51 protein-coding genes (1 of these 51 cut by a window edge) are annotated in these 57,550 nt (G+C 73.7%); 29 read left to right on the top strand and 22 right to left on the bottom strand.

Annotated features, from left to right (window positions below):
- From ACTVAJ_RS21815 to ACTVAJ_RS21795, 5 genes are all read right to left on the bottom strand, one after another.
- Positions 1–179, bottom strand: partial view of an HAD family hydrolase gene (locus ACTVAJ_RS21815; protein WP_470390081.1) — the 5' portion only. The gene continues 595 nt to the left of window position 1, outside the view; only the first 179 of its 774 coding nucleotides appear in the window; its start codon is at positions 177–179; the stop codon falls past the left edge of the window.
- A gap of 150 nt (positions 180–329) precedes the next feature.
- Complete coding sequence (locus ACTVAJ_RS21810) at positions 330–2,051, bottom strand: sensor histidine kinase (RefSeq protein WP_470390080.1); 1,722 nt, start codon at positions 2,049–2,051, stop codon at positions 330–332.
- Positions 2,052–2,183: 132 nt separating this feature from the next.
- Positions 2,184–4,574, bottom strand: a complete 2,391-nt coding sequence (locus ACTVAJ_RS21805; RefSeq protein ID WP_470390079.1) for a glycoside hydrolase family 65 protein — start codon at positions 4,572–4,574, stop codon at positions 2,184–2,186.
- Positions 4,571–6,961: a phosphoenolpyruvate synthase gene (gene ppsA / locus ACTVAJ_RS21800; protein WP_470390078.1), complete on the bottom strand. Its 2,391-nt coding sequence runs from the start codon at positions 6,959–6,961 to the stop codon at positions 4,571–4,573. Before ppsA ends, ACTVAJ_RS21805 begins: the two co-directional genes overlap by 4 nt.
- Positions 6,962–7,030: 69 nt before the next feature.
- A complete protein-coding gene (locus ACTVAJ_RS21795) occupies positions 7,031–7,780 on the bottom strand; it encodes an HAD family hydrolase (RefSeq protein WP_470390077.1) in 750 nt (249 codons plus the stop codon).
- 129 nt (positions 7,781–7,909) lie between these two features.
- Between ACTVAJ_RS21795 and ACTVAJ_RS21790 the strand changes: the two genes are divergently transcribed.
- The 11 genes from ACTVAJ_RS21790 (at position 7,910) to ACTVAJ_RS21740 (ending at position 16,802) form a co-directional block, all read left to right on the top strand.
- Positions 7,910–8,611 carry a CBS domain-containing protein gene (locus tag ACTVAJ_RS21790; protein WP_470390076.1) on the top strand — a complete coding sequence of 234 codons (702 nt, stop codon included), beginning with the start codon at positions 7,910–7,912 and terminating at the stop codon, positions 8,609–8,611.
- 69 nt (positions 8,612–8,680) lie between these two features.
- Entirely contained in the window at positions 8,681–9,160 is a 480-nt protein-coding gene (locus tag ACTVAJ_RS21785; RefSeq protein WP_470390075.1) for a hypothetical protein, read from the top strand.
- Positions 9,157–10,080 carry a serine/threonine-protein kinase gene (locus tag ACTVAJ_RS21780; RefSeq protein ID WP_470390074.1) on the top strand — a complete coding sequence of 308 codons (924 nt, stop codon included), beginning with the start codon at positions 9,157–9,159 and terminating at the stop codon, positions 10,078–10,080. The genes ACTVAJ_RS21785 and ACTVAJ_RS21780 overlap by 4 nt, the downstream gene beginning before the upstream one ends.
- Positions 10,067–11,467: a V-type ATPase 116kDa subunit family protein gene (locus ACTVAJ_RS21775; protein ID WP_470390073.1), complete on the top strand. Its 1,401-nt coding sequence runs from the start codon at positions 10,067–10,069 to the stop codon at positions 11,465–11,467. Before ACTVAJ_RS21780 ends, ACTVAJ_RS21775 begins: the two co-directional genes overlap by 14 nt.
- Entirely contained in the window at positions 11,464–11,877 is a 414-nt protein-coding gene (locus tag ACTVAJ_RS21770) for an ATP synthase subunit C (protein WP_470390072.1), read from the top strand. Before ACTVAJ_RS21775 ends, ACTVAJ_RS21770 begins: the two co-directional genes overlap by 4 nt.
- Positions 11,874–12,098, top strand: coding sequence for a V-type ATP synthase subunit F (locus tag ACTVAJ_RS21765; RefSeq protein ID WP_470390071.1), 225 nt, complete (start codon positions 11,874–11,876; stop codon positions 12,096–12,098). Before ACTVAJ_RS21770 ends, ACTVAJ_RS21765 begins: the two co-directional genes overlap by 4 nt.
- An 11-nt stretch (positions 12,099–12,109) precedes the next feature.
- On the top strand, positions 12,110–12,622 hold the full coding sequence (locus ACTVAJ_RS21760) for a V-type ATP synthase subunit E family protein (protein ID WP_470390070.1): 513 nt from the start codon (positions 12,110–12,112) through the stop codon (positions 12,620–12,622).
- The gene (locus ACTVAJ_RS21755; protein WP_470390069.1) at positions 12,619–14,337 is read left to right on the top strand and encodes a V-type ATP synthase subunit A; all 1,719 of its coding nucleotides are present in this window, start codon (positions 12,619–12,621) and stop codon (positions 14,335–14,337) included. The genes ACTVAJ_RS21760 and ACTVAJ_RS21755 overlap by 4 nt, the downstream gene beginning before the upstream one ends.
- The gene (locus tag ACTVAJ_RS21750) at positions 14,334–15,728 is read left to right on the top strand and encodes a V-type ATP synthase subunit B (RefSeq protein WP_470390068.1); all 1,395 of its coding nucleotides are present in this window, start codon (positions 14,334–14,336) and stop codon (positions 15,726–15,728) included. Before ACTVAJ_RS21755 ends, ACTVAJ_RS21750 begins: the two co-directional genes overlap by 4 nt.
- Before the next feature lie 4 nt (positions 15,729–15,732).
- On the top strand, positions 15,733–16,356 hold the full coding sequence (locus tag ACTVAJ_RS21745) for a V-type ATP synthase subunit D (protein WP_470390067.1): 624 nt from the start codon (positions 15,733–15,735) through the stop codon (positions 16,354–16,356).
- Positions 16,353–16,802, top strand: a complete 450-nt coding sequence (locus ACTVAJ_RS21740; RefSeq protein WP_470390066.1) for a universal stress protein — start codon at positions 16,353–16,355, stop codon at positions 16,800–16,802. Before ACTVAJ_RS21745 ends, ACTVAJ_RS21740 begins: the two co-directional genes overlap by 4 nt.
- Before the next feature lie 39 nt (positions 16,803–16,841).
- On the opposite strand, the gene ACTVAJ_RS21735 is transcribed toward ACTVAJ_RS21740, so the two are convergent.
- Complete coding sequence (locus tag ACTVAJ_RS21735; protein WP_470390065.1) at positions 16,842–17,489, bottom strand: TetR/AcrR family transcriptional regulator; 648 nt, start codon at positions 17,487–17,489, stop codon at positions 16,842–16,844.
- Between the two features lie 107 nt (positions 17,490–17,596).
- Here ACTVAJ_RS21735 and ACTVAJ_RS21730 point away from each other — a divergent pair, with 107 nt between their 5' ends.
- Positions 17,597–18,583, top strand: a complete 987-nt coding sequence (locus ACTVAJ_RS21730) for a DMT family transporter (protein ID WP_470390064.1) — start codon at positions 17,597–17,599, stop codon at positions 18,581–18,583.
- A gap of 228 nt (positions 18,584–18,811) precedes the next feature.
- On the opposite strand, the gene ACTVAJ_RS21725 is transcribed toward ACTVAJ_RS21730, so the two are convergent.
- A complete protein-coding gene (locus tag ACTVAJ_RS21725; protein WP_470390063.1) occupies positions 18,812–20,515 on the bottom strand; it encodes a glycoside hydrolase family 10-like protein in 1,704 nt (567 codons plus the stop codon).
- 230 nt (positions 20,516–20,745) lie between these two features.
- Here ACTVAJ_RS21725 and ACTVAJ_RS21720 point away from each other — a divergent pair, with 230 nt between their 5' ends.
- Together ACTVAJ_RS21720 and ACTVAJ_RS21715 are read left to right on the top strand one after the other, a co-directional pair.
- Entirely contained in the window at positions 20,746–22,032 is a 1,287-nt protein-coding gene (locus ACTVAJ_RS21720) for an isochorismate synthase (protein WP_470390062.1), read from the top strand.
- Between the two features lie 59 nt (positions 22,033–22,091).
- A complete protein-coding gene (locus ACTVAJ_RS21715; RefSeq protein WP_470390061.1) occupies positions 22,092–22,541 on the top strand; it encodes a GNAT family N-acetyltransferase in 450 nt (149 codons plus the stop codon).
- A gap of 4 nt (positions 22,542–22,545) precedes the next feature.
- Here ACTVAJ_RS21715 and ACTVAJ_RS21710 read toward each other — a convergent pair whose 3' ends face one another.
- Positions 22,546–22,836, bottom strand: a complete 291-nt coding sequence (locus ACTVAJ_RS21710; protein WP_470390060.1) for a DUF4259 domain-containing protein — start codon at positions 22,834–22,836, stop codon at positions 22,546–22,548.
- 212 nt (positions 22,837–23,048) lie between these two features.
- On the opposite strand from ACTVAJ_RS21710, the gene ACTVAJ_RS21705 reads away from it, so the two are divergent.
- Positions 23,049–26,681, top strand: a complete 3,633-nt coding sequence (locus tag ACTVAJ_RS21705) for a hydantoinase B/oxoprolinase family protein (RefSeq protein WP_470390059.1) — start codon at positions 23,049–23,051, stop codon at positions 26,679–26,681.
- 62 nt (positions 26,682–26,743) lie between these two features.
- On the opposite strand, the gene ACTVAJ_RS21700 is transcribed toward ACTVAJ_RS21705, so the two are convergent.
- Complete coding sequence (locus ACTVAJ_RS21700; RefSeq protein WP_470390058.1) at positions 26,744–28,249, bottom strand: endonuclease/exonuclease/phosphatase family protein; 1,506 nt, start codon at positions 28,247–28,249, stop codon at positions 26,744–26,746.
- Between the two features lie 271 nt (positions 28,250–28,520).
- Between ACTVAJ_RS21700 and ACTVAJ_RS21695 the strand changes: the two genes are divergently transcribed.
- A complete protein-coding gene (locus ACTVAJ_RS21695) occupies positions 28,521–29,666 on the top strand; it encodes a chitinase (protein WP_470390057.1) in 1,146 nt (381 codons plus the stop codon).
- A gap of 79 nt (positions 29,667–29,745) precedes the next feature.
- Here ACTVAJ_RS21695 and ACTVAJ_RS21690 read toward each other — a convergent pair whose 3' ends face one another.
- Both ACTVAJ_RS21690 and ACTVAJ_RS21685 read right to left on the bottom strand, forming a co-directional pair.
- Positions 29,746–30,426 (bottom strand): hypothetical protein, encoded by a 681-nt coding sequence (locus ACTVAJ_RS21690; protein ID WP_470390056.1) that lies wholly within the window; start codon positions 30,424–30,426, stop codon positions 29,746–29,748.
- A gap of 95 nt (positions 30,427–30,521) precedes the next feature.
- Entirely contained in the window at positions 30,522–30,962 is a 441-nt protein-coding gene (locus ACTVAJ_RS21685) for a hypothetical protein (protein ID WP_470390055.1), read from the bottom strand.
- Positions 30,963–31,186: 224 nt separating this feature from the next.
- On the opposite strand from ACTVAJ_RS21685, the gene ACTVAJ_RS21680 reads away from it, so the two are divergent.
- Entirely contained in the window at positions 31,187–32,062 is an 876-nt protein-coding gene (locus ACTVAJ_RS21680; RefSeq protein ID WP_470390054.1) for a sigma-70 family RNA polymerase sigma factor, read from the top strand.
- A 32-nt stretch (positions 32,063–32,094) separates the two neighbouring features.
- On the opposite strand, the gene ACTVAJ_RS21675 is transcribed toward ACTVAJ_RS21680, so the two are convergent.
- Entirely contained in the window at positions 32,095–32,715 is a 621-nt protein-coding gene (locus tag ACTVAJ_RS21675) for a LysE family translocator (protein ID WP_470390053.1), read from the bottom strand.
- A gap of 111 nt (positions 32,716–32,826) precedes the next feature.
- On the opposite strand from ACTVAJ_RS21675, the gene ACTVAJ_RS21670 reads away from it, so the two are divergent.
- From ACTVAJ_RS21670 to ACTVAJ_RS21620, 11 genes are all read left to right on the top strand, one after another.
- A complete protein-coding gene (locus ACTVAJ_RS21670; RefSeq protein WP_470390052.1) occupies positions 32,827–33,279 on the top strand; it encodes an Lrp/AsnC family transcriptional regulator in 453 nt (150 codons plus the stop codon).
- Positions 33,280–33,482: 203 nt separating this feature from the next.
- A complete protein-coding gene (locus tag ACTVAJ_RS21665; RefSeq protein WP_470390051.1) occupies positions 33,483–35,072 on the top strand; it encodes an FAD-binding oxidoreductase in 1,590 nt (529 codons plus the stop codon).
- Between the two features lie 71 nt (positions 35,073–35,143).
- Positions 35,144–35,317 carry a hypothetical protein gene (locus ACTVAJ_RS21660; protein ID WP_470390050.1) on the top strand — a complete coding sequence of 58 codons (174 nt, stop codon included), beginning with the start codon at positions 35,144–35,146 and terminating at the stop codon, positions 35,315–35,317.
- Between the two features lie 11 nt (positions 35,318–35,328).
- Positions 35,329–35,538: a hypothetical protein gene (locus tag ACTVAJ_RS21655; RefSeq protein ID WP_470390049.1), complete on the top strand. Its 210-nt coding sequence runs from the start codon at positions 35,329–35,331 to the stop codon at positions 35,536–35,538.
- A gap of 232 nt (positions 35,539–35,770) precedes the next feature.
- Entirely contained in the window at positions 35,771–36,622 is an 852-nt protein-coding gene (locus ACTVAJ_RS21650) for an SDR family NAD(P)-dependent oxidoreductase (protein WP_470390048.1), read from the top strand.
- A gap of 129 nt (positions 36,623–36,751) precedes the next feature.
- Positions 36,752–37,618: an LLM class F420-dependent oxidoreductase gene (locus ACTVAJ_RS21645; RefSeq protein ID WP_470390047.1), complete on the top strand. Its 867-nt coding sequence runs from the start codon at positions 36,752–36,754 to the stop codon at positions 37,616–37,618.
- Positions 37,619–37,814: 196 nt separating this feature from the next.
- The gene (locus ACTVAJ_RS21640) at positions 37,815–38,840 is read left to right on the top strand and encodes a F510_1955 family glycosylhydrolase (protein ID WP_470390046.1); all 1,026 of its coding nucleotides are present in this window, start codon (positions 37,815–37,817) and stop codon (positions 38,838–38,840) included.
- Positions 38,841–38,926: 86 nt separating this feature from the next.
- Positions 38,927–39,328: a BlaI/MecI/CopY family transcriptional regulator gene (locus ACTVAJ_RS21635; RefSeq protein ID WP_470390045.1), complete on the top strand. Its 402-nt coding sequence runs from the start codon at positions 38,927–38,929 to the stop codon at positions 39,326–39,328.
- Positions 39,325–40,308, top strand: a complete 984-nt coding sequence (locus ACTVAJ_RS21630) for a M56 family metallopeptidase (protein WP_470390044.1) — start codon at positions 39,325–39,327, stop codon at positions 40,306–40,308. The genes ACTVAJ_RS21635 and ACTVAJ_RS21630 overlap by 4 nt, the downstream gene beginning before the upstream one ends.
- Positions 40,309–40,373: 65 nt before the next feature.
- Entirely contained in the window at positions 40,374–40,931 is a 558-nt protein-coding gene (locus tag ACTVAJ_RS21625) for a DUF2752 domain-containing protein (protein WP_470390043.1), read from the top strand.
- Between the two features lie 38 nt (positions 40,932–40,969).
- Entirely contained in the window at positions 40,970–41,362 is a 393-nt protein-coding gene (locus ACTVAJ_RS21620; protein WP_470390042.1) for a VOC family protein, read from the top strand.
- Between the two features lie 105 nt (positions 41,363–41,467).
- On the opposite strand, the gene purU is transcribed toward ACTVAJ_RS21620, so the two are convergent.
- The 6 genes from purU to ACTVAJ_RS21590 form a co-directional block, all read right to left on the bottom strand.
- Positions 41,468–42,319, bottom strand: coding sequence for a formyltetrahydrofolate deformylase (gene purU / locus ACTVAJ_RS21615; RefSeq protein ID WP_470390041.1), 852 nt, complete (start codon positions 42,317–42,319; stop codon positions 41,468–41,470).
- A gap of 61 nt (positions 42,320–42,380) precedes the next feature.
- The gene (locus ACTVAJ_RS21610) at positions 42,381–43,754 is read right to left on the bottom strand and encodes an L-serine ammonia-lyase (RefSeq protein ID WP_470390040.1); all 1,374 of its coding nucleotides are present in this window, start codon (positions 43,752–43,754) and stop codon (positions 42,381–42,383) included.
- A complete protein-coding gene (locus ACTVAJ_RS21605) occupies positions 43,751–44,356 on the bottom strand; it encodes a sarcosine oxidase subunit gamma (protein ID WP_470390039.1) in 606 nt (201 codons plus the stop codon). The genes ACTVAJ_RS21610 and ACTVAJ_RS21605 overlap by 4 nt, the downstream gene beginning before the upstream one ends.
- Complete coding sequence (locus tag ACTVAJ_RS21600; protein WP_470390038.1) at positions 44,346–47,216, bottom strand: 2Fe-2S iron-sulfur cluster-binding protein; 2,871 nt, start codon at positions 47,214–47,216, stop codon at positions 44,346–44,348. Before ACTVAJ_RS21600 ends, ACTVAJ_RS21605 begins: the two co-directional genes overlap by 11 nt.
- Complete coding sequence (locus tag ACTVAJ_RS21595; RefSeq protein ID WP_470390037.1) at positions 47,213–47,512, bottom strand: sarcosine oxidase subunit delta; 300 nt, start codon at positions 47,510–47,512, stop codon at positions 47,213–47,215. The genes ACTVAJ_RS21600 and ACTVAJ_RS21595 overlap by 4 nt, the downstream gene beginning before the upstream one ends.
- Positions 47,513–47,529: 17 nt before the next feature.
- Positions 47,530–48,777: a sarcosine oxidase subunit beta family protein gene (locus ACTVAJ_RS21590; protein WP_470390036.1), complete on the bottom strand. Its 1,248-nt coding sequence runs from the start codon at positions 48,775–48,777 to the stop codon at positions 47,530–47,532.
- Between the two features lie 77 nt (positions 48,778–48,854).
- Here ACTVAJ_RS21590 and ACTVAJ_RS21585 point away from each other — a divergent pair, with 77 nt between their 5' ends.
- Positions 48,855–49,511 carry a GntR family transcriptional regulator gene (locus tag ACTVAJ_RS21585; RefSeq protein ID WP_470390035.1) on the top strand — a complete coding sequence of 219 codons (657 nt, stop codon included), beginning with the start codon at positions 48,855–48,857 and terminating at the stop codon, positions 49,509–49,511.
- Here the strand turns inward: ACTVAJ_RS21585 and ACTVAJ_RS21580 are convergent.
- From ACTVAJ_RS21580 to ACTVAJ_RS21565, 4 genes are all read right to left on the bottom strand, one after another.
- Complete coding sequence (locus tag ACTVAJ_RS21580; protein ID WP_470390034.1) at positions 49,474–51,885, bottom strand: FdhF/YdeP family oxidoreductase; 2,412 nt, start codon at positions 51,883–51,885, stop codon at positions 49,474–49,476. The two genes, ACTVAJ_RS21585 and ACTVAJ_RS21580, sit on opposite strands and share 38 nt — an antisense overlap.
- 3 nt (positions 51,886–51,888) lie before the next feature.
- On the bottom strand, positions 51,889–53,634 hold the full coding sequence (locus tag ACTVAJ_RS21575) for a BCCT family transporter (protein ID WP_470390033.1): 1,746 nt from the start codon (positions 53,632–53,634) through the stop codon (positions 51,889–51,891).
- A complete protein-coding gene (locus ACTVAJ_RS21570) occupies positions 53,631–54,806 on the bottom strand; it encodes an aromatic ring-hydroxylating oxygenase subunit alpha (RefSeq protein WP_470390032.1) in 1,176 nt (391 codons plus the stop codon). Before ACTVAJ_RS21570 ends, ACTVAJ_RS21575 begins: the two co-directional genes overlap by 4 nt.
- A gap of 108 nt (positions 54,807–54,914) precedes the next feature.
- Positions 54,915–57,365, bottom strand: a complete 2,451-nt coding sequence (locus ACTVAJ_RS21565; RefSeq protein WP_470390031.1) for a GcvT family protein — start codon at positions 57,363–57,365, stop codon at positions 54,915–54,917.
- Positions 57,366–57,550: the final 185 nt, after the last annotated feature.

The following is a 57,550-nucleotide window of genomic DNA, read 5'->3' as shown; positions in this document are numbered from 1 at the left end:
ATGTCGAACGGACGGAAGCCACCGCCCCGGGCACGGGCCCGATCGCGCAGGAAGGCGTCGAAGACCCGCTTCCACGCCGCGGCGTGCACGAACGCGGTGTCGGCGACGACACCGTCGGTGTCCAGGACCGCCCCACGCACGCGGTCGAGCGGCACACCCGCGCTCCCCCCGGTCTCCATGGGCTCCGGCTCCCCACCGCGGCGGCCGCCGCAGGGTCGGACCAGTGTGTGCACCTCATTGCACCCGCGGCGCGCAGCCCTGGCCAGTGCCGTTGGTCCGCGCCGTCCGAACGAAGGTCCGCTGCGCGGCGGACCCACGTCCGGACCCCCTCACCCGGCCTCGTCGGGGAGGGGCACCGTCCACCGCAGGACCGTCCCGCCGCCGGGGGCGGGACCGGCCTCGAAGGTGCCGTGGAGGCGCGCCGCACGCCGGGCCAGGTTGCGCAGACCGCTGCGGCGGCCGCCCGCGGGAAGGCCGACGCCGTCGTCGGCGACCTCGACCGTCAGAGCACCGTCCACGGCCACCCGGACGTCCACCCGCCCGGCCCGGGCGTGCCGGGCGGCGTTGGCCAGGGCCTCCTGGAGCACGGCGACCGCCTCGTCGGCGATCGGCTCGGGTACCCGGCTGTCGAGGGGCCCGTCCATCCTCAGCCCGGCCGCGAACCCCAGCGGGGCGGTGGCGGCGTTCACCACGCCCACGATCCGGTCACGCGGCCAGGGGTGTTCCTGTTCCTCGTCCGCCGTCGTCAGCGCGAAGATCACCGACCTGATCCTGCGGATGGTGTCGTCGAGATCGTCCACGGCCCCGCGGAGGCGCCGGGCGGTCTCGGGGTCGTCGACGCGCCTGACCTCCCCGGTCAGGGACAGCGCGACGGCGAACAACCGCTGGATGACGGTGTCGTGCAGGTCGCGGGCGATACGGTCCCGGTCCTCCAGCACGCTGAGGCGCTCGGCGTCGGCGCGTGTCTCGGCGAGCTCCAGGGCGAGGGCGGCGTGTCCCGCGAACGCGCGCAGCGTCTCGACCGTCGAGGGGTGGAACTGCTCGGCGCCCACCCCCCTGGCCAGGCACAGGACGCCCCGCACCCGGCCGCCGTGGCCGAGCGGCACCAGGAGGACCGGGCCGGCGCCCAAGTCGCGCAGCAGCACCGCGGCGCGCGCACCCGGACGGGAGATGTCGGTGATCACCGGCTCGCCGGAGACATGGACGCGCCCGGTCAGCGCCCCCTCCACCGCCGTGCTGCGGCCCCGGATCCGTTCGGCGCCCTCCCCGCTCGCGATCCGCACCGTGAGCCGCCGCCCGGAGGTGTCGGGCCCCGCGATGGCGGCCAGGTCGGCGTCGGCCATGCGGCAGGCCCGCCGGGTGATCATCTGGAGCACGTCGTCGACGTCCACGCCGCTGAGCAGTCGCGTGGTGACCTCGTCGGAGGCGTCCAGCCACATCTCGCGCCGACGTGTGTGCTCGTAGCGGCGGGCGTTCTCGATCGCCACGCCCGCGGCCGCGGCCAGCGCCACCACGATGGACTCGTCGTCCTCGTCGAAGCGGCCGCCGTCCCGTTTCTCCGCGAGGTACAGGTGACCGAACACCTCGCCGCGCACCTGGACGGGTACGCCGAGGAAACCCCGCGCGGGCGGATGCCCCCCGGAACACCCGGGCGCCCCCGGACGGGGGGCGGCGTCTCCTGGCCGCACGGGTCCCGGCTCCCCGGTCAGCGGCCGGAGAACGCCGTGCACCCTCGGCCAGTGCTCGATCCGGGCGGCGTCGGGGCCGACCGGGATGAACTGCTCCAGACGGCCGTCGCGGCCGACCACGCCCATGGCGCCGCAGCCGGCTCCGACCAGTGCCATGGCGGCTTCGACGATCCGCCGCAGGGTGCCCTGGAGATCCAGTCCCGCCCCGATCATGACGACGGCGTCCAGGAGGGCGCGCAGGCGTTCGCGGCTGACCACGGCCTCGTCGACCCGCGACCGCAGTTCCACGAGCAGTTGGTCGATCCCCGCCTCCTGGTACGGTGCGCGGGGCCGCCCGCTCCGCGACCGGGCCGTCTCACCCATGACCACCCCCGCGGTCGACGCAGTGCCCCACTGCCGTTGCCCCTCCCCCGATCCTAGGCTGGCGGCCCCCGGAGGACGAGGATTGGCGGCGGGGCGGGTCCGGCGCCCCGCGGCGGGGGCCACCCGGAGTGCTCAGAGCGGGAAGCACACGGTGGCCCCCGGTCTCAGTTCGGCGGTCTGGTCACGGCAGGTGACGTCGATCGGCTGGTGCATCCCCGCCCCGGCCACCACCTCCACGCAGTGTCCGCAGATGTGCAGCCTCAGCGGGTGCTCGCGGTAGGTGATCGACAGGGTGAGGGTGCCCAGTTCCTCGGGCCAGTACGGGTTGAGCACCAACCGGTCCTCCCTCGTCTCCAGTCCGGAGAAGCACCGCTGGAGCAGGTCCACACTTCCGGCCATCGCCGCCAGGTGGATGCCCTCCGGGGTGGTCCCGCCCTGGATGTCGGTGACGTCGGACCGGAGCGCCCGGCAGAAGAACTCCATGGCCCGCTCCCGGTGCGCCCGTGCCAGGACCCAGGCGTGCACGACCGCGCTCAGCGTGGAACCGTGGGACGTCCTGGCCAGGTAGTAGCCGATGTTCCTGGGGATGGCGTCCCCGTCGAGTCCGTACCCCAGGCGGTCCAGGAGCGGGCCGAGTTCGTCGGCGGACAGCAGGTAGAACAGCATCAGCACGTCGGCCTGCTTGGAGGCCTTGTACCGGTTGACGCTGTCGCCCTCGGCCTCGAGGATCCGGTCGAGGCGCTGGATGTCGCCGTACCTGCGCCGGTAGCCCTCCCAGTCCAGCTCCGCCAGGTCCTCGTAGCCCTCGAACTGGCTGATCACGCCGTGGTGGAAGGGGACGAACATGCCCCGGGCGATCTCCCTCCACCGGATCGGCTCCCCGGGGTCGAGGCCGAGGTCCGCGGTGAGCTCGCGGCGCAGCCGCTCCGGGATCAGGGAGAGGGCGTCGACGGCCCGGAGGAGCACCCACACCGCCATGACGTTCGTGTAGGCGTTGTTGTCGATCCCGTCCTCCTCGGCGCCCGGATACCCGGTGTGGAACTCGTCCGGGCCCACCACCCCGCGGATGACGTACCGGCCGCGACGCGGGTCGTAGGAGGTGAGGGAGGCCCAGAACCGGGCGATCTCGACCAGCATCCGCGCCCCGTGGTGGGCGAGGAACTCCCGGTCCCCGGTCACCTGGTAGTACTGCCACACGTTGTAGGCCACGGCGATCCCCACGTGGCGCTGCCGCCAGGTGGGGTCGGGCCGCCAGTGGCCGGAGAGCGGGTTGAGGTGCAGCCACTGGGTCTCCTCGCGGCCGTCGCTGCCCGACTGCCACGGGTACATGGCGCCCGCCAGGCCCGCCTCCCGCGCCGCCTGGCGCGCCTCGGGCAGCCGGCGGTGGCGGTAGCGCAGCAGGGCCCGGGTCAGGGAGGGAAGGCGCAGGTTCAGCACCGGGAAGACGATCAGCTCGTCCCACAGGACGTGGCCCCGGTAGGCCTCGCCGTGCAGTCCCCGGGCCGGAACCCCGGCGTCCAGGTCGACGGTGTTCGGTGACAGCGTCTGCAACAGGTGCAGGACGTGGAGGCGGATCATGCGCAGCTCGTCCGGCGCCCCCTCGATCTCGACGCCGAACCTCTCCCACAACTGGTCCCAGGCCAGGACGTGGTCCGCGAACAGCTCCCCGAACCGCCCCATACGCGGCAGCCACCGGGCGGCCTCGTCCGCGGGCTCGCTGACGGCGCGGTCGCGGCCGGTGAAGACGGTCACGACCTTCTCCAGGGTGGTCGTCTCCCCCGCCGTCACGTCGACCGCGGCGTCGTGGCCGATCCATGAGCCGTCCCCGACGGGGCGGCGCTCGGCGCCGCATGCGCGGTCCCCCCGCCACAGGGTGGCGCGGGCCGCCATCGCCACCCGGATCCCGGACTGGTTCGTCCGGGTCGCCAGAAGGCAGGAGTCCGCACCCAGTTCCCGTGCCTCCAGCGTCTCCAGGTGGTCGCCCGGCAGGTCCCGGTAGCGCTCGACCAGGGTGTTGGCCACCCGGCCGTCGAGCGTGGAACGCACCTCCAGCCGGCCGGACCAGTCCTCGGGGGTGATCGCCACCTCGAGCGCGCACGCGTGCGCGAACCGCATGTCGACGAAGCGCCGCTGGGTGACGGCCGTGGTGCGCCCCGCCTCGTCGCGGTACCGGAACCGCCGGGTGAGGACCGCCCGCCGCATGTCGAGCCACTGGCGGTACTCCAGGAGCTGGACGGCGTCGACGTCGAACCACGGGCCGCCGTCGACACGGAACGCCACCGGCAGCCAGTTGGGCAGGTTCACCAGGCTCTCGTTCTCGACGGCGGTCCCGCCGACCCGCGACCGGAGGCGGTTGTAGACACCGGCCGCGTAGGTACCGGGGTAGTGGACGCCGTCGGCGGCCGACTCCGGCGCGGCGCCCCGTGTGGCGAGGTAGCCGTTCCCGACCGTGCACAACGCCTCCCTGCGGCCCTCCTCCTCCGGTTCGTAGCCTTCGTAGCACCAGGTCCACGCGCTGTTCACCGGTTCTCCCTCCCCCGCTCGGCGGCGGCGACGTTGTCCTTCACCGTCAGGAAGCTGTCCGGAGCCACGGAGACGGAGTCGATCCCCGCGCGCACCAGCAGCCGGGCGAAGTCCGGATCGTCGCTGGGCCGCTGCCCGCACAGGCCCACCTTCCTTCCCCTGGCGTGCGCGGCCTCGATCACGGCCCCGATACTGCGGACGACGGCCGGATCGCGCTCGTCGAACAGGGCGGCGAGCCGTTCGGAGTCCCGGTCCACGCCCAGCGTGAGCTGGGTGAGGTCGTTGCTGCCGATGGAGAACCCGTCGAAGCGCTCGGCGAACTCCCCGGCGCGCCACACGTTGGAGGGCAGCTCCGCCATCACGTACACCCGGAGTCCGTCGCTCCCCCGGCGCAGACCGTGGTCGGCGAGGGTGCCCAGGACGAGGTCGGCCTCGGCGGGTGTCCGGCAGAAGGGGATCATCACGACCGTGTTGGTCAGCCCCATCCGCTCGCGGACCCGACGGATCGCGCGGCACTCCAGGGCGAAACCGTCCCGGTAGCCGTCGCTGTGGTAGCGGCTGGCCCCGCGCCAGCCCAGCATCGGGTTCTCCTCGGCCGGTTCGAACCCGGCGCCGCCGATGAGGCGGGCGTACTCGTTGGTCTTGAAGTCGCTCATCCGCACGATGACCGGTCTGGGCCACCACACGGCGGCGATGCGGGCGATGCCCTGGGCCAGCCGCTCGACGAAGAACTCGGTCCTGTCGTCGTGGCCGCGGGTCAGTTCGGCGACGCGCCGCCGGGCGTCCTGGTCGGTGAGCTCGTCGAAGTGGGCCAGTGCCATCGGATGGACCCTGATGTGGTTGGCGATGACGAACTCCATCCGGACCAGGCCGACCCCGTCGGCGGGCAGCCGCCACCAGCGCAGGGCCGCGGCGGGGTCGGCCAGGTTCAGCATCACCTCGGTCTCGGTGTCGGGTACCTCGGCGAGGTCGAGCTCGCGCTCGTCGTAGTCGAGGATCCCCCGGTAGACACGGCCCTCCTCGCCCTCGGCGCACGAGACCGTGACCTCCTGTCCGTCGGTCAGGGTGCGCGTGGCCCGACCTGTTCCCACGACCGCGGTCACGCCCAGTTCACGGCTCACGATGGCCGCGTGCGAGGTGCGGCCGCCGTGGTCGGTGACGATGGCCGCCGCGCGCTTCATGACCGGCTCCCAGTCCGGGTCGGTGGTACCGGTGACGAGCACGGCGCCGTCGGTGAACCGGTCGATCTCCTCCGCGCCGCGCAGCCTGCACACCCTCCCCGCGGCGACGGCCTCGCCCACGGCCAGGCCGGTGACCAGGCGTTCGCCGGTCTCGCGCAGCCGGTACGCGTGCAGCGCGGACGCCTCCCTGCGTGTCTGGACCGTCTCGGGACGGGCCTGCACGACGTGGAGCTCGCCGCTGCGGCCGTCCTTGGCCCACTCCACGTCCACCGCCCGGCCGTAGTGGTCCTCGATCGCCTTCGCCCACCGGGCGAGCAGGAGGATCTCCCGGCTGTCGAGGACGGCGCGGGCCCGTTCGTCCTCACCGGTCGGCACGGTGCGGGTCGGTTCGTCGCGGGAGGCGCCGTAGACGACCTTGGTCTCCTTGCCGCCGATCGTTCTGGAGATGACCGGTTCCAGCGCGGTGTCCTCCAGAAGGGGTGTGAAGACGAGGTACTCGTCGGGGTCCACCGTGCCCGCCACGACGGACTCGCCCAGACCCCACGCGGCGTTGACGAGGACGACCCGGGGGAAGCCGCTGTCGGTGTCGACGGAGAACATCACCCCGGCCCCGGCCAGGTCCGAGCGGACCATCTCCTGCACACCGACCGAGAGCGCGACGGTGAGGTGGTCGAAGCCGTGGTGTTCCCGGTAGCTGATCGCCCGGTCGGTGAACAGCGACGCGTAGCAGCGCCCGCAGGCCTCCAGCAGCGCCTGTTCCCCGGTGACGTTGAGGAAGGTCTCCTGCTGGCCGGCGAAGCTGGCCTCGGGAAGGTCCTCCGCGGTGGCGCTGCTGCGCACCGCCACGTCCGGTTCCCGCCGGCCCAGGCGCGCGGCGAGTTCACGGTAGGCGTCCGCGATCGCGCGCGCGGTGTGCGGGGGGAACTCGGCCTCGGCGAACATCCGGCGGACGTCCGCTCCCACCTCGGACAGGGCCGCTCCCCCGTGCAGTGCGCCGATCCGTTCGCGCACGCGGGTGCGCAGGTCGTTGGCGTCCAGGAACTCCCAGTACGCGCGGGCGGTCGTGGCGAACCCTCCCGGCACCCGGATCCCCCGCTGCGTCAGGTGGGCGATCATCTCCCCCAGGGAGGCGTTCTTACCGCCGACCAGGCCCACGTCCCGCGACGACAGGTCCTCCAACCACCTCACGGTGTCCCGCGGCACCATCCCGCACGCTCCCTCGCTCCGAGCGCGCCCCGCCCCGCCTGCGTCCGGCGGTCCGGGCGGCTCCGGTTCTCACCGGCCGGCATCGCCGACCCCCACCTCGGCCAGGTCCCCGACGACGGTGTCGGCACCGTGGGCGCGGAGCCGGTCGGGGCTTCCGGTGCGGTCGACACCCACGACGAGGGCGAAGCCCCCGCGCCGCCCGGCCTCCACTCCGGCCTCGGCGTCCTCGACCACGACGCAGCGGTCCGGTTCGGCCCCGAGGCGACGGGCCGCCTCGAGGAGCATCGCCGGATCGGGTTTGCCCGGCAGGCCGAGCTCGTGGGCCACCACCCCGTCGACGCGCACCGGGAAGAGGTCGCCCAGACCGGCCGCTTGGAGCACCTGGGCGCAGTTCCGGCTGGCGGAGAAGACCGCGACGGCCGCACCGGCGCGCCGCAACCGCCGCACGAGTTCGACCGTCGACCCGAACACCGTGACCCCGTCCTCGGCGAGACGGGAACGGAAGTAGCGGTTCTTCCGCGCGGCGAGGCCCCGGACCGTCCCGGCGTCGTCGTCGGACCGCCCGCGCGGCAGGCGGATACCCCTGGACTCCAGGAAGGCGGCCACCCCGTCGTCACGCGGTCGGCCGTCCACGTAACGGAGGTAGTCGTCGCCGGAGAACGGCGAGTGGTCCTCACCCTCGCGCGGCGGGCGGGCGGCGAGGTAGCCGTCGAACAGGCGCTTCCAGGCCGCCGCGTGGACCGACGCGGTGTCGGTGACCACCCCGTCGAGGTCGAAGAGCACCGCGTCGTAGCGCCGTGGATCGATCGTGACCGTCATCCGCGCTCCCGGGATCGCGTCCCTGAGAGAACCGTCCATACCCTTCCTGAACTGCGCAAAACTCGCACCGACGGCCGCCGGGGGGAGATAGGGAACCGCGGTGGAGGGGTATGCGACCAGTGTGCGCTGATGACGGTTCCCAGAGTGGAGGACGCCATGACCACCGCCACGACCGTCGGCGATCTGATGACGACGCACGTGCTGCGCACGAAGGGGGGCACCGGGTACAAGGAACTCGCCGCCTTCATGCGCTCCCACCACGTGAGCGCGCTGCCCGTCGTGGACGACCGGAACCGGGTACGCGGTGTCGTCTCGACCGCCGACCTGCTGCTCAAACTCGCCGACCCGGACCCGGACGAGGGCTACACGGCCGAGCCCTGGCGGGAGCGGCTCGAACGGCTCAAGAGCGGCGGCTCGACCGCACGCGACTTCATGACCGCCCCGGCGCGGACCACCACGGCCGACGCCTCGCCGCACGAGGCGGCCGAGCTGATGCGCCGGCACGGCGTCAAACGGCTGCCCGTCGTCGACGACGACGGGTGCCTGGTGGGTCTGGTCAGCCGCGCCGACCTGCTGGGCGTGTACGGAACACCCGACGACGACCTGCGACGGCGGGTGGACCGCGACGTCGTCCGCGAACGGCTCGGCCTGACCGAGGTCGACACCTCGGTGCGCGAGGGGGTGGTGACCCTCTCCGGGACGGTCCCGCGCCGTACCGACATCCCCCGGCTTGCGCACGCGGTGCGCACCGTCGAGGGCGTGGTGCGCGTCGACTGCCGGCTGGCCTACGACGTCGACGACCTCACGCCCCTGGGGACGACGGTCGTGTGACCGGTCGCCCTCCCGTCCGGCGTGTGACGCCGGACGGGAGGGCGACCCCGATCTATCCTGCCTGCGGCGATGAGTGCACGGGGGGTGCGCATGCCCGGTCTACGGGACTTCCTCGAACGCTTCCGTCCGGCGGGCGCACCGGGTGCAGCGGCGCGCCGCGGTGTCCCCTCGGACCGGAGGGCTGAGGCGAACGCCGAACTCGCCCCCCTGCTCGCGCTGCTCGACGACGTGGAGGAGCGGTCGGCCCGGATCCGTCGGGAGGCCGTGACGGCGTCCGAACACCGCCGTGCGGACGCCGCCCGGCGGGCCGAGGCGATCGTCGCCGACGCCCGGTCGCGCGCGGAGGCGGTCAGGGCCGAGGCGGCGGCGCGGGTCCGGCGCACGGCGGAGGCCGAGGTCCGCGCGGTCACCGAGGAGTCGGCACAGGAGGCCGGGCGCCTCCGGGAGCGGGCCGGGCAACTCATGCCCGAGCACGTGGACCGGGCGGTGGCCGCGGCACGCGCCCTGCTCGCCGAGGTGGCCTCCCCGGACGGAGGGGGCGCCCGGTGAGCGCGGGATGGGTCGGCGGCGGCGTGCGCGCGAGGGCGCTGGCCGCCCGCCGACTGGGCGCCGGGCACGCCCGGGACCTCGCCTCGTCGCCCTCGCTCGCCGACGGCCTGCGCCTCCTCGCGGACGGACCCTACGGTCACGACGTGCGGAGCGGCCAGACGATCGGTCAGGCGCAGCGCGGCCTCTCGTGCACGCTGCTGTGGCACCTGCGCGTCCTCGCCGGGTGGCTTCCGGGCGGCGGGGTGGACACGGTCCGGCGGCTGGCGGGCTGGTTCGAGGCGACCAATGTCTGCTGGCACGCCCGCGCCCTGGCCGGGCACGCCGCGGAGCGCCCCTACGACCTGGGTGCGCTCTCCATGGCGTGGCCGCGTGTGGCCGCCGCGACGTCGCCTCCCGGGTTGCGTGACGCTCTGGCCCGCTCCGTCTGGGGGGACCCCGGAGCCGACGCGCCCTCCGCGGTCGCGGTCGGTGTCCGGCTCTCGTGGGCCCTGCGCGTCTCGCGGCGGGTGCGGGCGGCCGCGCCCTGGGCCTCGGGCGGGGCCGCCCTGCTGGTGGCGCGGGAACGGTTCCTGCTGGACCGCCCGCTGACCGCCCCGGCCGACGACCGGGCTGCGGCGGTCCTGGGGAGGGCCGCGGCGGAGGCAGGTGACCTGGGCGGGTTCGCGCAGGCGCTGTCCTCCTCCGCCCGCTGGGCACTGGACGGCGTGGCGGAGCCGGGCGACCTGTGGAGGGCGGAGGCGCGGTGGTGGGACCGGGTCGAGCGTGACGGGTTCGAACTCCTGGGACGGGCCGGGTTCGGTCCGGACCCCGTGGTCGGTGCGGTCGCCGTGCTGGCGGCCGACGCCCGTCGGTGCCAGGCCGCACTGGAGTGCGCCGCACGGGGCGGGCGCCCCCTGGAGGTGTTCGATGCCCTGGCCTGAGGCTCCGGCACCGGTGCGGATGGAACGCGTCGCGCTCGTCGCTCCGCAGGACGCCCTGCGCGGGATGCTCGTGCGCGTGGCCGACGCCGGCGTGGTGGAACTGGACCGCGATGACCGCCCGTCCCCGCCCGGGCGGCAGGAGGCCGAGCACCGCCTCCGGAACGTCGGGGCCACCGCGGAGGCGCTCCTGTCTCCCGACGAGCCGGACCTGGAGGAGCTCGAACGACGGCGCCGGGCCGACCTGCTGGCCGGGGAGGCCCAGCTCCGCGAACACGCCTCCCGGGCGGTCCGCCGCCACCGTGTGGCGGCGCTCACGGGATGGTGCCCCTCGAAGGAGGTCCCCGGGCTGGCCCGCCGCCTGGCCCCGCTCGGCTGCTCGGTGGTCCCGCTGCCGCCTCCGCACGGTGTCGACCCGCCCACGCTGCTGCGCGGCGGAAAGACGGTGCGGCGTTCGTTCACCCCGCTGGTGAACACCTTCGGCACGGTCGCCTACGCCGACGTCGACCCGACCGTCCTGGCCGGGATCGCCTACGTGGCGATGTTCGGGATGATGTTCGGCGACGCGGGCCACGGAGCGCTCCTGATCGCCTTCGCGGCGTTCCTGCGGACGGGCAGACCCGTCAGTCTGCCCCGGCTGCACCCGCTCTGGCCGTTCGTCGGGGGTGCCGGACTCACGGCCACCCTCTTCGGGTTCCTCTACGGGGAGTTCTTCGGCCCCACGGGCGTACTGCCGGTCCTCTGGCTGGCTCCGCTGGAGTCGCCGGTGACGCTGCTGGCCGCGGCCATGGCGGTGGGCGCGGTGCTCCTCGCCCTGGCCTACGCGGTCGGGACCGTCAACCGCTGGCGTGAGGGCGGGGTGCGTCTCGCCCTGTACTCGCCCTCGGGGGTCGCCGGGACCGCGCTGTTCCTGGGCCTGGCGGGTGTCGCGTCCGGCGCCCTGCTGTTCGGTGGACCGCTGCTCGCGGCGGGCCTGGCGGTGATGGCCGCCGGGCTGGCTCTGGCCGCGGTCGGCCTGTTCGCCGACTCCGGCGGCGGAGCGGCGGGCGTCGCGCAGACGGTGGTCCGACTCTCCGACCTGCTCCTGCGGCTGGGGGCGAACCTGGTCTCCTTCGCCCGTCTGGCGGCCTTCGGGATGATGCACGCGGCACTGGGCTGGGTGGTCTGGCAGGGAACCGTCGCACTCGCCGGGCGCGGCTGGGCGGGCGTGATCGCCGCCGCCGCCGTGTTCACCGTCGGCAACGCGGTCGCGTTCGCGCTGGAGGCCCTGGTCGCCGGGGTGCAGGCCCTGCGGCTGGAGTTCTACGAGTTGTTCAGCCGGGTCTTCGACGTCGAGGGCCGACCGTTCCGGCCCTGGCACATGCCCACGTCGGCTCAGGAGGAACCGTGACATGGATTCTCACTCTCCCGGTCCTGGTCGCCGGTTCCGTGGCGGCCGCGCTGGTGTTGCGGCGCCGTACGCGGACCGCGCTCCGGGTGTTCCTGGCGGTGGACGCGGCCCTGCTGCTCGCCGCGCTGGCGGTCGTGGCGGTCGCGCTGGGCGCGGGACCGGCCGAGGCCGTGGCACCGGTGCAGGGTTCCGCGGACACGGGCTGGGCGGCCCTGTTGGGGGCGGCGATCTCGGTCGCGGGCTCCTCGATCGGCGCTGCGATCGCCGTCGCCTACACCGGCGCGGCGGCGCTCGCGGCGCTGTCGGAGCGCCCGGAACTGTTCGGCCGGGCCATGGTGATCGTCGGGTTGGCCGAGGGCATCGCGATCTACGGCCTCGTCGTCGCGGTGATCCTCATCCAGAGGGCGTGACCGTGGCGGGGGTCGCCGTCATCGGAGAGGGCGACCAGGTGCGGGGGTACGCCCTGGCCGGGGTGCGTGTGCTGGTCGCCGAGGGGGCCGAGGCGGTACGGGCGGCCTGGCGCTCCCTGGACGACGATGTGGCCGTGGTGATCCTGACCCCGGCGGCGGCGCGCCACCTGTCCGCCGAGACCGCCGCCGACCGTCCGCTGAGTGTGGTGATGCCGCGGTGACGGGCGCGTGGGTGACGGATGCGCGAAGGGCGCTCGGTCCGGTGTGCGAGGAGTTGTCGCGCCGGGCCCGTGCGGAGGCGGACCGGATCCGCTCCGAGGGCGAGGAGGAGGCGCGGCGGACGGTCGAGGCGGCCGAGGCACGGGCACGCGAACTCCTGGACCGCGCGCGGGAGCGCGGTGAGTCCGAGGGCGGGGCCGCGCGCGCCGCCGTGACGGCCGGGGCCCGGCGCCGGGCCCTCACCACGGTCCTGGAGGCGCGCAGCGGCATCCGTGAGGAGTGGCGGGACCGTGTCACCGCCGCCGTACTGCGGCTCCGTGAGGAACCGGGGTACCCGGATCTGCGTGCGGCGCTGACGGCGCGGGCCCGTGACCTGCTCGGCGCCGACGCGCGGGTCGAGGAGGCCCCGGAGGGCGGGATCGTCGCCCGGAACGGGAACCGCCGCCTCGACCTGACACTGGCGGCCGTCGCCTCGCGCGTGGTGGAGGACGACCGGGGCGGGGCCGAGGAGATGTGGGCACCGTGAGCGGCACCGGGGTCATCCTCCGTGTGGCGGGGCCGCTCGTCGAGGCCGAGACGGCCGCGACCGTGGCGATGAACGAACTGGTCTTTCTCGGATCGGCCGGTATCCCGGGCGAGGTCGTGGCCATCCGCGACCGGCGCCTGACCGTCCAGGCCTACGAGTACACCGGCGGGCTCGGCCCCGGCCAGCCCGTGGTCCCCGGGGGCCGGCCGCTGTCGGCCCGGCTGGGGCCGTGGCTGCTGGGCGGTGTCTTCGACGGGTTGCTCAGACCCCTGTCCGGGGCGGGGACGTGGCTCACACCGGGCTCCCGTGAACGGCCCCCGGAGCGCCGCTGGGAGTTCCGGCCGGGTGTTCGGGTCGGCGACTCGGTGACGGCGGGGGACGTGTTGGGCACCGTGGCCGTCGACGGCCCCCTGGAGTACAGGGTGACCGTGCCGCCGGGGCGCGGCGGGAACGTCGGCTCCGTCGCGGACGCGGGTCCCCTCACGGCGGCGGCCGCGGTGGCGGCGGTCGGCGGCTCGGCCGTGGCGATGGCCCAGGACTGGCCGATCCGGCGGGCGCGTCCGTTCCGGCGCAGGCGGGGGTCGCGGGAGCCGCTGCACACCGGGCAGCGTGTCCTGGACGTCCTCTTCCCGGTTCTGCTCGGCGGCACGGCCATGGTGCCCGGCGGCTTCGGCACGGGCAAGACGGTACTGCTCCAGCAGACGGCCAAGTGGTGCGACGCCGACGTCATCGTCTACGTCGGCTGCGGTGAGCGCGGGAACGAGATGGCCGAGACCGTCACCGAGCTGTTCGAGCTGGCCGACCCCCGTACCGGCGGGCGGCTGGCGGACCGGACCGTGGTCATCGCCAACACCTCCAACATGCCGATGATGGCCAGGGAGGCGAGCGTGTACGCGGGGGTCACCGTGGCCGAGTTCTTCCGCGACATGGGGTACCGGGCGGTCGTGATCGCCGATTCGACCTCACGCTGGGCCGAGGCTCTGCGCGAGTTCGCCAGCCGCACCGGGGAGCTGCCCGCCGAGGAGGGCTATCCGGCGAGCCTGGCCTCGGCTCTGGCCGCCTTCTACGAACGCGCGGGGGCGGTGGACACCCTCGGCGGCCGGGGCGGATCGGTCACCGTGATCGGGGCGGTCTCGCCCCCGGGAGGGGACCTGACCGAACCGGTCACCGCGCAGACCGAGCGGTTCGTGCGCTGTTCGTGGACCCTGGACCGGGACCTCGCCTACGCCCGGCACTATCCGGCGGTGTCCTGGGCCCGGTCCTTCTCCCGTGACACCGACGAGGTCGGCGCCTTCCACGCGCGGACCGGTGACCCCGGGTGGGGCGAACGGCGGGGGCGGGCCGTCGGTCTGCTGGCCGAGGCGGACCGCTTGTCCGCGTTGACCGAACTCGTGGGTGCCGGAGCCCTGCCCGGGCTGGAACGCGTGGTCGTGCTCGGCGGCAGGCTGCTGCGCGAGTCGGTGCTCCAGCAGAACGCGCTGTCGGCCAACGACGCGTTCTGCGGTCGCGACAAGGCGAAGGCCCTGGTCGAGGCCGTCCTCACGGTGGTCGACCGGTGTCGGGAGGCCGTCGACTCGGGGATACCCGCGTCCCTGGTCGAGGAGGTCGACTTCGGGCCGCTGGTCCGCGCCCGTGAGCGGTCCGGCCCCGACGACCCCTCCGCCGTCGCGCGGGAGCGGGACGCGGTGATCGCCAGGATCGGGAGGCTCTCGTGAGCGTGGCCGGGTGGGTCGACTACACCGGGATCGGGGAACTCCGCGGTCCGCTGATGGCGGTGGAGGGCGTCGAGGGGGTGGGCTGGGACGAGTTCGTGCTCGTCGCCCTCGCCGGAGGGGACGTCCGGCACGGCCTGGTGCTGGACGTCGACGGCGACCGCGCGGTCGTACAGGTGTTGGAGGGCACACAGGGCATGGATCCCGGCGCCACACGGGTGCGGTTCACCGGTCGCCCCCTGCACGTCCCCGTCGGCCCCGGGTGGCTGGGCCGGGTCGGCGACGGTCGGGGCGAACCGGTCGACGGGGGCCCGCCGGTGACCGGGAGGCGGACGCGGCCCGTCGAGGGCAGTCCGCTCAACCCCGTCCACAGGGAATCCCCTGCCGAACCGGTCCTGACCGGTGTCTCCGCCGTCGACGGGCTGACCACGCTCGTGCGCGGCCAGAAGCTCCCGGTGTTCTCGCTCCCCGGCCTGCCGCACCTCGCCCTGGCGACCCAGATCGCGGCCCAGGCCCATGTCGGCGGCGCGCCCTTCAGCGTGGTGTTCGCCGGCATGGGGCTCACCCACGCCGACGCGGCGTTCGCGCGGGACGCCCTGGACGAACGGGGCGCCCAGGGGGAGCTGGTGATGCTGCTCAACACCGCGGACGCGCCGGTGATCGAACGCTTCCTCACCCCCCGCCTGGCGCTCACCGTCGCCGAGGACCTCGCCTTCGAGGGCGGCAGACACGTGCTGGTCGTCCTGACCGACATGACCGCCTACGCCGAGGCGCTGCGCGAGGTGTCCGCCGTGCGCGGGGAGGTTCCCGCGCGACGCGCCTACCCCGGCTACCTGTACAGCGACCTCGCCTCCCTGTACGAACGGTGCGGCCGGATCCGGGGGCGCCCCGGATCGGTGACCGTCGTACCCGTCCTGACCATGCCCGGGGGCGACATGACCCATCCGGTTCCCGACCTGACCGGGTACATCACCGAGGGACAGGTCGTGCTGTCCCGGGAGGTGCACGCCCGGGGGATCTACCCACCGGTCGACCCCCTGGACTCCCTGTCCCGGCTGATGCGCCGGGGCGCCGGGCCGGACCGGACGCGCGAGGACCACCTGCCGCTGGCGGCACAACTGGTCGCCGCCCTGTCCAGGGCCCGCCACGTACGCGACCTGGCCGACCTGATCGGGGTGTCCGCGCTGAGCCGGACCGACCGCTACTACCTCGAACTCGCCGACGCCTTCGAACGGGACCTGGTCAACCAGCGGGGGGACGAGGCACGCGACCTGGCCGAGACGCTGGAACGCGCCTGGCGGGTGGTGCTGGGGCTGCCCAGGAGGGAGCTGACCATGATTCCCGAGACGTTCCTGGACGCCCGGGAGGCCCGGGCCGAGGGCGCGGGGAGGTAGGCGCGTGGTCCGGATCCGCACGCCCCCCGGCCGGTCGGGCCGCCTCTGGTTGCGCGACCGGCTCGCCCTGGCCGAACGGGGCTCCGACCTGCTGGAGAGGAAGCTGCGCCTCCTGCTCGGCGAGCGGCGGCGGCTGCGCCAGATCGCCGAGGAGGGCGGGAGGGACTGGGAGGAGGCGTGCGCGCGGGCGCGGACCTGGTCGGTGCGCGCGTCGATGACCGGCGGTCAGCGTGCGCTGGACCTGGCCACCGGCACCGGGACCGCCGCGGTCGCCGTGTCCTACAGGAGTGTGATGGGTGTGCGCTATCCGTACCGGGCCGACTGCTCGCTTCCCGGGCCGGGCCCGGATTCCGTGATCGGCGCATCGGCGCTGCACCACGCGTGGGAGAGCCATCGGGACGCCGTGGACGCGGCCGTGCGGTGCGCCGTCGCCGAGGCCGCGCTGCGGGTGGTCGAGAGCGAGGTCGAGGTCACCCGGGTCCGCACACGGGCGCTGCGCCGCCACTGGATCCCCGCGCTGCGGCGGGAGTTGGCGCGCGTCGAACTGGCCCTGGTCGAGGAGGAACGTGAGGAAGGGGTGCGACGGAGATGGGCCGGGGCACGGGTGCACGAAGGCGGCCAGGCGTGATCGGGCGCCTCCTGGTGGCGGTCGACGACTCGCCCGCGGCCCTCGCGGCGGCCCGTCTGGCGATCGGGTTCGCCGCCGACGCGGGCGCCGAACTGTTCGCCGTCCATGTCGTGGAGGACCGCGGACCGGATGCGTCCGCGGGCCGGGCCGCTGCGGAGTGGAGGCGGGCGAGCGCCGCGGAACGCCTCCGGGCGTCCGGCGACGCGGTCCTGCGCCACGTGGAGGCCCTGGCCCGGCAGGAGGGGGTGCCGGTCCGCCTCCTGCTGAGGGAGGGTGAACCGGCACGGCACATCCTGGCCGAGGCGCGCGCGTGGTCGGCCGACCTCATCCTGCTCGGGCGCTCGGACCGCAGGGGCCCGGGTGAGCCCTACATCGGACCGGAGTCCAGGCACGTTCTGGAACTCACCGACCGGCCCGTCGTCGTCGTTCCCGCTCCGGCCGGCTGAGCCGCGCGGCTCCCGGCGGCACCGGCCGGGCCCACCGGCTCACCCCAGCACACGGCGCGCCGTCCACCCCAGCGCCCGCGCCATGCGTTCGACGCTCATCCCCGCGGTGTCGCGCTGGTGGGCGAAGAGGTCGGGGTCCAGCGGTGCGAGGAGCTGGTCGGCCAGCGCCTCGCGGTCGGCCCCGGGCACCTGGGCGAGCAGTGCGCCCACGTGTGCCCGCCAGAAGGCGTAGGCGCCGGTGGCGAACCGCCTGCGGCCGGTCTCGGCACCGAGCACGAGCGGCAGGTGGCGGTCCAGCAGGTCGAGGGCGGCGGTGTAGAAGGCGGCCAGGCGCTCGGCGGGCGCGGCACCGGGGCCGAGCGGCGGCGGCCCGTACATGATCTCGCCCTGGAGGCGGCGCTCGTGCTCGTCGAGCAGGGCGACCGCCACCGACCCGGTGTCCGGATAGCGGCGGTAGAGGGTGGCGCGGCCGACACCGGCCTCCCGCGCGATGTCCCCCATGGTCACGCTCCGGGGATCGGTCCCGGCGAAGAGGCGTTCGGCCGCGGCCAGGATGCGTGAGCGGTTGCGCGCGGCGTCGGCGCGCTCGCGCGGCCGGCCGCTCCCGTCCGGGGCTCCGTCAGGGCGGGGTTCCCCGCGGGGACGCGCGGTGACCTGGTGCACGAGGGGGGCGTCGCCGTCTTCCATGCCACCGATCGTACGGCATCCCGAAGGTATGTGGACACAGTGTCCGTTTGCATGCTATCCATGACCATCAAACGGACATCGTGTCCGTTTCTTCTTCGAGGAGAGCCATGCACATCGCGCCACTCGCGGCGGCACTGCTGATCGGCTGCCTGCTGGCGGTCCAGGCATCGGTGAACCAGCAGCTCAACAGGGCCGTCGGCAGCCCCTACGGCGCGTCGACCCTCCAACTCGCCCTGGCCACCGGACTGCTCCTGGTCCTGGGCCTGGCCGCGGGCACGGTCACCGACCTCTCCCGCGTGGCGGACGCCCGGTGGTGGCAGTTGCTGGGCGGCCTGGCCAGCCCCTTCTACATCACCAGCGGCATCCTGCTCATCCCGCGACTGGGCGCGGTCACCACCGTCGGCCTGTTCGTGTCGGGGCAGATGTTCGCCTCCGTCGCCCTGGACCTGACCGGTGCCCTGGGCATCGGGCGGCAGCCGCTGTCCGCGGGCATGGCGGTGGGCGGCCTGGCCGTGCTCGTCGGGATCGTCGTGGTCGTGCGGTCCCAGAGCCGCTCCACCGCTCCCGCACCGGTACCGGCCGCGACGGGCGGCGGGGGCGCGGCCGTCGCCACCGGGAACGAGCGGCGCCGCTCCCCCGGCCGCCTGGGCTGGCCGCTGCTCGGACTGGCCGCGGGCGGGGTCCTGCCGGTGCAGGGCGCGGTCAACGCCCGGTTGCGCGAGGTCCTGGACGAGCCCCTGGCCGTGGCCTCGGTCAGTTTCACCGTGGCCACGCTGGCCATCGCCGCGGTGCTGCTGGTGCTGCTCGCCGCGCGGCGCACCCCCCGGCCCCAAACGGCTCCGCTGCGCCGCATGCCGTGGTGGGGCTGGCTGGGCGCCGCCTGCGCCGTCGGCTACGTCACCGGCACCTTCCTGCTCATCCCCGTGATCGGCACCGCCGTGACCGTCGCCCTCACCGTCAGCGGCCAGCAGCTCACCTCGGCCGCGATCGACCAGTTCGGCCTGTTCCGCCTCCCCCGGCGCCCGTTGACCCCGGCGCGGATCACCGGCCTGGTCCTCCTCCTCACCGGGGCCCTCGCCATCCAGCTCCTCTGAGGGAGCCCCGTGGAGTCCCCGGCCCGCCCGGTGCGCCGCCCCCACCGGGCGGGCGGGATCGGGGCATGCCCGAACCGCGCGTGCTGGAACCGGACGACGGTCCCCTCTGGCGGAGGCCGCGGCGGGCGGCGCTCGCCGAGGCGCGCCACGCTTTCGGATCGACACCGGCGCGGTGGCGGAGCCCGGAGGCTCGGGGCCCAGGCGCGGGCGACCGCCCGGTCCGCCGTCCTACCTCCGTACGCCGGCGATCTCGCTGACCGGCCCCTCGGTCCGGAAGACGTCCAGGGCGGTGACCGCGTACCCCGCGCCGTCCCGCGACGGCGCCGTGTCGGTCAGCCCGGTCCCGCCGGTGACCCCCACGAGGTCGTCCGGCGACAGGGTCAGGCACCCCTCGGGGTCCCCGGCCTGCGGGGAGCTCGGGGAATCCACTCTGTACACGGCGTAGAACCGGGCCTCCCCGACCGGGTCCCACGCCACGTCGACCCGGTCGCCGTCGGCCCGGGCGGTGACGCCCCCGACCCGGCCGGTCAGCGGGCCCTGTCCCTCCGGAGCCGTGCCGGGTGGGAGGGCGGGACGGCCGTAGTGGGTCCGGGCGAGGTTCGCGTAGGCCTCGGCGGCGTTCTCCCGCAGGCTTCTGATGGAGAAGTAGATGTCCCCGCCGACCTGCGGGAGCCCACCGGAGAAGTCGAGCTGGGTGCTCAGCGCGTCCTCGCCGCGCCAGCCCCGCTCACCCACCCGGTAGGCGGCCTGTCCGACGTACAGGTCCACGCCGGTGCCCTCGACCTCGTCCGCCCACCACCGGGCCAGGGTCTCGTAGTCGGCGGCGTCGAACCCCCGGCCCCAGTACAGCTGGGGGGCGACGTAGTCGACCGAACCCTCCCGGATCCAGGCGCGGGTGTCGGCGTACTGGGCCGAGTAGGACTCCAGGCCCGAGGTGTCCGACCCGGCGGGGTCGCTGTCGCTGTTGCGCCAGATCCCGAACGGGGAGATGCCGAAGCTCACCCAGGGCTTGAGGTCGTCGATACCCGCGTGGACGTCGGCGACGAGCCGGTCGACGTTGTCGCGGCGCCAGTCGGCCCGGTCCTCGAAGTCGCCGCCGTACTCCTCCCAGGTGGCGTCGTCGTCGAAGACCTCGCCCTCCTTCGGATAGGGGTAGAAGTAGTCGTCGAAGTGCACGCCGTCGACGTCGTAGCGCTCCACCACGTCCAGCACGACGCCGGTGACCCAGGCGCGGACCTCCGGTTCGCCGGGGTCGAGGTAGGCCTCGTCCCCGTGCTCGACCACCCACTCCGGGTTCTCCCCGGCCGGGTGGCCCTCGGCCAGGTTCTCCAGGTCCGGGTCGAGGAACCCCACACGGTAGGGGTTGAACCAGGCGTGCAGCTCCAGACCCCGCTCGTGGGCCCCGGCCACCGCGTACTCCAGCGGGTCGTAGCCGGGGTCGCCGCCCTGCTCACCGGTGAGGTAGCGCGCCCACGGCTCCAGATCGGACGCGTAGACCGCGTCCGCGGTGGGCCGCACGTGCAGGAACACGGCGTTGAGCCCCAGCTCCGCGGCGTCGTCGAGGTAGGCGTCCAGCTCCTCGCGCTGTTCGTCCGCGGACAGGCCGGGTTCGGAGGGCCAGTCGATGTTGCGCACGGTGGTGAGCCAGGCGCCGCGCATCCGGCGCCCGCGGTCGTCGGACGGGCACTCGACGGGCACCGCGGACGCCGACGGCGACGCGGCTCCGGGTGCGGTCCCGTCGGCACCCGCGGACGCGGCTGCGGAGGGCCCGGTGTCCGAGGGCGAGGGGCCCGAGGGGGGAACGGCCCCGTCCCGCCCCGCCGCGTCGACGGTGTCCCCGGACGCCGAGCACCCCGACACCAGGGCGGCGGCCGCCACGACCGCCGCCGACCAGCGCGCCATCCGACGCGGTGCCGCAGCCCGTGCCCCCATGCCCACACTCCCCGAACCGGTTCGCGTGCCGCCTCCCTGGTGGCACGCCGCACAACAGGCTAAAGGAGATCGTCAAGGTTCGGACACGATTCCACCAAGCTGTGGACAAAGGCACGTTCCGTCGGAATCCGGGGCCTCCGTCCCCTCCCGGCCCCGGCCGCTCCGAGCCCCGCGGAGCCGGGAGGAACCCGCGATGCGGGGCTTCACACGAGGTCCTAGACTCGGTCCCCGTGAACGCCGCCCTGAGTCCCACGAAACTGTTCGTCCGCACCGCGCCCCTGGAGGACGGTGGCGGAAGCCTCGTCCACCGCCTGCCCGCCGAGGCCCCCCTGGCCTGGCTGACCGGTGAGGACGGCGTCGTGGGCTGGGGATCGGCGGCACGCCTGGACATCGGGGGCTCCCCCCTGGGCACCGAACCCACCGACACCGGCCGCTTCGGCCGGGCCGCGCGCTGGTTCGCCGACCTGGTCGGGAACGCCGAGGTGGAGGACGCGGTCGGCCTGCCCGGCACCGGCCTGGTCTCCTTCGGCACGTTCACCTTCGCGCCCACCTCCGGCGGCTCCGCGCTCGTGGTGCCCCGGGTCCTGGTCGGCAGACGCGACGGGCGCGCGTGGGTGACCACCGTGACCGACCGACCGGGCACGGCGCCCGACGTCCGGCCCTCCTCCGCCGCCGCCGACCCGCGTCCGGTCGGCCCCCTGCACTGGCACCCCGGTTCCCTGACCGGGCGGGAGTGGATGGACACCGTCGCGGACACCGTCGCCCGGATCCGCTCCGGGGAGCTCGACAAGGCGGTCCTGGCGCGCGACCTCGTCGCCGAGGCGGAGTCCCCCGTCGACGTGCGCACCCTCCTGGAACGCCTCCGCCTGCGCTACCCGAGCTGCTTCACCTTCTCCGTCGACGGCATGGTCGGCGCCACCCCCGAACTCCTGCTGCGCCGCGAGGGCGACCGGCTCTCCTCCCTGGTCCTGGCCGGGACCAGGCCGCGCGGACGCGACGCCGTCGAGGACCGCCGCCTGGCCGAGGAACTCCGCGCCTCGGCCAAGGACGTGGAGGAACACGCCCTGGCCGTGGACTCCCTGCGCACCGCCCTGGAGCCCCTGGTGCGGGAACTCTCCGTGCCCTCCTCCCCCCAGCTGCTCGCGCTCGCCAACGTCCAGCACCTGGCCACCCGCGCACACGCCCGTCTCGCCTCCGGGGTGTCGGCGCTGGACGCGGTCGCCGCGCTGCACCCCACCGCCGCCGTCGGGGGTACCCCCACGGCGGCGGCGATGCGTCTGATCGCCGAGGTCGAGGGGATGGACCGGGGCGGCTACGCCGGCCCCGTCGGCTGGTTGGACGGCGCGGGCAACGCCGAGTGGGGCATCGCGCTGCGCTCGGCCCGGGTGGAGGGCCGGCGCGCCCGCCTGTTCGCCGGCTGCGGGATCGTCGCCGGTTCGGACCCCGCCGCCGAACTCGCCGAGAGCGAGTCCAAGTTCCGCCCGGTGCGCGAGGCCCTGACCGACCCCGACGCCTGACCGGTCGGGCTCCTGGACCGGGACACACGCGTGTAACACGGCGCCGTTAACGTGCGCACATGCGCACCGACGAGGTCCCCTGGACCGACCCCGACGCCGTCCGCCTCCGCGGTCTCCAGCGCACGGAGATCGCCGAGCGGTACGGCACCCCCGACTCCGAACCCGGCACTCCCCCGTCCGCCGACGACATCGCGGTGTTCGTCGTGGCCTACGACGGGGACGGCACCGCCGTGGGCTGCGGCGGCCTGCGCGACCTGGGCGACGGCACCGGCGAGGTCAAGCGCATGTACGTCGTCCCCGAGCGGCGCGGCTCCGGCGCGGCGGCGACGGTCCTGGCCGCGCTGGAGGACCGGGCCCGGGAGCGGGGCTGGAAGCGGCTGAGGTTGGAGACGGGCGACCGGCAGCCCGACGCGGTGCGCTTCTACACGCGCTCGGGGTACGCGCCCATCCCCCGGTTCGGCGCCTACGCCGACTGCGCCTCCTCCCTGTGCTTCGAGAGGGTGCTGTGACGCCTCACGCCTGATCCGCCACCTCCGCGACCGTCCCGAGCGTCTCCCGGAGCCGGGCGACCTCGACCGTCCAGGCGGCACCGCCGGACTCGGCCCACAGGTCCTGGAGTTCGGACGGCGCGGACGTGACCCTGGCGAGGGCTCTGTCGGCGGGGCCGCGCAGACCGGTGAGGTCGGGCACGATCCCCTCGCGCCCGTGGTCGGGGGCAGCGCTCGGCCGCCGGCCTGCGACGAGCTCACCCCAGAAGTCCATCGCCGTGTCGTTGTCGAAGGGACCGCAACCCCAGGCACCCATGTCCGCCTCCCGTCGTGGTGGTGTCCGTTCAGCATGGCGGTCACCACCGACGGATCCCGCCGGCCGCGCGTCCTCCGCCCCGTTCCGCCCGGCGGACCGGGAGCCCGGCCGTCCACAGGAGCGTGATCACCCTGTCACCGAACGTCCCATCCGGGTCATGATGGTTCGGGGCGCCCGGTGCGCCCACCGGGAGCGCGGATCGAGGAGGCGACATGGGCGGAGCCGACCTGGGCGAGGGGTGGCAGTTCTGGGTGGACCGGGGCGGCACGTTCACCGACATCGTCGCCCGGCGCCCGGACGGGCGCCTGCTCACGCACAAGCTGCTGTCCGAGGACCCGCACCGCTACGACGACGCCGCCGTGGCGGGCATCCACGCCCTGCTCGACCGGGAGGGGGCGGCCGTGTCCGGGATCGACGCGATCCGAATGGGCACCACCGTGGCGACCAACGCCCTGCTGGAGCGCACCGGAGAGCGGACCGCCCTGGTGGTCACGCGCGGGTTCGCCGACGCGCTGCGCATCGGCTACCAGGACCGGCCGCGCATCTTCGACCGCCGCATCGTGCTGCCCGACCGGCTCTACGAACGGGTCGTGGAGGTCGACGAACGGGTCACCGCCCGGGGCGAGGTACTGCGCGAACCCGATCTGGAGCGGTTGGCCGGGGAGCTGGCGCAGGTGCGCGACTCGGGGGTCGGGGCGGTGGCCGTCGTGTGCCTGCACAGCCACCTGTACCCCGAGCACGAACGGCGGATCGGTGCGCTCGCGCGGCGGCTGGGGTTCGGTCAGGTGTCGCTGTCCAGCGAGGTCAGCCCGCTGATGAAACTCGTCCCGCGCGGTGACACCACGGTCGTGGACGCCTACCTGTCGCCGGTGCTGCGCCGGTACGTGCGCGGTGTGGCCGGGCGGCTCAGCGGTGTGCGACTGATGTTCATGCAGTCCAACGGGGGGCTGGCCGAGGCCGGGCACTTCCGGGGCAAGGACGCGGTCCTGTCGGGTCCGGCGGGCGGCATCGTCGGGATGGCCCGGCTGTCGCGGACGGCGGGCTACGACCGGGTGATCGGCTTCGACATGGGGGGCACCTCCACCGACGTGTCGCACTGTACGGGCGAACTGGAGCGGGTCTTCCACAGCCGGGTGGCGGGGGTGCGGCTGCGCGCGCCGATGCTGGACATCCACACGGTCGCGGCGGGCGGCGGCTCGGTGCTGCGGTTCGCGGGCGGTCGCTACCAGGTCGGCCCCGACTCGGCGGGCGCGGACCCCGGTCCGTGCTGCTACCGCCGCGGCGGCCCCCTGGCGGTCACCGACGCCAACGCCCTGCTCGGGCGGATCCAGCCGCGCCACTTCCCGACGGTGTTCGGCCCCGGCGGCGACCAGCCGATCGACGTCGACGGGGCGCGGCGGGCCTTCGTTGACCTGGCCGCGGACATCCGGGAGCAGACCGGTGACGACCGCACCGCCGAGGAGGTCGCCGAGGGGTTCCTCCGCGTCGCCGTGGAGAACATGGCCAACGCCGTCAAACGGATCTCCGTGCGCAAGGGGCACGACGTCACCGGGTACGCACTGACCACGTTCGGCGGCGCGGGCGGACAGCACGCGTGCGCGGTCGCCGACGCGCTGGGCGTGCGCACGGTACTCGTCCCGCCGATGGCCGGGGTGCTCTCCGCCCTGGGCATCGGGCTGGCCGACACCACGGCGATGCGGCAGCAGTCGGTGGAGGCCCGGCTGGCGCCCGAGGTGTCGGACCGGTTGGCCGGGATCGCCGACGAGCTCGCGGACCGGACCCGCGCCGAACTGCTCGACGAGGGGGTACCGGACTCCCGGATCCGGATCTCGCGTCAGGCGCACCTGCGCTACGAGGGCACCGACACCGCCGTCCCGGTCCCCCTGGCCGGGGTCGAGGCGATGGCGCGCGAGTTCACCAGGAACCACCGGCGGATCTACTCCTTCACGATGGACCGGCCGCTGGTGGTGGAGGCCGTGGCCGTGGAGGCGGTGGGCACCACCGCCCAGCCCGACCTGTCGGACCTGGCGCCGGCCACGGAGCCCGGTGGCGCGGACGGCTCCCCGGGCGCGGAGGCCGCACCCGACGAGACCGTGCGCGTGTACACCGCCGGGGCCTGGCGCGACGTGCCCCTGTACCGCCGTGACGGGCTGCGTCCGGGCGCACGGGTGACCGGACCGGCCGTGGTCACCGAGGCCAACGCCACCACCGTCGTCGATCCGGGGTGGCGGGCCGTGGCCCGGAGCACCGGCCACCTGGTCCTGGAGCGGGTGGCCGCGCGCGTTGAGGGCGCGGTCGGCACCGCCGTCGACCCGGTTCTGCTGGAGGTGTTCAACAACCTCTTCATGTCGATCGCCGAGCAGATGGGCGCCCGGTTGGAGGCCACCGCGCAGTCGGTCAACATCAAGGAGCGGCTCGACTTCTCCTGCGCCCTGTTCGACCCGGACGGGTACCTGGTGGCCAACGCCCCGCACATGCCGGTGCACCTGGGGTCGATGGGGGCCACGATCCGCGAGGTCATCCGGCGCAACGGGGACGGTATGCGGCCGGGCGACGTGTACGCGGTCAACGACCCCTACCACGGAGGCACACACCTGCCCGACGTGACGGTGGTGACCCCGGTGTTCGGTGACGGGGGCGACCGCCCGGTGTTCTTCGTGGCCTCGCGCGGGCACCACGCCGAGATCGGCGGCATCACCCCGGGTTCGATGCCCGCGGCCAGTCGGCACGTGGACGAGGAGGGGGTGCTCTTCGACAACTGGCTGCTCGTGCGCGGGGGCCGCCTCCGTGAGGAGGAGACGCGCCGCCTGCTCACCGGAGCCCGGTACCCCTCCCGTGCCCCGGAGGTGAACCTGGCCGACCTGCGGGCGCAGGTCGCGGCCAACGCCAGGGGGGTGGAGGAGGTCGGCCGGATGATCGACCACTTCGGCCGGGACGTGGTCCACGCCTACATGGGGCACGTGCGCTCCAACGCCGAGCAGGAGATCCGCACCGTCATCGGCTCCCTGCGCGACGGTGCGGCCCGCTACGAGACGGACGCGGGCGCGGTGATCGCGGTGCGGATCGACGTGGACCGGGAGCGGCGGTCGGCGGTCGTCGACTTCACCGGCACCTCGGCACAGCTCGGCACCAACTTCAACGCCCCCTCGTCGGTGGCCACGGCCGCCGTGCTGTACGTGTTCCGCACCCTGGTCGCCGCCGACATCCCGCTCAACGACGGCTGCCTGGTCCCGCTGCGGATCGTCATCCCGCCGGGCACGATGCTCTCCCCGGTCCACCCCGCGGCGGTCGTCGCGGGCAACGTGGAGACCTCCCAGGCGGTCACCGGGGCGCTGTACCAGGCGCTGGGGGTCCAGGCCGAGGGGTCGGGAACGATGAACAACGTGACCTTCGGCGACGACCGGCGCCAGTACTACGAGACCGTCTCCTCCGGGTCGGGGGCCGGGCACGGGTTCGACGGGACCTCCGTGGTGCAGACGCACATGACCAACTCCCGCATGACCGACCCCGAGGTGCTGGAGTGGCGCTTCCCGGTGCTGGTCGAGGAGTTCGCGATCCGGCGCGGAAGCGGCGGTGCGGGCACCTGGCGGGGCGGGGACGGCGCGCTGCGGCGGCTCCGCTTCCGGGAACCGATGACCGTGAGCACCCTGTCCGGCCACCGTCGGGTGCCGCCGTACGGGATGGCGGGCGGGTCGCCCGGTGCCCTGGGGGAGAACTCCGTCCGCCGGGCGTCCGGTGAGGTCGAGGTGCTGCGCGGGTGTGACTCGGTCCGAATGGAGCCGGGTGACGAGCTGGTCATCCGCACCCCGGGAGGAGGCGGGTACGGCACCCCCGCGGGTGGCTGAGAGGGGCCGGTGCGTGGCGGGGAGCTGCCCGCCACGCACCGGCGGGGTACCGGAACCGGCCGTCAGCCGGTCAGCCCGTAGGTGGTCAGCACCGTCGCGTGGTCGGTGGTCCACTCGTTGTCGGCGTGGTTGGGCACCGGTGCGGGGTCACCGGCGATGAGCGTGCGCGAGTCCCGCACGCTCAGTCCGTCGCCCGCGTGGTACACGAAGTCGATCCGGTCCTGCGGCTCGGCGCGGCCGGTCGACCCGTTGTGCCGCGGGTACAGCGGCGACCACGTGGTCCCCGGTACGGCCACCGGGTCGGGGTTGGCCGCGCGGAAGGAATCCACCAGGCCCGCCTCGGTCGGCAGGACCGAGGTCGGCCAGGGCACATCGGCGTAACCGCAGTTCCTCTCCCGCAGCTCCTCGGTCCAGTCCAGGTGGGAGGGCGCGTTGAAGTCGCCCACGAGCAGTACGGGAACGTCGTCGGCGCGGTCGATCTGGTCCGCCATGGCCGCCAGGGTGTCGGTGATCTGCCCCGTGCGGCCCGACTCCGCCTCGCGCTGGAGGATCGTGTCCACGTCCATCCCGTCGAAGCACGCGTCGTACGGACCGTAGGGCGTGTAGCCCAGGTGCGCGGTCCACAGGTTGACCTGGGACTCCTCTCCGTCGAGCGCGACGCGTACCCCGGCCGAGGCGTTGGCCGTGCCGTACTCCTCGACGATCGGGTAGCGGCTGAGCACGCCCAGACTGCCGCCGCTCTGCCAGTGGTACCAGCCCAGGGCGTCGGCGAGCCGGGCCGCGGCGGCGCCCTCGGTCTCCTGGAGGCCGACGACGTCGGCGCCGCTCTCCAACAGGAAACGCACCTGCTTGTCGTGGTGGCCGTTCACCCGGCTGCCGCCGTGCCAGGTGTTGAAGGTGAGCACGTCCAGTTCCGGCACGAGTGCCGTACCGCGCGGCCGGACGGGGACGGTCGCGGTGATCCGGGCCGAGGAGCCGTCGGGGCCGGTCGCCTCGACGGTGACCTCCGCGGTGGAACCGCCCGATCCGTCCGGCGTCCCGGACAGGGTCCCGTCGATGGCGACGTCGATCCACGCGTCGCCGCCGACCTTGGTGAACTCGGCGTCGGGGCGCGAGGCCAGGCCGCCCAGGTCGGCCTCGTAGGGGTCTGCGACACGCGCGTTGCGCAGGGTGGCCGCCTCGACGGGGAAGGTGACGGGGGCGTCGGAGGGGAGGTACACGTCGACGGGTTCGGTCAGCCAGGTGTAGCCGTCCCTGGCGAGGAGGTAGACGACGTAGTGGCCGGGTGCCAGGGAGTCCGCGGGCAGCGTGACGGTGCCCGCGCTGCCGGGGGCGTACTCCCAGACCAGGGAGGGCGACACGTACTCCTCGTTCTCCGGCCCGCCGCCGGAGGCGTGGTAGAGACCGATCCAGTTCGTGGGGTGGGGGGCGGTGGTGGTGTAGGCGAAGGTGACGGGGGCGCCCTCCACCACCTCCAGGGTTCCCTGTCCCTCGGCGGACGCGGGTGCCGCGCCGAGGGACAGGATGATCGCCACGACGACCGCGGGGACCAGGTGCCGGATACGCATCCGGTATCTGCCTCTCGTGTGGGGGAACGATGACGGGCCCATGAGTACCAGGAGAGCCGCCCGCCGCGACCTGCGGGGGTGCGCCTCGGACGCGGGTGGCCGCCGCGTGAACCCGGGCACACCTGAGCGCGAACCGTCCCTGAGGCTCGGGGGTCGGGCACCTCCGGAGCCGTTGACACCGCGGGAGATCGGGACTTATCGTCTGCGAAACCGTTAGGAAAGTTTCCTAACAGTGAAGGGCAACCGTCCCGCCCGGACCCTTGGAGACCCCGTGCGACGAACCCCCCGCCTTCTCGCCACCCTCGCCGCGGCACTGCTCGCGGCCTCCCTCGCCCCGGCCCCCGCATCCGCCTCCTCCACCGCCTCCGTCTCCGCAAGCACGGAGACCGCCGCCGCCCAGCTCCCCGACCGGGTGCTGGCGGGCTACCTGCACACCAGCTTCGCCAACGGCTCGGGCTGGGTGGACCTGGCCGACGTGCCCGAGCAGTGGGACATCATCCACCTCGCCTTCGCCGAACCCACCTCCCCCACCTCCGGTGAGCTGGAGTTCTCCCTGTGCCCGCGCACCGAGTGCCCGCAGGTCCCCACGGAGCAGGAGTTCACCGCCCAGATCGCCGACGCCCAGGCACGCGGCACGAAGGTCGTGCTGTCCGTCGGCGGCCAGAACGGCCAGGTCCGGTTGGAGACCGCGCAGGCCCGCACCGCCTTCGTCGAGTCCGCCTCGGCGATCATCGACCGCTACGGACTCGACGGCATCGACATCGACTTCGAGGGCAACTCCCTCTACCTGGAGGAGGGCGACACCGACTTCCGCTCCCCCACCACACCGGTGATCACCAACCTCATCGGAGCTCTGCGCGACCTCACCGACCGCCACGGCCCCGACTTCGTCCTCACCATGGCGCCCGAGACCTTCTTCGTGCAGGTGGGCCACCAGTTCTACGGCCGCGGCCAGTGGGGCGGCGCCGACCCCCGCGCCGGCGCCTACCTGCCGGTCATCCACGCGCTGCGCGACCGGCTCACCCTCCTGCACGTCCAGCACTACAACTCCGGCCCGATCATGGGCCTGGACGGCCAGTACCACTTCATGGGAGGTGCCGACTTCCACCAGGCGATGGCCGACATGGTGCTGACCGGCTTCCCCGTCCAGGGCGACCCCGCCCAGTTCTTCCCGCCGCTGGCCCCCGAGCAGGTCGCCATCGGTCTGCCCGCCTCACCGTACGCGGGCAACGGACACACCTCCGTGGCCGAGGTCCAGTCCGCGTGGGACTGCCTGACCACCGGTTCGGGGTGCTCGGGGTACACCCCGGCCGCCGCCCACCCCGGGCTGCGCGGCCTGATGTCCTGGTCGATCAACTGGGACCGCTTCGGCGGTGACGAGTTCGCCACCGAGCACGGTCGGCACCTGGGCACCTGAGTCCGGGGCCCGCACCCTCCCCGGCCCCGGCCGCGCCCCGCTCCGGACCGTTCTTCCGGAGCGGGGCGCGCCCGTGTGCTCAGTGCTCGTGGTCGTGGCCGTCGTCGGCGTGCCCGGGCGCGGGTTCGGCGGGCGCGGAGGGCTGGGCGGAACCACCCGGTTCGCCCGCCGTGGAGTCGGCCGGGGCGGTCATGTCCGTCCCGGCCTCCTCGTGCTCCTCCTCCGTGTGGCCGTCGTCGGCGTGGGTGTCCGTGCCGTGGGCGTGCCCCGAGGCGCCGTTCACGGCGGCCGCGGTGGAGAACGCCACCACCAGGGCGGCGACCACGACGGAGCCGATCACCGGAGCCCCGGGCTCGGCACCGCTGCCACGGCGCAGCATCGCCCAGAGGGCGCAGACCGCCACGACGAGCTCCAGCGCGACGGCGACGGTGTCGGTGACTCCGATCGGCTCGGGGATCCAGGCGTGCGGCCCGAAGGGAACCCCGACCGCGCGGCTGACCGCCCAGGTACCGACGGACCCCAGGTTGACGAGCGTTCCGAGGGCCATCAGCGCCCGGCCGCCGGGCCACACCGCGAGGACGGCCCACGCCGCCTGGACCACACCGGTGGCCACGAAGAAGACACCGGCCAACATCCACTCGTTCCAGTGGTCCGGTGTCATGACGAGGTGGATCAGGGCGGTTCCCGCGGAGGCCGTGGCCGCGATGTATCTGGCCGGCCCGCTGCCCCTGGGCACGGCGCGGCGACGCGTGTGACTCATGTGTACGTACTCCCGATGACGTTCGGTCGAAGGTGGCATGCCGAGGGCCCGCACGAGCCGCGTGAAGCGGCGCGTCGTGCGTGGCCCAGGGGCATCTACACCCGCAGAACCGACATCTCGGCGAGGAGTCTGGGCACGCGTCTTCGGCGCCGTACACCGCGCGCGAACGCCCACGGGACGGCGGCGCCGTGGGCCCGCAGGGGGCGCGTGGGGGTCGGTGGAGCCTGGGGAAGGGCCAGGACCAGCGGCGCGAACAGGGCGAAGGGGGCCGCTGCCGTGCTCAGGCAGTCGGCGTGGGCGTGGTCCCGTACGGCGGCGCAACCCGCATCTGCCACCTCGCCGTGGTCGCCGACCGCTCCCGACGCCCCGTGCGTCGGGTGCGGCGCGTTTCCGTGCGCCGCGTGGTGCCGCGCCGGACCGTGGGAGGCGTGGGTCGAGGCGCCCTCGGCCCCGTGCACGAGTGTCACCGCGAAAAGCGCGCACAGCAGTGCCAACAGCCACAGGGCGGGCGCGGTACGCGCGGCGGTGGGGCTCACGGGAAGCGGTCTCCTACGAGGGGGATGGGGCGGGGCGGACCTCCACGGGGTCGGCGCGCGCCGCGCACGACCCTACCCGTCCCCCGGTCCGTCCCGCGAACCCGGCCACCCGGACCAACGGCGCACGGCCGTCGGTTCCGCCGCTGGAACGGGGGCACCCGCCCCGCAGCGCCCGTGCGCGTACGGCTAACGTGTGGGCCACAAATATGAGGAGAGGTACCCGGGTGAACGGGATCGACGGACTGGCCGAGCGGTTCGAGGAACACCGGACCCGCCTGCGGGCGGTGGCCTACCGCCTGCTCGGCTCGCTCGGTGAGGCCGACGACGCCGTCCAGGAGACCTGGCTGCGGCTGGCCCGGACCGGCGGCGACAGTGTGGACAACCTCGGCGGATGGCTGACGACCGCGGTCTCGCGGGTCTGCCTGAACACCCTGCGTTCCCGGGAACGCCGCCGGGAGGGCCCCTTGCCGACGCACGTCCCCGACCCCGTCGTGGACCGTCCGGACGGCGGCGACCCCGCCTACGAGGCGCTGCTGGCCGACGCCGTGGGGATGGCGCTCATGGTGGTGCTGGAGACGATGTCGCCCGCCGAACGGCTGGCCTTCGTCCTGCACGACATGTTCGACGTGCCCTTCGAGGAGATCGCGGCACTGCTCGACCGTTCGCACGCCGCCACCCGGCAGTTGGCGAGTCGGGCGCGCCGCCGCGCCAGGGAGGACGCACCGGCACCCGACCCCGACCCCGCCCTCCAGCGCGAGGTCGTGGACGCGTTCTTCGCCGCGACCCGCCACGGGGAGTTCGACGCGCTCGTCGCGGTGCTCGACCCCCAGGTCGTGCTGCGCTCCGAGGGCGGCGCCGGACACCCGGACCGGACGGTCGTCCTCCGCGGGGCCCGCACGGTGGCGGAGCAGGCCGCCACGTTCGGCTCCCTCTCCCCCTTCGCGCGTCCGGCCCTGGTCAACGGCGCCGCGGGGGCCGTGGTGATCGTGCACGGGCGACCCCTGTCGGTCATGGCCTTCACCGTCTCCGACGGGCGGATCACCGCGATCGACGTGCTGGCCGACCCGGCGCGGCTGGAAGGTCTCGATCTGGCCGTCTGAGCCGCCGCCCGGTGCCGCCGGACCGGCACGGGTCAGGGGGCCAGGCGTTCGGCCAGCAGGGCGACACCGATGACGACCATCGCGGCCCCCGACACCCGGGTGACCGCACGCGCCGCGGCGGGCCGGGCGCCCAGCACCGCACGCGCCGTGAGGCCCACGCACAGGTAGACGACCGCGCAGCTGGCCGTGTGCACCAGGCCCAGCATCGCGATCTGGGCACCCACGGGCCAGCCGTCCGCCGGGTCGGTGAACTGCGGCAGCAGTGCCATGAACAGCAGCAGCGCCTTGGGGTTGAGCCCGCTGACGCCGATGCCCCGAACGAGTCCGGCACCCCGTGAGGCCCCGGTGCCGGACTCGGTCGCGCCGCCTGGGACGGCGGGCCGCGCCAGGGTCACGGCTCCGATCCAGACGAGGTAGAGCGCCCCGGTCACGGTCAGGGCGGTGAGCACGGCCGGGGTCCGCGCCACGAGGGTCGCCACCCCGGCCGCGACCACGCCCGTCAGTGCCACGTAGCCCAGCAGGAGACCGCCGACCGCCGGAAGGACCGACCGGTCCCGCAGACCGGCGGTGATGGTGTGGGCCCAGTCCGCCCCCGGGACGAGGATGAGCAGGACGGAGACGGCCCAGAACGCGGTGATGGAACTGGTGGCCACGGCGTTTTCCTCCCCCTCGTGCGGGCTACCTGAGGGAGATTAGCCGTGTTCGGCCCGAAGGTGTTGCCAAAGTTTCGACCACGGACCGAACTGTGTGGAAGGATCTCCTCCATGGATGCTGTGGACCGGAAGATCCTTGCCGAGCTCCAGGAGGACGGCCGTCTGACGGTCACCGAACTGGCCGCGCGCGTGCGCCTGAGCCTGTCCCCCTGCCACCGTCGGCTGCGGGAACTGGAACGCTCGGGAGCCGTCCGCGGCTACCGGGCGATCCTGGACGCCGGCACCGTCGGGCTGACCTTCGAGGCGCTCGTGTTCGTCACCATGCGCCAGGAGGACCGCGACACCGTCGCCGCCTTCGAGGGGGCCCTCGCCGACATCCCGGAGGTGGTGCGCGCCGAGCGCCTCTTCGGCGACCCGGACTACCTCGTACGGGTGGTGAGCCGGGACCTGCCGGCCTTCCAACGGCTCTACGACGACCGGCTCGCCACCCTGCCCGGCGTCCAGAGGCTCAGCTCGACCCTGGTGATGAAACACGTCGTCGAGGAGCGCCCGCTGCCCCTGTGAGGAGCACCGCGAGGAGCCGCACGCGGGACACGGACCACCCCTCGGTCCGGAAAGCGACGACCCGAAATTCGGACGTAGCGTCATCGCGTAATTACGTCTGGTAAAAATAGCAGGCACGTCCCCCTGCGGCGCCCCCGTCGTCCCCTCGGCGTGTGCGGGCCGGATCCCCGGTGGACGCTTCCACACACGAACGAGGTGATCGGGTGAGTTGGGACAGCACGGGCACAGACGGAGCACCCCGGGCCCCGCGGGACGTGGTCAGCGGCTCGGGCCTGCGCGCGCCGCACCGCGTCTGGCACCGGTTGGGACGCTCCCTGGCGGGCGAACTCATCCTGCCCGACCAGAACGAGTACCACACCGCGCGCCGCACCGCGGACCCGCGCTTCGACACCGCCACCCCGCGCGCGGTGGTGCGGTGCGCCCACGAGGCCGACGTCGTCCACGCCGTGGACTTCGCCCGCCGCTGGGGCATCCGCGCCCACGTCCGGTCGGGCGGCCACTGCCCCCTGGGCTCCTCGACCGGCCCCGGCCTGGTCATCGACCTGTCCCCGCTGAGCGCCGCCGTCGTCGACGGCGGCACCGCCTGGTGCGCCGGGGGTACGCTCACCGAGGCGTTCACCGCGGCCCTCGACGCCCGCGGCCGCACCGTGCCCGCCGGCAGGTGCGGATCGGTCGGCGTGGCGGGGCACACCCTGGGCGGAGGCACCGGACCGACCGGACGCAGGCACGGGTTCACCCTCGACAGCCTGACCGGCGCCCGCGTCGTCCTCGGCGGCGGCCAGGTGGTCGACTGCGACGCCGACCACCACCCCGACCTGTTCTGGGCCCTGCGCGGGGCGGGCCACACCGCCTACGGGGTGGTCACCGGGCTGACCTTCCGGACCCGGCCCGCCCGGCCGGTCACCGACTTCCTGCTCGGCTGGCCCGCCGACTGCCGCGCCCGGGTCCTGGCCGCCTGGCAGTCCTGGGGACCGCACGCCCCGGACGAACTCTCCACGACGGCCACGATCCGCGCGGGTGCCCCGGACACCGCTCTGCCCCCGGTGACCGTGGGCGGCTCCTGGCTGGGCGATCCTCCCGGGCTGGAGCACCTGGTGGACGACCTCGTGGCGGCGGTGGGCCGGGCCCCGCAGGTCCGGACGGGCACCACCCGCGCGAACACCGTCCCCGGAGCCCCTGTCCGGGGAGGAGACGACACACACGTCCGCGGCACCGTCCTGCGGCGGCACGAGTTCTTCGAACGTCCGCTCGACGCGACCGCCCTGGAGACGGTCACCACAGCACTGGAGCGGGACCCCCGCGTCGGGGAGCGGCGCCGCCTGACCCTGGAGGCCATGGGCGGGGCCTACGACCGGTCGACGGCGGAGTCGGCGGCGCTCCCGCACCACGGGGCGCTCTTCGGTGTCCTCTCCGAGTTCCGTCCCGCCAGCGGAGGGACCGACACGTGCACGGCGTCCCAGGAGTCCCTGCACAGGGTGCTGCGACCGCTGGCGTCGGGCACCGCGCACCCGAACCACCCCGAGGCGGACCGGGACGACTGGCAGCGGGCCTACCACGGCGACCACCACGCCCGTCTGGAGGAGATCCGCGTCCGCTACGACCCCGACGGCGTCTTCGGCTTCCCGCTCGCCCAGGTCGCGCGGGACCGCGCGGGCCACCTGGAGCACGCCGGGCACGCGGACCGCGTCCCGGAGGCGAGGGTGGGGCCGCGCTTGCGGCGAGACGGGCGGGGGGAACCCGGCGGGGTCCGCGGCGTTCCCGCCGAGCGCGCCCGGACGACGGGCGACCGCTGACCACCGGTCGGCGTGTTCGGCCGCACCGGTCGCGCGCGACGGTGCGCCGCGGCGGTGGCATGCTCGTGACCGTGGACGAGGATGTGCGGGACGAAACGGCGCGGCGGTGGTGGGGGCGTGTCGCGGGCGCCTGGGTGTTCTCCCTCGCCGCGCTGCACTTCTACCGGTCCCTGGGCGGCGGGGTGGGCCTGAGCGTCTCGGCGGGCCCCTGGCCGAGACACGCCCCACGTGGTTCGTGGTGGTAGGTCTGCGGGGTGTGGGACTGCTGTGCCTGGTCGGCGGTGCGCTGGGGTGGCGGCTCGCCGGGCGGCGGCCCCACGGCCCCGTGGAACGGGCGCTCACCGCCAGGTCCCGCATCCGGTCGGACCGGCCGGGGTCCCTGCGCTCCGGCTCGGTGTCGACGAGGGGCAGCGTCGCCGCGACCGTCACGATCCGCGCCCGTGTGCCCTGTCGTACCGCCGTGTGACAACGGTGACGCGCAACCGGTACCACCGAAACCAGAACCCTCGGGATCGTAGGCACAACAGGCCCACGTACGCGTGCGCCCCTCGGCACTAACCTCGGTCTACCGGCGGCGCGCGGCCCCGACGGGTCACCCTCCGGCCACGCTCCGTCGCCCGCGGTCCGGGAGGGCGGGTGCTCCCGCCCACGGGACCGCACCCCGCACCGCGTACGCACCACGAGCCGGAACGGACTCCATGACCACCATCCTCATCACCGGATCGACCGACGGTCTCGGCCGCGCACTGGCCCTGCGCCTGGCCCGGGACCGGGCGCGGCTGCTGCTCCACGGTCGCGACCCCGCCAAGCTCGCCGCCCTGGCCGCGGAGGTCGGGAAGGAGGGCGCGCCGACCCCGGAGACACTGGTCGCCGACTTCTCCGACCTCGCCCAGGTGGCTCGGATGGCCGCCGAGGTGCCCACGCGCACCGACCGCCTCGACGTCCTGGTCAGCAACGCGGGTATCGGGTTCGGCGAACCCGACGGACGGGAGCGCCGGGTCGGTGCCGACGGGTACGAACTGCGCCTGACCGTGAACTACCTGGCCGGCTTCCTGCTCACCCTCGACCTGCTGCCCCTGCTGCGCGCCTCGGCCCCCGCACGCGTGGTCAACGTCTCCTCCCTGGGCCAGGCCCCCGTCGACCTGGACGACCTCATGTTCGAGCGCGACTACGACGGGGTGGACGCCTACCGTCGGAGCAAGCTCGCGCAGATCATGTCGGCCACCGGGTTCTCCGCACGGGTCCCCGCCGAGGAGGTCACCTTCACCAGCCTCCACCCGGCCACCTTCATGCCGACCAAGATCGTCACGTTGCACGGCATCACCCCGGTCGACACTCTGGAGGAGGGCCTGAACGCGACGTACCGCCTGGTCACCGACCCCGCGTTGGCCGGGGTGACCGACCGGTTCTACGACCGTCTGCGTGAGGGCCCCGTCGACGGCCAGGCCTCGGATCCCGCGGTCCGGGCGGAACTGTGGCGCCGCAGCCTGCGTCTGGTGGGACGGGAGGACGTCGGGTTCGGCGCCTCCGCCTCCGACCCGACCGGCTGAGCCGGCACGGGGTCGACAGCCGTCCGGCAGCGGACGGCCGCGGGGCGACGGGAGGATCGGGAGCGGACGGGGCCGACCGCGCGCTCCCCGACGGGGGTCGGGGACCACGCGCAAGAACGGGAGACACGGATGGAACTCGGTCTGCACGTCGCGGACTTCACATGGGCGGGCGGCACCCCCGAACTGGGCCGCACCCTCGCGCGGACCGTCGGCGACGCCGAGGACTCGGGGATCGCCCGGGTCACGGTCATGGACCACTTCTGGCAGATCGGCCACGGTCTGGGGCCACGCGAGGACGCGATGCTGGAGGCCTACACCACTCTGGGCTTCCTCGCCGCCCACACCGCGCGGGTGAAGCTGCACACGCTGGTCACCGGCGCCGTCTACCACGAGCCCGGTGTCCTGGCCAAGCAGGTCACCACGCTGGACGTACTCTCCGGCGGCCGGGCCGGGCTCGGTATCGGCGCGGGGTGGTTCGCGGACGAGGCCCGCGGGCTGGGGCTGCCGTTCCCGCCCACCGGCCAGCGGTTCGACATGCTGGAGGAGACCCTGCGCGTCCTGCTCCGGATGTGGAGCGGCGACGAGCGGCCGTTCGAGGGAGAGCACTACCGGCTCGAACGGCCGCTCAACTCACCCGGCCCGCTCAGCCGACCGCACCCGTACCTGATGATCGGCGGGTCGGGTGAGCGCCGGACCCTGCGCCTGGTCGCCAGGTACGCGGACGCCTGCAACATCTTCGGCGGGCCCGAGGCCGGGCGCAAACTGGACGTGCTCCGGCGGCACTGCGAGGACGTGGGGCGTGACCCCGAGGAGGTCGAGAAGACGTCGATCCTGCCCCTCACCCCGGGCACCACCACCGACGAACTGGTCAGGAGCCTGCTCGACCTGCGCGCGACCGGGTTCACCGCGGTCTACGTGTACGGCCGCGGGTTCGCCGACCCCCGGGAGGCGGTGGACCTGGTCGCCGGCACCCTGCCGGAGGTCGCCGAGGCCTGACCCCGCGCCCGTCCCCCTCACCGGAGGAGTTCCCCCGGTCGCCGTCGGCCTTCTCCGGGGCCGCTCGCGAGCGGCCCCGGAGGGGAGGTAGCGTGTCTCCCGACATTAGACCTAAGCAACTTAGTCACATAGGTCGGAATGTGCGGGGCCGCGCGGCGCACGCCGGTCACCCGCACCCGGACAGACGGGATCACCGATGGCAGACGGCAGGGGGGCGGAGCGGTCCCGAAGGCGCAGGGAGACCGCCGAGCGCCGCCGCGAGGAACAGCAGCGGCAGCGTCGACAGCGCAGGACACGCCGCCTCGTGTTGGCCGGAACCGCCGCCACGGCCGCGGTCGCGGCCGTGGCGGTCATCGGATGGTCGGTCGCCTCCCGCGAGGGCGACGGCGGACACGGCACCGGCTCGGCGGTGGAGGGCTTCACCCACATCCACGGCGTCGCCCTCCCCGCGTGGGCGACCGACGGCCCGTTCGTGGCCACCCACGACGGCCTCGTCGCGTCCACCCCCGACGGCGGGTGGCAGACGGTCAGCGAGGACCCGCACGACTTCATGGGGTTCACCCCGCACCCGGCGGTGGAGGGGCTGATGTTCTCCAGCGGGCACCCGGCACCCGGCAGCGACCTGGTCAACCCGCTCGGCTTCATGGTCAGCGAGGACGGCGGCCGCACCTGGCAGACCCGCGCCCTGGAAGGCGAGGTGGACTTCCACACGATGACCGTCGGCGCCGGGGGCGGCTCCGTCTACGGCTGGTCCATGGGGCTGTACCGCAGCACCGACGAGGGCTTCACCTGGGACGTGGTGGACGCACCGGACCTGGCCGAGGCCGAGGGCGCGACCGCCCTGGCCGCCCACCCCGAGGATCCGGACGAGGTCTGGGCGGGCACCCAGGCCGGGCTGCTGCGCAGCACCGACGGCGGTGGGACCTGGGACCCGGTCCTGGAGGGGGGACCGGTGAGCGCGGTGCACCTGGACCCCTCCGACCCCGCCCGCGTCCTGGCCTACAGCGTCACCGACGGGCTCATGGAGAGCACCGACGCGGGAGCGGAGTGGTCGGAACTCGGCTGGCTGCTGGAGGAGGACGCGGTCGGCCACCTGGCGATCTCCCCCGAGGACCCGGACGAGGTCTGGGCGGGCACCTTCGGAGCGGGCATCCACCGCAGCGGGGACGGCGGCCGGACGTGGGAGGCCCTGGTGGACCGGGGTCGGGCCGCGTCGGGCTGACCGGTGCACGGGGCGTTCGGCGGGTGTGCGCCGGGTACGCTGCGGATGCCCCGGCCAGGGGCGGTGAAGCGGGAGGAGAGGCAGTCGTGCAGCGGTTCGGAGACCTGGAGGCCGCGATCATGGACGCGGTGTGGGGCGCCGGAGGCCCCCTGACCGTGCGCGCGGTCCTGGAACGGCTCGACCGTGATCCGGTACCGGCCTTCACCACCGTGCAGACGGTGATGAACATCCTGCACGGGAAGGGTTGGCTGGACCGCCGGATGGACGGACGCGCCTACCTGTACTGGGCCACGGCCAGCCGCGAGGACTACGTCGCCCGCCTGATGCGTGACGCGCTGGACGAGAGCCCCGACCGGTCGGCGGCCCTGGCCCGGTTCGTCGACGGCATGGACGCGGAGGAGATCTCCGAGCTGTCCGCACGCCTGGCGGCCGCCCGGGCCCGACAGGCGGGACGCCCCTCCGGGCACCCCGAGGGGAGGCACGCGTGAGCGCGGCGCTGCTCCTGGCCGCCCACACGGCCGGAGGCCTCCTTGTGGCCGCGCCGCTCCTGCGCCGCGCCGCCTGGGTGGACCGGGCGCCGCGCCTGGGGCTGCTGGCCTGGCAGGTCCTGACCGTCTCCGTCCTGGTCTCGGCGGTCCTGGCCGGGATCACCCTCGCCCTGCCCGTCGCCCCCGTGTCCGGTGACCTGACCCAGATGCTGCACTCCTGCGCGGCGATGCTCCGCCAGGCCTACGCCACACCGGGCGGCGCGCTCACGACCACCGCCGGGCTCACCGTGTCGGCGGTGGTCGTACTGCGGACCGGGTACGGGATCGGCGCCGAGGGGGTGCGTGCGGCCCTCGACCGCCGCCGCCACCTCACGGCCCTGGCCGTGGTCGGAACCGGGGACGCGCGACTGGGCGCGACCGTGGTCGACCACGACGTGTGCGCCGCCTACTGCCTGCCCGGACGCGGCGGCCGCGTGGTGCTCACCAGCGCGGCGCTGGCCGCCCTGGACGGGCCGGGGCTGGCCGCGGTCCTGGCGCACGAGCGCGAACACCTGCGGGGGCGCCACCACCTGCTGGTCGGGTGGGCGCGCGGGACGGAGCGGGCCTTCCCGTTCGTCCCGGCCTTCGCCGACGCCCGCGCCGAGGTCGCCAGGCTCGCCGAACTGGCCGCCGACGACGCCGCCGCCTCCGCCACGGACCGGCTCACCGTCGCCGGGGCGCTGCTGGCCCTGGCCCGGGGCGACCGGGACGGCGCGGCCGGGCCGGCGGCGTCCGGAGTGCCCGGTGCCGCGCTGGCCGCCAGCGGTTCGGGGAGCGGCCACCGGGTGCGGCGGCTGCTGGCCGAACAGCCTCCGCTGGGGCGCGGCGGACTGATCGTGGCCGCCGTCGCGGTGGGGGCGGCGCTCGCGGTGCCGTTCGCCGCCGCGGCGCTGCCCGGCCTCCTCACGGCGACGGTGGACTGCTGCCTGGTCCACGGCTGACCGCCGGGGCCGGGCCCGGCCCCGGAGCCGACGACACCCGAGACGACACGGACAGGAGCGACGCGATGCCCCGGTGGGCGAAACCGATCACGGTACGGATCGAGGACCGCGACCAGCACCGGTGGATGTTCTGGCTGGCGCTGACGGGGCTCGCCCTCGGCGCGGCGATGGCGGTGTTCGGACTGCCCCCGGTCAGCATCCACGGCCCGCTCCACTTCCTCGGGATCATGGATCCGCTCTGCGGGGGCACCCGGTCGGTGTGGCTGGCGATGACGGGCGACCCGGCCCTGTCGTGGACCTACAACCCGGTCGGGATCCCCCTCGTGGCGGGGGCCGTCCTGACCGTCCTGCGGATCCTGTTCGGGTTCGCGACGGGCCGGTGGATCAACGTGTACATCACCCACACGACGACGCTGTGGGTCGTGGGCGGCGCGCTCTTCGTGCTGCTGGGGCTCCGCCAACAGCTCAACGTCGACCTCCTGCACGACCCGGGCGAGGGGTTCTCGTTCCTCGGCGTGTTCCTGAACGCGCTGCCGGTCCTGGTCGCGGCCGCCTGGATCGCCGTCCAGCGCCACCGGATCACGGCCCGGAGCCGCGCCGGCCGGGCACGGCCGCAGGCGTGACCCCGGCGGCCTCCCCGGTCGGCTGGGAGGATGGGGGCATGGACGTTCTGAGCAGCCGCATCCTGCTGCGCCCCACCGATCTCATCCGGAGCCGCGACTTCTACCGTGACGTACTGGGGCTGGCGGTGCACCGCGAGTTCGGCGATCCCGAGCGGCCCGGAACGGTCTTCTTCCTCGGCAACGGGCTGCTGGAGGTCTCCGGGAACTCCGCGCCCTTCGCGGCGCCGCCGCTGTCCCTCTGGTTGCAGGTGCGTGACGTCCGGGCCGAGTACGCGCGGCTGGCGGAGGCCGGTGCGGAGGGACTGCGCGAGGTGAGGCTGGAGGCCTGGGGACTGTGGGAGGCGTGGATCGCCGACCCCGACGGTGTGCGGATCGTCCTGGTCCAGATCCCGGACGACCATCCCCTGCGACGCGACCGGCGCACGTTCTGAGGCGGCCCCGCGCTGATGCCGCGCGCCCGCCCGGGAGGTCGCCGATGGTCTGGCCGTGCGTCACGACGTCCGTCCTTGGGGTCGGGGCGGGACAGCTCCGGGGAGTCAGCGGAAGACGACGGTGCCGCGGCCGTTGGGCAGCACGCGGTGCTCGCAGTGCCAGCGCACCGCCCGGGACAGTGCTTGCGCCTCGGCGTCGCGGCCCACCGTCGCCAGCGCGCGGGGGCCGTGGGAGTGGTCCACCCGCAGCACCTCCTGCTCGATGATCGGGCCCTCGTCGAGGTCGGCCGTCACGTAGTGCGCGGTCGCCCCGACGTACTTCACGCCGCGCTCGTAGGCCCGGTGGTAGGGCTTGGCGCCCTTGAAACCCGGCAGGAACGAGTGGTGGATGTTGATCACCCGCCCTTCGAGCTTGGCGCACAGGTCGTCGGAGAGCACCTGCATGTACCTGGCGAGCACCACGAGGTCGGCGTCGTACTCGTCGACGAGCTCCAGCAGGCGCGCCTCGGCGGCGGCCTTGGTCTCGGCGGTCACCGGTACGTGGACGAAGTCCAGACCGGCCGCCTCGGCCATCGGCCGCAGGTCGCCGTGGTTGGACACCACCCCGGCGAGTTCCCCGCCGAGGTTGCCCGCACGCCAGCGGAACAGCAGGTCGTTGAGGCAGTGGGCGGTCTTGGACACCATCACCAGGACGCGGGGCGAACGCTCGTCCCACAGCTGGAACTCCATGGCGAACTCCCGCGCCACGGGAACGAACGCGCCGCGCAGGTCGTCGACGTCCGCGTCCGGCTCCGAGCACGAGAACGACGTCCGCAGGAACAGCTGTCCGCGGATGTCGTCGTCGAACTGCTGGTGCTCGATGATGTCGCAGTCCCGGTCGACCAGGAACCCGGTCACCGCGTGGACGATGCCGGTCCGTTCCGGGCAGCGGAGGGTGAGGACGAAGGTGCGCGCCACGATGTGCTCCTCAGCGTGAAGGGGGTGTGGATTCTCGGCGCATCGGCGCCGACGGCGCCGGTCAGCACTCGACGACGTTGAGCGCGAGCCCGCCGCGGGCGGTCTCCTTGTACTTGTCCTTCATGTCGGCTCCGGTCTCCCGCATGGTCCTGATCGCCTTGTCCAGGCTCACGTGGTGCGCTCCGTCGCCGCGCACCGACATCCGCGCCGCGGTGATCGCCTTGACGGCGGCGATCGCGTTGCGCTCGATACAGGGGATCTGCACCAGGCCGCCCACCGGGTCGCAGGTGAGGCCGAGGTTGTGCTCGATGCCGATCTCCGCGGCGTTCTCCACCTGGGCGGCGGTGCCGCCCAGCACCTCGGCCAGACCGGCGGCGGCCATGGAGCAGGCGGAGCCGACCTCGCCCTGGCAGCCGACCTCCGCGCCGGAGATCGAGGCGTTGCGCTTGAAGAGCATGCCGACCGCGCCCGCGGCGAGCAGGAACCGCACGATCCCGTCCTCGTCGGCGCCGGGCACGAAGCGGTCGTAGTAGTGCAGGACCGCCGGGATGATCCCGGCGGCGCCGTTGGTCGGCGCGGTCACGATCCGCCCGCCCGCCGCGTTCTCCTCGTTGACCGCCAGGGCGAACATCGTGACCCACTCCATGGCGCGCAGCGGATCCTCGGACTCGGCCGCGCCCTCCAGCCCCTCCCGCAGTGCGGCGGCGCGCCGGCGGACCCTGAGCCCGCCGGGCAGCACGCCCCGGGTCGTGGAGCCGCGTTCGACGCACTCCCGCATCACGGACCAGATCTCCAGCAGCCCGTCACGGGTGTCGCGCTCCGGTCGGCGGGCCGCCTCGTTGGCCAGCATCAGCGAACTGGGGGACAGCCCGGTGCGGGCGCTGTGGGCCAGCAGTTCTCCGGCGGTGGAGAACGGGTACTCCACGGGGGTCGGGGCCTCGACGGGGACCGTCGCCCCGGCGGTGTCCTCGTCCACGACGAAGCCTCCGCCGACCGAGTAGTACGTCCGCTCCGCGACCGGGGCCCCGGCGCGGTCGAACGCGCGGAACACCATGCCGTTGCTGTGGAAGTCGAGCCGCCTGTTCCGGTGCAGCACGACGTCGTCGTCGACCGAGAAGCCGATCACGCGGCCGCCCGCCAGCTCCAGCTTCCCGGTCGCCGCCACGTCGTCCGCCACGGGCTGGGCGGCGGCGGGGTCGACCGTGTCGGGGGCGTGGCCCGCGAGCCCGAGCACCACGGCCCCGACGCTGCCGTGCCCGTGGCCGGTCGCGCCGAGCGATCCGAACAGTTCCACGCGCACCGACGCCACCCGCGCCAGGAGGCGCTCGTCCCGCAGGGCCCGCGCGAACGTGCCCGCCGCGCGCATCGGACCGACGGTGTGCGAGCTCGACGGTCCGATGCCGACCTTGAACAGGTCGAACACGCTCAGGCTCATGACGCTCCCGCCAGATACTCGACGCAGGCGTCACTCAGCCACGCGGCCAGGTACCCGGCGAACGAGGACCGCACCAGCACCGTGAACGCGCCGGCCTCGGCGTCGGCGACCTGGAGGACGACCCCGGCCCTGGCCAGCAGCGTCTGCACGCAGGTGCCGGTCGGCGCCGCCGAGGGGTGCAGGTCGAGGGCGCAGCCGTGGGCGAGGACGTCCCGCACGTGCGGTCCCGACAACGCGACCGTCGTGCGCTGGGCCGAGGTGTCCACGACCGCTCCCCGCGCGGACCCGAGGGCGGCGCGCAGCACGTCCTCGACCCGAGCCCGCGGCTCCGGCCGGGCCACCACGAGGAACTCGTCCGGCCCCAGCCACAGCACCTCCACCTCGCCGAAGGGGCCGTCGCCCCGGGTGAACGTGCACGGGTCGGCCGGGAACGCGACGCCCAGCGCCGCGCCCAGCGCGGCGACGGCGCCCGGGTCCGGTGCCCGCACCGTGAGCTGGGTCAGGAACGGCCGCTCCACCGCGGTCAGCACGGGTGCGAGGTCGGCGAGGCGGTCCGTCCAGGCGGCCAGCGGGCTGGTCCGGGAGCTGGTGTCAGCCGTCACGGCGGGCTCCTTCCCTGTCGTAGAGCACGGACTCGGTCACGGTGACCGGCACGAGGTCGTCCCCGACGGGGACGTAGAGCGTCTCCCCCACCCGTTCGCGGCCGGAGCGCACGACCGCGAGCGCGAACGTCCGGTCCAGTGCGGCGCTGCGGTAGCTGGAGGTGACGTGGCCGAGCATCGGGACCGGGGGGTCGGGCAGGCGGTCGGTGCCCACGACCTGCGCGCCCTCCGGCAGCCGGATCTCCGGGTCGACCGGCAGCAGTCCGACGAGCTGCTTGCGGTCCGGACGGTTGTTCTCCGCCCTGGCGAAGGACCGTTTGCCGACGAAGTCGGCCTTCTTCCTCGACACCGCCCACGACATCCCCAGGTCCTGGGGGGTGACCGTGGCGTCGGTCTCCTGGCCGACGATCGGGTAGCCCTTCTCGGCGCGCAGCACGTGCATGGTCTCGGTGCCGTACGGCGTGATCCCGTACCGCTCGCCCGCCGCCATGAGCGCCTCCCAGACGGCGGGGCCGTGCCAGGCGGTCACGTTGACCTCGTAGGCCAGCTCGCCGGAGAAGCTGATCCGGCAGACCCGCGCGGGGACGCCCGCTCCGACGTCGAGCACGGTGTCCCGCCACTCCATGAACCCGAAGGCCTCGTTGCCCACGTCCAGGTCGGGGGCGAGTTCGGCGAGTACGTCCCGCGACCGCGGCCCCACCAGCGGGATCGTGGCCCAGTGTTCGGTGACCGAGGTGGCGTACACGTCCAGGTGCGGCCACTCGGTCTGGAGCCACTCCTCCATCCAGTCCAGGACCATCGCGGCGTTGCCGGTCGTCGTGGTCACCAGGAACCGGTCCCGCGCCAGCCGGATGACGGTTCCGTCGTCGATGACCATGCCGTCGACGCCGCACATCACCCCGTAGCGGATCCTGCCGACCTTCAGGCTGCTCATCTTGTTCGTGTAGAGCATGTCGAGGAACCAGCCGACGTCCCGCCCCTGGAGGTCGATCTTGCCCAGGGTCGAGCCGTCCATGAGGGCGACGCCCCCGCGTGCCGCGCGGCACTCCCGCAGGACGGCGGTGTCCATGTCCTCGCCCGGCAGGGGGAAGTACCAGGGCCGCTTCCACTGGCCCACGTCCTCGAACGGTGCTCCCCGCGCGACGTGCCAGGGATGGATCGGGCTCACGCGCACCGGGTCGTGCAGCTCCCCCCGGTCCCGTCCGGCCAGCGCGGCGAAGGACACCGGGGTGTACGGCGGCCGGAACGTGGTGGGCCGCTGCTCGGAGAGCTCGACCCCCAGCTCCTCGGCGACCAGCCCCGCGGTGATCATCCCGGACGTCTTGCCCTGGTCGTGGGCGGTGCCGATGGTCGTGTACCGCTTGACGTGCTCCAGCGAGCGCAGCCCCGCCCCGGTGGCGCGCAGCACGTCGGACACCGTGGCGTCGCGCTGGAGGTCGACGAAGCGGGTGTCCGGGGCGCCCTTGCGGGGCTCGCCCGGGACACGCCACATCACCATGCCGGGCCGCTCGTCGGTCCGCTCGCCCGACACCGGAAGCTCGACCTCGTCCACCGGAGTGAACCCCGCCGCGAGCGCGGCCGCGTGTCCGGCGGCGCGGCCCTGCCGAAGGCACGAGGCGAGGTCCGGCGCACCCGTCGCCGACCCCGCGACCGAGACCGTGGCCAGCTCCTCGCCGGGCACGAAGGCGCCGAGCCCGGAGTCGTAGCGGAGGGTGCCGCGCGCCTGGCTGAACAGGTGCACGACGGGGTTCCAGCCGCCGGAGACCAACAGGGTGTCGCAGTCGACGGTCTCGGGGGTCCCGTCGGTGCCGGGCAGCGGGGCGATGCGGGCGTCGGTGATCCGGGGCCCGCCCCCGGTGCCGGTGACGACGTGACCGGAGCGCACCTCGATCCCGCGGGCGGAGCACCGCGCGGCCAGGACGCCGGGCGCGGCGGGTCTGGCGTCGACGACCATCGCCACGTCCACCCCGGCCCTGGCGAGGTCGACCGCCGCGCGGTAGGCGCTGTCGTCGGTGGTGAAGACGACCGCCCGCGTGCCGGGCAGGACGCCGTAGCGGTGGAGGAAGGTGCGCGCCGAACCGGCGAGCATGATCCCGGGCCGGTCGTTGTCGGCGAAGACGACGGGGCGCTCGTGGGCGCCGGTGGCGAGCACGGTCCGCCCGGCCCTGATCCGCCAGACGCGCTGGCGGGCCTTGTCGGCGGGCGCGTCGAAGCCGAGGTGGTCGGTGCGGCGCTGGAGGGCGAGGACGAACCCGTCCTGGTAGAGGCCGAACGCCGTGGTGCGGTCGAGGACCAGCACGCCGGGGGTGGCCCGCAGCTCCGCCGCGATGTCGGCGGCCCACTCCTGCGACAGCCGCTCGCCGAGGTACTCCCTGGTGCCGAGCAGCGCACCCCCGGCCCGGTTCTGCTCGTCGACCACGACGACCCGGGCACCGCCGCGGGCCGCGGTGAGCGCGGCCGCCAGGCCCGCGGGGCCCGCGCCGACGACCAGGACGTCGCAGTGCACGTGCTTGGCGTCGTAGCGGGCGGGGTCGGGCTCGGCGGCCAGCCTGCCCTGTCCGGGCAGGCCGTGCGCCACGAGTCCGTCGTACAGCTCGACGGTGGTCGCGGTCAGCATCGGCTCCGGGAACGGCCGCTCGATCTGCACCAGCGACGTCGGGTCCTGCGAACCCGCCGCCACGATGCCGCGCGGCCTCCCGTACCTGACGCTGGTGCCGATCGCGTGCACGCCGTTGGCCAGCAGCGCGGAGGCCAGGGTGTCCCCGGGGTGCCCAGTCATCGACCGGCCGTCGAAGGTGAACCGCAGGGTGGTGTCCCTGTCGATGAGGCCGCCGGTGGGCAGGCGGAAGGTCGCGCTCACGAGACCACCCCGTCCCTTTCGCCGATCTCGGGCGTCGGCTCGCCGACGCGGTAGACGGCCAGCAGGTCGTGGGTCCTGGTGTCGCGGACGGCGTTGAACCACCGGCGGCAGCCCGCGCTGTGGCTCCAGCGCTCGGCGAACGGGCCGCTCGGGTTGTCGCGGAAGAACACGTACCGCGCCCACGCCTGGTCGGTCAGCGCGGCAGGGTCCCGCGGATAGGCCACGTGCGCCTGGCCGCCGTAGTGGAACTCGGTTTCCTCGCGCGGCCCGCACCACGGGCAGGGGATGAGTTGCATGCCTGGCTCCTTGTTCCTCAGTGCGCGACGGCGGCGGCGCCGTGCTCGTCGACGAGGGCGCCGGTGGTGAACCGTTCGAGGGTGAACGGCTCGTTGAACGCGTGCGGTTTGTCGTGGGCGATGGTGTGCGCGAAGCAGTCGCCGACGCCGGGGGTGGCCTTGAACCCGCCGGTGCCCCAGCCGCAGTTGAGGTAGAGGCCCCCGACCGGGGTGAGGCCGACGATCGGGGAGGCGTCCGGGCTCACGTCGACGATGCCCGCCCAGGTCCGCAGCAGGTGCGCCCGGGCGAAGACCGGGAACAGCTCCAGCGCGGCGGACATCTGCCGTTCGATGATGTGGAACGACCCCCGCTGGCCGTAGCCGTTGTAGCTGTCGATTCCGGCGCCCATCACCAGTTCGCCCTTGTGCGCCTGGGACACGTAGACGTGCACCGCGTTGGACATCACCACGGTGGGGTGCACGGGTTCGAGCAGTTCCGAGACCAGCGCCTGGAGGGGGTGCGAGGCGAGCGGGAGCCGGATGCCGGCCATCGCCGCGAGGACCGAGCTGTGGCCCGCCGCGCAGAGTCCGACGCGGCCCGCGGCGATGCGGCCGCGGGTGGTCTCCACCGCGGTGACCCGGCCGCCGACCGTCTCGATCCCGGTGACCTCGCAGTTCTGGATGAGGTCGACGCCCATCTCGTGCGCGGCGCGCGCGTAGCCCCAGGCCACGTAGTCGTGTTTGGCGATCCCGGCGCGCGGCTGGTAGGTCGCCCCCATGACGGGGTAGCGCACGTCCTGCGAGATGTTGACGATCGGGCAGACCTCCTTGACGCCCTGCGGGTCGAGCCACTCGGCGTCGACGCCGTTGAGCCGGTTGGCGTTGACCCGCCGCACGCTGTCGCGCACGTCCTGGAGGCTGTGCGCGAGGTTGAGCACGCCGCGCTGGTCGAACAGGATCGGGTAGCCCAGGTCCTCCTCCAGGCCCTCCCAGAGCTTCAGGGAGTGCTCGTAGATGCCCGAGCTCTCGTCCCACAGGTAGTTGGAGCGGATGATCGTGGTGTTGCGGGCCATGTTGCCGCCCGCCAGCCAGCCCTTCTCCAGCACCGCCACGTTCGTGATGCCGTGCACCTTGGCGAGGTAGTACGCGGTGGCCAGGCCGTGGCCGCCGCCGCCGACGATCACGACGTCGTAGAAGGCCCTGGGGCCCAGGTCGTCCCAGAGGAAGTCGGGGTGGTCGGGCAGGTGCGCGCCGGGCGGCTGGGCGGGGGACGCGGGGTCGGTCATCGCGGTGCCTCCAGCGGACGTGGGGACGCTGTCTGATCAACTACTGATATATCAATCTTCGTAGTACTGTAGGTCACATGGGAACTCAGGTCAACAACCAATCGCCGGGAGCCTCACTCGCCGAACAGGCCTACGTCGCGATCCGCGACCGTCTGGTGATGCTGGAGATCCAGCCGGGCGACCCGATCAACGAGGACCGGCTCAGCACCGAACTCGGCATGGGCCGCACACCGATCCGCGAGGCGTTGAAGCGCCTGGAGCGGGACCGCATGGTCGTCGCCTACCCGCGCCGCGGCACCTTCGCCACCGACGTGCAGATCTCCGACCTGGCGCACATCTCGGAGGTGCGGCGCACCCTGGAACCGCTCGCCGCCTCGGCGGCGGCCGAGCGCGCCACGCCCGCCGACCGCACCGAACTCACCGAGCTGCGGTCCCGCCTGGAGAGCGACCGCGGGGACGACACCGCCGACCTGCTCCGCACCGACGTCGCCGTGCACCGGGCGATCTACCGGTGCGCCTACAACCCCTTCCTCCAGGACACGCTGATCGCCTACGACAGCCTGGCCACCAGGATCTGGTGCGTCTTCATCCCCCGGCTGTCCGGCGTGACCGGCCACGTGGACGAGCACGTCCCGCTGCTGGGCGCCATCATCGACGGCGACGCCGAGCGGGCCGGTGAGCTCGCGCTCAAGCACGTCACCGGGTTCGAGGAGGCCATCCGCGCCCTGATCTGAAGCCGTCTCCTCCCTGGTCCTCCGCTTCGCCGGGGAACACGGTCCGGTCGTCGGCACCGGCGTGGTCCTCCAGCCGCACCACGACCGCCTTCGACACCGGTGTGTTGGACCGGTCCGCCACCGCGCCCAGCGGCACCAGCGCATTCGCCTCGGGGTAGTAGGCGGCGGCGCACCCGAGGGCCGTCGGATAGGACACGATCCGGAACCTGCGGGCGCGGCGCTCCTCGACCCTGCCGTGCGGACCGGGCCACTCCGAGACCAGGTCGACCAGGTCCCCGTCGGCGAAGCCGAGCGCGGCGATGTCGCCGTCGTTGACCAGCACCACGCGGCGCGCGTCCTCGATGCCCCGGTAGCGGTCGGACAGACCGTAGACCGTGGTGTTGTACTGGTCGTGGCTGCGCAGCGTCTGCAGGAGCAGCCTGCCCTCGGGGACCTCGACCGGTTCGGGGACGTTGACCGTGAAGTTCGCCCGCCCGGTCTCCGTGGGGAAGGTGCGGGAGTCGCGGGGCGGATGCGGCATCACGAACCCGTCCGGCTCCCGCACCCGCCGGTTGTAGTCCTCGCAGCCCGGCACCACCCGCGCGATGTGGTCGCGGACGACGTCGTAGTCGCGCTCGAACTCCTCCCACCGCACCGGGTGGTCCGCGCCGAGCAGCCTGCGGGCCAGACGGCTGACGATCGCCACCTCGGACAGCCGGTGCCCGCCCGCGGGGCGGAGCCTGCCCCGGGAGGCGTGCACCACCGACATCGAGTCCTCGACGGTGACGAACTGCTCCCCCGCCCCCTGGACGTCCCGCTCGGTGCGGCCGAGGGTCGGCAGGATCAGGGCGGTCTCCCCCGGAACGACGTGCGAGCGGTTGAGCTTGGTCGACACGTGCACCGTCAGCGCGCAGCCGCGCAGCGCCCGCTCGGTGGCCTCGGTGTCCGGGGTGGCGGCGGCGAAGTTCCCGCCCATCGCGAACAGCGCCCTGACCCGCCCGTCGTGCATCCCGTGCAGCGCCTCGACGGTGTCCATGCCGTGTTCCCGCGGCACCGTGACCCCGAACTCGCGTTCCAGCGCGCCCAGGAACGACTCGGGCATCCTCTCGTGGATGCCCATGGTCCGGTCGCCCTGCACGTTGGAGTGCCCGCGCACCGGGCACACCCCGGCCCCCGGCTTGCCGATCATGCCCCGCAGCAGCATCAGGTTGACGGCCTCCCGGATGGTGGCCACCCCCTGCTTCTGCTGGGTCAGGCCCATCGCCCAGCACACCACGGTGCGCTCGGAGTCCATCAGCATGCGCGCGATCCGCTCGACCTGCCGCCGCTCCAGCCCGGTGGCGCGTTCGGTCGCGGTCCAGTCGACGTGCCGTGCCCGGTCGGCGAAGTCCGCGAAGCCGTGCGTGTGCGCCGCGATGAACGCGCGGTCCAGCACCGTGCCCGGCGCCGCGTCCTCGGCCCGCACCAGCAGCCCGGTCAGGGCGCGCAGCAGCGCGAGGTCGCCGCCGATGCGGATCTGCGCGAACTCGTCCGCCAGCGCGGTGCCCCGGCCCACGATCCCGCCCGGCTTCTGCGGGTTCTCGAACCGCAACAGCCCGGCCTCCGGCAGCGGGTTGACCGCCACGATCCGGCCGCCGCGGCGCTTCACCCTCTCCAGCGACCCCAGCATGCGCGGGTGGTTGGTGCCCGGGTTCTGGCCGAGCACCAGCACCAGGTCCGCGTGTTCCAGGTCGGACAGGGAGACCGAGCCGGTACCGATCCCGATCGTGTCCTTGAGCGCCACCCCCGACGACTCGTGGCACATGTTCGAGCAGTCGGGCAGGTTGTTGGTACCGAAGCACCGCACCATCAGCTGGTACGCGAACGCCGCCTCGTTGCTGGTCCGCCCCGAGGTGTAGAACGCCGCCGCGTCCGGGGAGCCGAGCGAGGCCAGGTTCTGGGCGATGACGTCGAACGCCGCGTCCCAGCCGATCGGCCGGTAGTGGCCGTCGCCGCGGCGCAGGATCATCGGCTGTGTCAGCCGCCCCCGCTGACCGAGCCAGTAGTCGGTGCGCTCGGCCAGTTCGGCGACGGAGTACCGGGCGAAGAAGTCGGGACCGACCCGGCGGGTCGTGGCCTCCTCCGCCACCGCCTTCGCCCCGTTCTCGCAGAACTCGGCGGGCTTGCGCCGGTCACCGTCGGCCGCTCGCGGGTCCGGCCACGCGCAGCCGGGGCAGTCGAACCCCGCCCGCTGGTTGATCAGCGGCAGCGTGCGCACGGTCCGGCCGATCCCCATCTGCTCCCGGCTGCGCTGGAGCGAGACGAGGACACCGGTGAGCCCGGCCGCGGCGTGGCCGGGCTCACCGACGCGCAGCGCGTCCTCGTCGATGTCGTGTTCGCAGGCGCGCTTCGCCATGTGTCAGACCCCGTCCTTGACGGTGTCGGTATCCGCGGAGTACGAGGTCGCCTGGCCGTTGGGCGCGGGCTCCCCGCCGTTCGGCTCGGTCCAGCCCTCCTCGATCAGGCTCTGCGAGACCTGTTCGGTGAACTCGTCGCCCTCAAGGAGGTTCTGCGAGACCTGTTCGGTGAACTCGTCGCCCTCCAGCAGATGCTGGGAGACCTGTTCGGTGAGCTCCTCGCGCTCCAGCTTGCGCTGGACCCGGATCTGGTGACTCCGTTCCTCGCCGAGCTGCTTCCAGGTCGCGACGCACATCACCAGCATGACGACGCTGAACGGCAGGGCGATGAGGATGGCGCCGACCTGGAGGGCGCCGAGGCCACCCGCGAGCAGCAGTGCGACGGCCACCAGCCCCTCGGCGGTCGCCCAGAAGACCCGGCTCCAGACCGGTGTCTCGGGGGTGCCCCCGGAGGCCAGCATGTCGACCACGAGCGAACCGGAGTCCGACGAGGTCACGAAGAACAGCACGATGAGGATCACCCCGCCCGCGACCAGGACGGTTCCCCCCGGCAGCTCACCGAGCAGGGTGAACAGAGCGGCCTCGGTGTCGACGGACCCGTCCGCCGCGACGCCTCCCCCGGGGCCGGACAGTTCGCGGTACAGGGCGCTGCCGCCGAACACGGTGAGCCACAGGAAGGTGACCGCGGTCGGCACCAGCAGGACACCGGTGACGAACTCCCGCACGGTCCGACCGCGCGAGATGCGTGCGATGAACACGCCGACGAACGGCGCCCAGGACATCCACCAACCCCAGTAGAAGGTCGTCCACCAGCCCTGCCACCGGGCGCCGTCCGCACCCTCCAGCGCGGTGGTGTCGAAGCTCAGCCGGAGCAGGTTCTGGAAGTACAGCCCGATGGACTGCACGAACTCCCGGAAGATGAACAGCGTCGGGCCCGTGACCAGGACGATGATCATCAGCGTGGCGGCGAGCCCCATGTTGATCTGGGAGAGCCACTTGACCCCCCGCTTCACGCCGGTGGTCACCGAGAAGACGGCCAGCGCCGTGATCGCGCCGATCAGGATGATGTTCGTCCCGTTGCCCGGGTCGTTGACGACACCGAGGACGTCGAGCCCGGAGGCGATCTGCAGGACGCCGAGGCCGAGCGAGGTGGCCACGCCGAACAGGGTCCCGACGACGGCGATGATGTCGATCAGATCGCCGACCCGGCCCTGCACCCGCTCCTCGCCCAGCACCGGCTCCAGTGCCCAGCGGATCGACACCGGGCGCCCCTTGCGGTGGATCGCGTACGCGACGGCCAGGCCGACGACGACGTAGATCGCCCACGGGTGCAGTCCCCAGTGCAGGAACGTCTGCACCAGCGCCTGCTGGGCGACGTCCTGCTCCGCGCCGCCGACGCCCGGTTTCGGGCTGCTGAAGTGGTTCAGCGGCTCCGCGACACCCCAGAACACCAGCCCGATGCCCATGCCCGCGGCGAACAGCATCGAGAACCACGTGCCGAGCCCGAACTCGGGTTCCTCCTCGTCGGGCCCGAGCCTGATGTCACCGAACCGGCCGAGGCCCACGCGGATCGAGAACACCACGAACGCGCACACGATCAGGATGTAGTACCACCCGAACGTGCCGATCACGGTGTCCTGCACGGCGGTGACCGCCGCGGACACGGCGTCGGTGAGGAACACCGTGACCGCGACGAACGCGGTCACCAGAATCACTGAGGGCCAGAAGACCCTGGGGGCGGTGATCATCGCTGATTGTCACCATCCTCGTTGGGGGAGAGTGCGTTCTGCACCCATTCATGAAACTCGCCGATGTGGTGCTCGGAGGGGACGAGGACACCGCCGTCGGCGTAGGCCCGCGACGACATCGCGGGCTGGCAGCGCTCACAGGCGTCGAAGTCCTGCTGGTTGACCCGGTGGAACAACTCGACGGAGCGCGAGACGTCGCGGCCGGAGGCCACGACGTCCTTGCTGTACAGCCAGTCGCATTCCACGACGGTGCGGTCGGCGGACAGGGGGAACATCCGGTGCAGGATCACGTGGTCGGGGACCAGGTTGACGAAGACCTGCGGCCGGACGGTGATCGCGTAGTACCTGCGGTCCTGGTCGTCGTCCACGCCGGACAACCTGTCGAACCCCTCGCCGCCGTCCACGGTGAACCCGGAGACGTCCTCACCGAAGGCCGCGCCGTGGCCGACGAAGTACTGGGCGGCGTAGCCGTCGGCGAACTCGGGCAGCACCTCGGTGAGCTCGGGGTGGATGGTCGCGCAGTGGTAGCACTCCATGAAGTTCTCGATGATGAGCTTCCAGTTGGCCCTGACGTCGTAGGTGATGCGCCGGCCGAGTTCGAGCTCGTCGATCTCGAAGTTGTCGATGGCCTCCAGCGACCCCAGCCGCTCGACGATGTCCTGCTGTACCGTCTCGGCGAACGGGGGCGGGTCCTGGGCCAGGCACAGCCACGCGTAGCCGAGCCACTCCCGCAGGTGCACCGGCTTGAGGCCGTACTCGGTGCGGTCGATGTCCGGCATCGAGGTCAGGTTGGGGGCGGCGACCAGCTTCCCGTCGAGCCCGTAGGTCCAGGCGTGGTAGGGGCACTGGAAGTTCCGTTTGACGCTGCCCGACTCCTCCACGCAGAGCTTGGCGCCCCGGTGCCGGCAGATGTTGAGGAAGGCGCGCAGCGCGCCGTCGCGGGACCGGGTGACGACCACGCTCTCCCGTCCGATCTGGACGGTGCGGAAGTCACCGGGCTTGCGCAGGTCGGCGCCGCGGACCGCGCAGAACCACATCCGCTCGAAGATCTTCTCCTGCTCCAGGGTGAAGACCCGCGGGTCCGTGTAGGTGTACCCGGGCAGGGTCGGGATCAGGCTCTCGGGCAGCTCGGAGCCGCCGGTGGCCGCGGGGGCCACGAGGTTCTCGGTCACTTCTGTCTCCGTTCCGTGCCGCGCGGTCGCCGACGGGGCGTCCGGGGTCGAGGAGGGGTCAACAACGTTCGGGAACTGTTTCTGCTGGTCGGGAGCTCCGTATGCGGGTCACGACCGGATGCGGGTCATGTCGGGGTCGAAGAGCGGCTCGGCCGCGACCACCGCGGGGACGCGCTCGCCGAAGTACTCGATCTCGACGGGGGTACCGGGCCGGGAGACCTTTGCGGGCAGCCACGCGTAGGCGATGTTCCTGCCGACGGTGTAGCCGCGCGCGGCACTGGTGACGTAGCCGACCGGCGCGCCTTGGGCGTGGACCGGCTCGGAACCCATGACGACCTGGTGGGGGTCGTCGATGGTCAGGCAGGTGAGCCTGCGCGTGACGGTGTCCGCGGATCGGCCCTTCAGGGCGTTCTTCCCGTGGAAGTAGCCCTTGTTCATGCGCACCGCGAAGCCGAGTCCGGCCTCGTAGGGGTCGTGTTCGGTGGTCATGTCCGCGCCCCAGGACCGGTAGCCCTTCTCCAGCCGCATGCTGGTGAAGGCGCTGCGGCCCGCGGCGATGACGCCGTGCTCCCGGCCCGCCTCCCAGAGCGTGTCCCACAGGCGGCGGCCCATGTCGGCGGTGGTGTAGAGCTCCCAGCCCAGTTCGCCGACGTAGGACAGGCGCATCGCGGTCACCGGGACGTCGCCGACGAAGGCCCGCTTCGCCTTGAAGTAGCCCAGCGCCTCGTGTGCGAAGTCCTCCCGGGTCAGCGGTTGGAGGAGCCTGCGCGCGGCGGGCCCCCACAGCCCGATGCAGCAGGTGCCCGCGGTGATGTCGCGGACCTGCACGCGTCCGCCCGGCGGGAGGTGCCTGCGCAGCCAGTCGAGGTCGATCGGGCCGTTGGCGCCCACCTGGAAGCGGTCCTCGGCGAGCCGGGCCACGGTGAGGTCGCTGCGGATCCCGCCGTCCTCGTTGAGCATGAGGGTGTAGACGACCGATCCCACCCTGCGGTCGAGCTGGTTGGTCGTCATCGTCTGGAGGAAGGTCAGCGCCTCGGGGCCGGTGACCTCGATCCGCTTCAGGGGGGTCATGTCGAACATCGCCACCCGCTTGCGCGCCACCAGCGCCTCGGCGCCCGCGATCGGCGACCAGTACCGCGCGGCCCAGTCGCCCCGCTCGGGGATCTCCTCGACCTCGGGCAGGTTCGCGTTGGCCTCGTACCAGTGCGGCCGCTCCCAGCCGCCCCCTTCGAGGAAGACCGCGCCGAGCTCGACCTGCCGCTCGTGGAACGGGCTGGTCCGCAGCGGGCGCGGGCGTTCGGCGGGCTGCATCGGGTGCAGCAGGTCGTAGACCTCGGCGAAGGCCTGGCAGCTGCGCAGGTGGACGTACTCGGGGCCCCGCTCGACCTCCTCGAACCGGTTGAGGTCGCAGCCGTGCAGGTCGACGGTCGGCTGGCCGTCGACCAACCACTCCGCCATCGCCTTGGCCACGCCCGCCGAGTGCGTGATCCAGACCGCCTCGGCCACCCAGAAGCCCCGCAGGTCGGGGTGCTCGCCGAGCAGGGGGTTGCCGTCCGGGGTGAAGGAGAACAGCCCGTTGATCCCCTCGTCAACCTTGGCGTCGGCCAGGCACGGCAGCAGGTCGACGGAGTCGGCCCAGGACTGGTCGAAGTCGTCCGGGGTGAACGGCAGCTCCGAGGGCATGGTCGGCGCGTCACCGGGGTCGAGGATGTCGTCCGCGGAGATCGGCATGGGACGGTGCCCGTAGGCGCCGATACCGAGGCGGTCGACGTGCTCGCGGAAGTAGAGTCCGGCCTCCTGGTGCCGCAGCAGCGGCTTGGACATCTCGCGCAGCTCGTCGTTGACGCCCTTGAGGACCGGCAGGGGCGAGGTCCTGGCGTACTGGTGCGCCATCGGGACCAGCGGGATGTCCAGGTCGACCATGCGGCCGATCCGCGGGCCCCACATGCCGACGCAGGAGACGACGATGTCGGCGGCGAAGGTGTCGTGCTCGGTGACGACGGCGCGGACCCGCCCGCCGTGGCGTTCGACGCCGGTGACCTTGTGGTGGGCGAGGAAGCGCGCGCCGCGGTCCACCGCCCGCCGGGCCTGGGCCTCGGCCGCGCGCAGCGGCTTGGCCAGGCCGTCGCCGGGGACGTGGAAGCCGCCGAGGACCTTGGCGGGGTCGAGCAGCGGGTGCAGCTCGGCGCACTCGCCGGGGTCGCGCAGGTAGCTCTCCACCCCCCACGACGTCGCCCAGCCGTGCCTGCGCTTGAGGTCGGCCCAGCGCTCCGGGGTGGTGGCCACCTCCAGGCCGCCGAGCTGTTGGAAGCACCACTTGTCGTCGAGCGTCAGCGCCGTGTACTTCTCGACGGTGTACGCGGCGAGCTGCGTCATGGTCCTGCACCCGACGGTCTGGTACACCAGTCCGGGCGCGTGGGAGCTGGAGCCGCCGGTGGCGAACAGCGGTCCCTGTTCGAGCACGGTGACGTCGGTCCACCCGCGTGCGGTCAGCTCGTCGGCCAGGGCGCAGCCGACGATGCCCGCTCCGATGAGCACGACGCGTGGTTGGGTCGGCATGGGGGGTCCTCCTGATCGTGTGGTCGGAGCGCGTCAGGATCCGCGCTGGATCCGGTCGTCCAGGTGCGGTGCGTGCGCACCGGTGGTCGTGGGGCCGTGTCCGGTGCGGACGACGGTGTCGTGACCCGTCACAGGTGGGGGTAGAGCGGGTGCTGGTCGGCCAGGGCCCGCACCCGGCCCCGCAG

This window comes from Nocardiopsis sp. KDC1DS13DA1 (assembly GCF_055632325.1).
This window is presented reverse-complemented; position numbering and strand designations above follow the sequence as displayed.

Bases quoted from the DNA above. Each gene is read 5' to 3' on its own strand.
- ACTVAJ_RS21585 (WP_470390035.1), top strand. From the start codon at position 48,855: ATGGGAACTCAGGTCAACAACCAATCGCCGGGAGCCTCACTCGCCGAA.
- ACTVAJ_RS21595 (WP_470390037.1), bottom strand. From the start codon at position 47,512: ATGCAACTCATCCCCTGCCCGTGGTGCGGGCCGCGCGAGGAAACCGAG.
- ACTVAJ_RS21610 (WP_470390040.1), bottom strand. From the start codon at position 43,754: ATGAGCCTGAGCGTGTTCGACCTGTTCAAGGTCGGCATCGGACCGTCG.
- ACTVAJ_RS21725 (WP_470390063.1), bottom strand. From the start codon at position 20,515: ATGGGGGCACGGGCTGCGGCACCGCGTCGGATGGCGCGCTGGTCGGCG.
- ACTVAJ_RS21715 (WP_470390061.1), top strand. From the start codon at position 22,092: ATGCGCACCGACGAGGTCCCCTGGACCGACCCCGACGCCGTCCGCCTC.
- ACTVAJ_RS21785 (WP_470390075.1), top strand. From the start codon at position 8,681: ATGAGTGCACGGGGGGTGCGCATGCCCGGTCTACGGGACTTCCTCGAA.
- ACTVAJ_RS21730 (WP_470390064.1), top strand. From the start codon at position 17,597: ATGCACATCGCGCCACTCGCGGCGGCACTGCTGATCGGCTGCCTGCTG.
- ACTVAJ_RS21735 (WP_470390065.1), bottom strand. From the start codon at position 17,489: ATGGAAGACGGCGACGCCCCCCTCGTGCACCAGGTCACCGCGCGTCCC.
- ppsA (WP_470390078.1), bottom strand. From the start codon at position 6,961: ATGGTGCCGCGGGACACCGTGAGGTGGTTGGAGGACCTGTCGTCGCGG.
- ACTVAJ_RS21645 (WP_470390047.1), top strand. From the start codon at position 36,752: ATGGAACTCGGTCTGCACGTCGCGGACTTCACATGGGCGGGCGGCACC.
- ACTVAJ_RS21810 (WP_470390080.1), bottom strand. From the start codon at position 2,051: ATGGGTGAGACGGCCCGGTCGCGGAGCGGGCGGCCCCGCGCACCGTAC.
- ACTVAJ_RS21625 (WP_470390043.1), top strand. From the start codon at position 40,374: ATGCCCCGGTGGGCGAAACCGATCACGGTACGGATCGAGGACCGCGAC.
- ACTVAJ_RS21590 (WP_470390036.1), bottom strand. From the start codon at position 48,777: ATGACCGACCCCGCGTCCCCCGCCCAGCCGCCCGGCGCGCACCTGCCC.
- ACTVAJ_RS21620 (WP_470390042.1), top strand. From the start codon at position 40,970: ATGGACGTTCTGAGCAGCCGCATCCTGCTGCGCCCCACCGATCTCATC.
- ACTVAJ_RS21790 (WP_470390076.1), top strand. From the start codon at position 7,910: ATGACGGTTCCCAGAGTGGAGGACGCCATGACCACCGCCACGACCGTC.
- ACTVAJ_RS21575 (WP_470390033.1), bottom strand. From the start codon at position 53,634: ATGATCACCGCCCCCAGGGTCTTCTGGCCCTCAGTGATTCTGGTGACC.
- ACTVAJ_RS21670 (WP_470390052.1), top strand. From the start codon at position 32,827: ATGGATGCTGTGGACCGGAAGATCCTTGCCGAGCTCCAGGAGGACGGC.
- ACTVAJ_RS21705 (WP_470390059.1), top strand. From the start codon at position 23,049: ATGGGCGGAGCCGACCTGGGCGAGGGGTGGCAGTTCTGGGTGGACCGG.
- ACTVAJ_RS21710 (WP_470390060.1), bottom strand. From the start codon at position 22,836: ATGGGTGCCTGGGGTTGCGGTCCCTTCGACAACGACACGGCGATGGAC.
- ACTVAJ_RS21795 (WP_470390077.1), bottom strand. From the start codon at position 7,780: ATGACGGTCACGATCGATCCACGGCGCTACGACGCGGTGCTCTTCGAC.
- ACTVAJ_RS21580 (WP_470390034.1), bottom strand. From the start codon at position 51,885: ATGGCGAAGCGCGCCTGCGAACACGACATCGACGAGGACGCGCTGCGC.
- ACTVAJ_RS21565 (WP_470390031.1), bottom strand. From the start codon at position 57,365: ATGCCGACCCAACCACGCGTCGTGCTCATCGGAGCGGGCATCGTCGGC.
- ACTVAJ_RS21700 (WP_470390058.1), bottom strand. From the start codon at position 28,249: ATGCGTATCCGGCACCTGGTCCCCGCGGTCGTCGTGGCGATCATCCTG.
- ACTVAJ_RS21690 (WP_470390056.1), bottom strand. From the start codon at position 30,426: ATGAGTCACACGCGTCGCCGCGCCGTGCCCAGGGGCAGCGGGCCGGCC.
- ACTVAJ_RS21650 (WP_470390048.1), top strand. From the start codon at position 35,771: ATGACCACCATCCTCATCACCGGATCGACCGACGGTCTCGGCCGCGCA.
- ACTVAJ_RS21775 (WP_470390073.1), top strand. From the start codon at position 10,067: ATGCCCTGGCCTGAGGCTCCGGCACCGGTGCGGATGGAACGCGTCGCG.
- ACTVAJ_RS21640 (WP_470390046.1), top strand. From the start codon at position 37,815: ATGGCAGACGGCAGGGGGGCGGAGCGGTCCCGAAGGCGCAGGGAGACC.